Origin of the sequence: Paenibacillus sp. OK076 (assembly GCF_900110055.1) — a bacterium.
Lineage (GTDB): Bacteria > Bacillota > Bacilli > Paenibacillales > Paenibacillaceae > Paenibacillus.
In genome coordinates this window covers 1-57,671 of sequence record NZ_FOCH01000002.1, presented here as the reverse complement: position 1 = coordinate 57,671, position 57,671 = coordinate 1, and the positions used below count along the sequence as shown (strand labels likewise).

At 45.2% G+C, this 57,671-nt stretch carries 51 protein-coding genes, 1 tRNA gene and 1 rRNA gene (1 of these 53 running past the window's edge); 14 read left to right on the top strand and 39 right to left on the bottom strand.

The features are described from left to right. The 22 genes from BMY78_RS19170 to rpsF all read right to left on the bottom strand — a co-directional run. Positions 1–482 carry the start of an adenylosuccinate synthase gene (locus BMY78_RS19170; RefSeq protein ID WP_090902697.1) on the bottom strand. Its footprint begins 805 nt before the window's first position, so 482 of the gene's 1,287 nt are visible here — the first part of the coding sequence; its start codon is at positions 480–482; the stop codon falls past the left edge of the window. Between the two features lie 443 nt (positions 483–925). Next, positions 926–2,287 carry a replicative DNA helicase gene (gene dnaB, locus BMY78_RS19165; protein WP_062327745.1) on the bottom strand — a complete coding sequence of 454 codons (1,362 nt, stop codon included), beginning with the start codon at positions 2,285–2,287 and terminating at the stop codon, positions 926–928. 1 nt (position 2,288) lies between these two features. After that, positions 2,289–2,732: a 50S ribosomal protein L9 gene (rplI, locus tag BMY78_RS19160; protein WP_090902695.1), complete on the bottom strand. Its 444-nt coding sequence runs from the start codon at positions 2,730–2,732 to the stop codon at positions 2,289–2,291. Next, the gene (locus BMY78_RS19155) at positions 2,729–4,717 is read right to left on the bottom strand and encodes a DHH family phosphoesterase (protein ID WP_090902693.1); all 1,989 of its coding nucleotides are present in this window, start codon (positions 4,715–4,717) and stop codon (positions 2,729–2,731) included. Before BMY78_RS19155 ends, rplI begins: the two co-directional genes overlap by 4 nt. Positions 4,718–4,728: 11 nt before the next feature. Next, entirely contained in the window at positions 4,729–5,649 is a 921-nt protein-coding gene (locus tag BMY78_RS19150) for a DUF2232 domain-containing protein (protein ID WP_244192795.1), read from the bottom strand. Then, positions 5,646–5,948, bottom strand: a complete 303-nt coding sequence (locus BMY78_RS19145) for a MazG-like family protein (RefSeq protein WP_024629547.1) — start codon at positions 5,946–5,948, stop codon at positions 5,646–5,648. The genes BMY78_RS19150 and BMY78_RS19145 overlap by 4 nt, the downstream gene beginning before the upstream one ends. Positions 5,949–6,202: 254 nt before the next feature. Beyond that, positions 6,203–6,628 carry a CBS domain-containing protein gene (locus BMY78_RS19140; RefSeq protein WP_090902691.1) on the bottom strand — a complete coding sequence of 142 codons (426 nt, stop codon included), beginning with the start codon at positions 6,626–6,628 and terminating at the stop codon, positions 6,203–6,205. 182 nt (positions 6,629–6,810) lie between these two features. After that, positions 6,811–7,845, bottom strand: coding sequence for an LCP family protein (locus tag BMY78_RS19135; RefSeq protein ID WP_053781967.1), 1,035 nt, complete (start codon positions 7,843–7,845; stop codon positions 6,811–6,813). Between the two features lie 321 nt (positions 7,846–8,166). Beyond that, the gene (locus BMY78_RS19130; protein ID WP_090902689.1) at positions 8,167–9,759 is read right to left on the bottom strand and encodes an MFS transporter; all 1,593 of its coding nucleotides are present in this window, start codon (positions 9,757–9,759) and stop codon (positions 8,167–8,169) included. Between the two features lie 235 nt (positions 9,760–9,994). Next, on the bottom strand, positions 9,995–12,415 hold the full coding sequence (locus BMY78_RS19125; protein WP_256222284.1) for a S9 family peptidase: 2,421 nt from the start codon (positions 12,413–12,415) through the stop codon (positions 9,995–9,997). 121 nt (positions 12,416–12,536) lie between these two features. After that, positions 12,537–13,427, bottom strand: coding sequence for a D-alanyl-D-alanine carboxypeptidase family protein (locus BMY78_RS19120; RefSeq protein ID WP_090902685.1), 891 nt, complete (start codon positions 13,425–13,427; stop codon positions 12,537–12,539). 274 nt (positions 13,428–13,701) lie between these two features. Then, a complete protein-coding gene (locus tag BMY78_RS19115; protein WP_090902684.1) occupies positions 13,702–14,955 on the bottom strand; it encodes an MFS transporter in 1,254 nt (417 codons plus the stop codon). Between the two features lie 2 nt (positions 14,956–14,957). Next, the gene (locus BMY78_RS19110) at positions 14,958–15,485 is read right to left on the bottom strand and encodes an ArsR/SmtB family transcription factor (protein ID WP_090902682.1); all 528 of its coding nucleotides are present in this window, start codon (positions 15,483–15,485) and stop codon (positions 14,958–14,960) included. A gap of 469 nt (positions 15,486–15,954) precedes the next feature. After that, entirely contained in the window at positions 15,955–16,920 is a 966-nt protein-coding gene (locus BMY78_RS19105) for an ABC transporter ATP-binding protein (protein ID WP_090902680.1), read from the bottom strand. Position 16,921: 1 nt separating this feature from the next. Then, positions 16,922–17,893, bottom strand: a complete 972-nt coding sequence (locus BMY78_RS19100) for an ABC transporter ATP-binding protein (RefSeq protein WP_090902678.1) — start codon at positions 17,891–17,893, stop codon at positions 16,922–16,924. Between the two features lie 10 nt (positions 17,894–17,903). After that, complete coding sequence (opp4C, locus tag BMY78_RS19095) at positions 17,904–18,827, bottom strand: oligopeptide ABC transporter permease (protein ID WP_090902676.1); 924 nt, start codon at positions 18,825–18,827, stop codon at positions 17,904–17,906. Between the two features lie 12 nt (positions 18,828–18,839). Further along, positions 18,840–19,802: an ABC transporter permease gene (locus BMY78_RS19090; protein WP_090902674.1), complete on the bottom strand. Its 963-nt coding sequence runs from the start codon at positions 19,800–19,802 to the stop codon at positions 18,840–18,842. Between the two features lie 76 nt (positions 19,803–19,878). Continuing rightward, positions 19,879–21,621 (bottom strand): ABC transporter substrate-binding protein, encoded by a 1,743-nt coding sequence (locus tag BMY78_RS19085; protein ID WP_090902672.1) that lies wholly within the window; start codon positions 21,619–21,621, stop codon positions 19,879–19,881. 711 nt (positions 21,622–22,332) lie between these two features. Then, complete coding sequence (locus BMY78_RS19080; RefSeq protein WP_090902670.1) at positions 22,333–22,926, bottom strand: M15 family metallopeptidase; 594 nt, start codon at positions 22,924–22,926, stop codon at positions 22,333–22,335. 219 nt (positions 22,927–23,145) lie between these two features. Beyond that, positions 23,146–23,418 (bottom strand): 30S ribosomal protein S18, encoded by a 273-nt coding sequence (gene rpsR / locus BMY78_RS19075; RefSeq protein WP_062327715.1) that lies wholly within the window; start codon positions 23,416–23,418, stop codon positions 23,146–23,148. A gap of 55 nt (positions 23,419–23,473) precedes the next feature. Beyond that, positions 23,474–23,959 (bottom strand): single-stranded DNA-binding protein, encoded by a 486-nt coding sequence (ssb, locus tag BMY78_RS19070; protein ID WP_024629535.1) that lies wholly within the window; start codon positions 23,957–23,959, stop codon positions 23,474–23,476. 51 nt (positions 23,960–24,010) lie between these two features. Next, on the bottom strand, positions 24,011–24,304 hold the full coding sequence (gene rpsF, locus BMY78_RS19065) for a 30S ribosomal protein S6 (RefSeq protein ID WP_024629534.1): 294 nt from the start codon (positions 24,302–24,304) through the stop codon (positions 24,011–24,013). Positions 24,305–24,505: 201 nt separating this feature from the next. Between rpsF and BMY78_RS19060 the strand changes: the two genes are divergently transcribed. Next, a complete protein-coding gene (locus BMY78_RS19060) occupies positions 24,506–24,700 on the top strand; it encodes a YjzC family protein (protein WP_024629533.1) in 195 nt (64 codons plus the stop codon). A gap of 420 nt (positions 24,701–25,120) precedes the next feature. Here BMY78_RS19060 and BMY78_RS19055 read toward each other — a convergent pair. The 4 genes from BMY78_RS19055 to BMY78_RS19040 form a co-directional block, all read right to left on the bottom strand. Continuing rightward, a tRNA-Ser gene (locus tag BMY78_RS19055) sits at positions 25,121–25,211 on the bottom strand. A gap of 113 nt (positions 25,212–25,324) precedes the next feature. Beyond that, the gene (locus tag BMY78_RS19050) at positions 25,325–25,534 is read right to left on the bottom strand and encodes a DUF951 domain-containing protein (RefSeq protein WP_090902668.1); all 210 of its coding nucleotides are present in this window, start codon (positions 25,532–25,534) and stop codon (positions 25,325–25,327) included. Continuing rightward, positions 25,524–26,465, bottom strand: coding sequence for a mechanosensitive ion channel family protein (locus BMY78_RS19045; protein WP_090902666.1), 942 nt, complete (start codon positions 26,463–26,465; stop codon positions 25,524–25,526). The genes BMY78_RS19050 and BMY78_RS19045 overlap by 11 nt, the downstream gene beginning before the upstream one ends. 14 nt (positions 26,466–26,479) lie before the next feature. Next, positions 26,480–26,743: a putative Se/S carrier protein gene (locus BMY78_RS19040; protein ID WP_177185810.1), complete on the bottom strand. Its 264-nt coding sequence runs from the start codon at positions 26,741–26,743 to the stop codon at positions 26,480–26,482. 117 nt (positions 26,744–26,860) lie between these two features. Between BMY78_RS19040 and yyaC the strand changes: the two genes are divergently transcribed. Beyond that, entirely contained in the window at positions 26,861–27,466 is a 606-nt protein-coding gene (gene yyaC, locus BMY78_RS19035) for a spore protease YyaC (protein ID WP_024629529.1), read from the top strand. Here the strand turns inward: yyaC and BMY78_RS19030 are convergent. From BMY78_RS19030 to rpmH, 12 genes are all read right to left on the bottom strand, one after another. Beyond that, positions 27,441–27,941, bottom strand: a complete 501-nt coding sequence (locus tag BMY78_RS19030; RefSeq protein WP_090902664.1) for a DUF4446 family protein — start codon at positions 27,939–27,941, stop codon at positions 27,441–27,443. The two genes, yyaC and BMY78_RS19030, sit on opposite strands and share 26 nt — an antisense overlap. Before the next feature lie 236 nt (positions 27,942–28,177). After that, positions 28,178–29,338: an aminotransferase class V-fold PLP-dependent enzyme gene (locus BMY78_RS19025; RefSeq protein ID WP_090902663.1), complete on the bottom strand. Its 1,161-nt coding sequence runs from the start codon at positions 29,336–29,338 to the stop codon at positions 28,178–28,180. Between the two features lie 164 nt (positions 29,339–29,502). Then, positions 29,503–30,348, bottom strand: a complete 846-nt coding sequence (locus BMY78_RS19020; RefSeq protein WP_024629526.1) for a ParB/RepB/Spo0J family partition protein — start codon at positions 30,346–30,348, stop codon at positions 29,503–29,505. Continuing rightward, the gene (locus BMY78_RS19015; RefSeq protein ID WP_024629525.1) at positions 30,341–31,102 is read right to left on the bottom strand and encodes a ParA family protein; all 762 of its coding nucleotides are present in this window, start codon (positions 31,100–31,102) and stop codon (positions 30,341–30,343) included. Before BMY78_RS19015 ends, BMY78_RS19020 begins: the two co-directional genes overlap by 8 nt. A gap of 185 nt (positions 31,103–31,287) precedes the next feature. After that, positions 31,288–32,106 carry a nucleoid occlusion protein gene (gene noc, locus BMY78_RS19010; RefSeq protein ID WP_090902661.1) on the bottom strand — a complete coding sequence of 273 codons (819 nt, stop codon included), beginning with the start codon at positions 32,104–32,106 and terminating at the stop codon, positions 31,288–31,290. Positions 32,107–32,857: 751 nt separating this feature from the next. Next, positions 32,858–33,580: a 16S rRNA (guanine(527)-N(7))-methyltransferase RsmG gene (gene rsmG, locus BMY78_RS19005; protein ID WP_076287179.1), complete on the bottom strand. Its 723-nt coding sequence runs from the start codon at positions 33,578–33,580 to the stop codon at positions 32,858–32,860. Further along, the gene (mnmG, locus tag BMY78_RS19000) at positions 33,580–35,469 is read right to left on the bottom strand and encodes a tRNA uridine-5-carboxymethylaminomethyl(34) synthesis enzyme MnmG (RefSeq protein WP_090902659.1); all 1,890 of its coding nucleotides are present in this window, start codon (positions 35,467–35,469) and stop codon (positions 33,580–33,582) included. The genes rsmG and mnmG overlap by 1 nt, the downstream gene beginning before the upstream one ends. 221 nt (positions 35,470–35,690) lie before the next feature. After that, positions 35,691–37,067, bottom strand: coding sequence for a tRNA uridine-5-carboxymethylaminomethyl(34) synthesis GTPase MnmE (mnmE, locus tag BMY78_RS18995; protein ID WP_090902657.1), 1,377 nt, complete (start codon positions 37,065–37,067; stop codon positions 35,691–35,693). 190 nt (positions 37,068–37,257) lie between these two features. Then, positions 37,258–37,959 (bottom strand): RNA-binding cell elongation regulator Jag/EloR, encoded by a 702-nt coding sequence (gene jag / locus BMY78_RS18990; protein WP_090902655.1) that lies wholly within the window; start codon positions 37,957–37,959, stop codon positions 37,258–37,260. Beyond that, complete coding sequence (locus BMY78_RS18985; protein ID WP_090902654.1) at positions 37,956–38,840, bottom strand: YidC/Oxa1 family membrane protein insertase; 885 nt, start codon at positions 38,838–38,840, stop codon at positions 37,956–37,958. The genes jag and BMY78_RS18985 overlap by 4 nt, the downstream gene beginning before the upstream one ends. Positions 38,841–38,914: 74 nt before the next feature. Then, positions 38,915–39,265 carry a ribonuclease P protein component gene (rnpA, locus tag BMY78_RS18980; protein ID WP_090902652.1) on the bottom strand — a complete coding sequence of 117 codons (351 nt, stop codon included), beginning with the start codon at positions 39,263–39,265 and terminating at the stop codon, positions 38,915–38,917. Between the two features lie 275 nt (positions 39,266–39,540). Continuing rightward, complete coding sequence (gene rpmH, locus BMY78_RS18975) at positions 39,541–39,675, bottom strand: 50S ribosomal protein L34 (RefSeq protein WP_024629517.1); 135 nt, start codon at positions 39,673–39,675, stop codon at positions 39,541–39,543. Between the two features lie 781 nt (positions 39,676–40,456). Between rpmH and BMY78_RS18970 the strand changes: the two genes are divergently transcribed. The 9 genes from BMY78_RS18970 to gyrB all read left to right on the top strand — a co-directional run bounded on the left by BMY78_RS18970 (position 40,457) and on the right by gyrB (position 51,587). After that, complete coding sequence (locus tag BMY78_RS18970) at positions 40,457–41,131, top strand: GntR family transcriptional regulator (RefSeq protein ID WP_090902650.1); 675 nt, start codon at positions 40,457–40,459, stop codon at positions 41,129–41,131. A 256-nt stretch (positions 41,132–41,387) separates the two neighbouring features. Continuing rightward, the gene (locus tag BMY78_RS18965) at positions 41,388–42,749 is read left to right on the top strand and encodes a GntP family permease (RefSeq protein ID WP_090902648.1); all 1,362 of its coding nucleotides are present in this window, start codon (positions 41,388–41,390) and stop codon (positions 42,747–42,749) included. A gap of 87 nt (positions 42,750–42,836) precedes the next feature. After that, a complete protein-coding gene (gene gntK / locus BMY78_RS18960) occupies positions 42,837–44,384 on the top strand; it encodes a gluconokinase (protein WP_090902646.1) in 1,548 nt (515 codons plus the stop codon). 771 nt (positions 44,385–45,155) lie between these two features. Further along, positions 45,156–46,502, top strand: coding sequence for a chromosomal replication initiator protein DnaA (dnaA, locus tag BMY78_RS18955; protein WP_024629513.1), 1,347 nt, complete (start codon positions 45,156–45,158; stop codon positions 46,500–46,502). A 221-nt stretch (positions 46,503–46,723) separates the two neighbouring features. Beyond that, positions 46,724–47,866 (top strand): DNA polymerase III subunit beta, encoded by a 1,143-nt coding sequence (gene dnaN / locus BMY78_RS18950; RefSeq protein ID WP_090902645.1) that lies wholly within the window; start codon positions 46,724–46,726, stop codon positions 47,864–47,866. 16 nt (positions 47,867–47,882) lie between these two features. Continuing rightward, positions 47,883–48,098 carry a S4 domain-containing protein YaaA gene (gene yaaA / locus BMY78_RS18945; RefSeq protein ID WP_024629511.1) on the top strand — a complete coding sequence of 72 codons (216 nt, stop codon included), beginning with the start codon at positions 47,883–47,885 and terminating at the stop codon, positions 48,096–48,098. 57 nt (positions 48,099–48,155) lie between these two features. Continuing rightward, a complete protein-coding gene (gene recF / locus BMY78_RS18940; RefSeq protein WP_090902643.1) occupies positions 48,156–49,268 on the top strand; it encodes a DNA replication/repair protein RecF in 1,113 nt (370 codons plus the stop codon). A 13-nt stretch (positions 49,269–49,281) separates the two neighbouring features. Then, complete coding sequence (gene remB, locus BMY78_RS18935) at positions 49,282–49,530, top strand: extracellular matrix regulator RemB (RefSeq protein WP_017691405.1); 249 nt, start codon at positions 49,282–49,284, stop codon at positions 49,528–49,530. A gap of 146 nt (positions 49,531–49,676) precedes the next feature. Next, positions 49,677–51,587 (top strand): DNA topoisomerase (ATP-hydrolyzing) subunit B, encoded by a 1,911-nt coding sequence (gene gyrB / locus BMY78_RS18930; RefSeq protein ID WP_090902640.1) that lies wholly within the window; start codon positions 49,677–49,679, stop codon positions 51,585–51,587. An 88-nt stretch (positions 51,588–51,675) separates the two neighbouring features. Here gyrB and BMY78_RS18925 read toward each other — a convergent pair whose 3' ends face one another. Next, on the bottom strand, positions 51,676–52,602 hold the full coding sequence (locus BMY78_RS18925) for a YheC/YheD family protein (RefSeq protein WP_090902637.1): 927 nt from the start codon (positions 52,600–52,602) through the stop codon (positions 51,676–51,678). Between the two features lie 426 nt (positions 52,603–53,028). Between BMY78_RS18925 and gyrA the strand changes: the two genes are divergently transcribed. From gyrA to BMY78_RS18910, 3 genes are all read left to right on the top strand, one after another. Next, positions 53,029–55,584 carry a DNA gyrase subunit A gene (gyrA, locus tag BMY78_RS18920; RefSeq protein WP_090902634.1) on the top strand — a complete coding sequence of 852 codons (2,556 nt, stop codon included), beginning with the start codon at positions 53,029–53,031 and terminating at the stop codon, positions 55,582–55,584. A gap of 217 nt (positions 55,585–55,801) precedes the next feature. Next, complete coding sequence (locus BMY78_RS18915; protein WP_090902632.1) at positions 55,802–56,920, top strand: HD-GYP domain-containing protein; 1,119 nt, start codon at positions 55,802–55,804, stop codon at positions 56,918–56,920. A gap of 549 nt (positions 56,921–57,469) precedes the next feature. Further along, positions 57,470–57,671: ribosomal RNA gene (locus BMY78_RS18910) — 16S ribosomal RNA — on the top strand; the annotation flags it as partial.

The following is a 57,671-nucleotide window of genomic DNA, read 5'->3' as shown; positions in this document are numbered from 1 at the left end:
CGCAGTTTCAGTTCGAACTCTTCCGCATCCAGCAGATCAACCATACGAATACCGATACGGGCTGATTTGTCCATGTAACATGGGCCAATTCCCTTACCTGTTGTACCGATTTTGTTCGGCCCTTTGCTCTCTTCTTCCAATGCATCCAGTACCATGTGATATGGCAGGATGATGTGTGCGCGTTCGCTGATAGACAGGTTTTTGGTCGTAAAGTCATTGTCATGAATATAGTTAATTTCTTCGATGAGTGCCTTCGGATTGATAACCATACCGTTACCAATTACACATGCTTTATCTGTGTAGAAGATACCCGATGGAATCATCGTCAATTTATATTTTTTGTTATCGATCAGAATCGTGTGTCCTGCATTGTTACCACCTTGGTAACGAGCTACCACATCTGCGGATTCCGCCAAATAATCCGTAATCTTGCCTTTACCTTCGTCTCCCCATTGCGTTCCCACTACAACTACCGTTGACATAGTACATACCTCCGTGGGTGCCTTGCGCACCTTTGTATTGGTCTGTCCGTCCTCTATCTCGGCAGGAATTTGAAGTGAAATTACCAGCGGAGAAGCGTGCTAACGGACAGTGAAAATCCCCCTCGGTTTACATCCAAGGGAAGGTTTTCGCTGCTTTAACGCAGCAGTACTAGTGTACCAGTCCCTTTTTTCAAAGTCAAATCAAATGGCGAACAATTAGATATCCTCCAACTCTAATGTTCGGAATTGAGTCCATATTCCGACGCAAAAAACCGGCGAAGCCAGTCAAAGCTTGCTTGACGGCTAACCCCGGTTATACGCTACGCATTCAAATCCAACGCTATATGTCGCATTCACAACGTACTTATGAGTTCATATGATCTAATGATAGATGCCGGGACAGACGATTTCACTTCCTGATCGAAGCAGTCTGTGCCTGTCCCCTACATGGCAAAGGCGTCATTATGTGCCCGCTCGTAGTTAACGAATTTATTAAAGTTTTTCAGGAAGACCAGTTCCACCGTGCCTACCGGACCATTACGCTGTTTGGCGATAATAATCTCGATAATGTTTTTCTTCTCGGTCTCCTGGTTGTAGTAGTCATCCCGGTACAGGAACGCTACGATGTCGGCATCTTGCTCGATCGAACCCGATTCCCGCAAGTCACTCATCATCGGACGTTTATCCTGACGCTGCTCTACACCCCGGCTCAGCTGAGACAAGGCAATAACCGGAACTTCCAATTCCCGACCAATCTGTTTCAGTGTACGCGAAATCTCGGATACCTCTTGTTGACGGTTCTCGCCGGCTTTACCACGTCCACTAATTAGTTGAAGGTAGTCAATCAGAATCATGCCAAGGCCTTTCTCTTTCTTGAGACGACGGCATTTCGCACGAATGTCAGCTACGGTGATCCCTGGCGTATCGTCAATGTAGATATTTGCTTCATTCAAGGCTGCAATGCCCATCGTCAGCTTCTGCCAATCCTCATCACCTTTGAAGTCACCCATACGCATGACACCCGCATCCAGATTGGCCTCTGCACAGATCATACGCTGTACGAGCTGTGCGGCTGACATCTCCAGACTGAATATCGCAACCGTCTCCTGCGCACGAATGGCTACATTCTGAGCGATGTTCAGGGCGAAAGCGGTCTTACCTACAGATGGACGTGCCGCTACAATAATCAAGTCGCTCCGCTGGAATCCGGCGGTCATCTTGTCCAGATCGATAAACCCTGACGGAATACCCGTCGTCGTTCCCCGGTTCTGATGCAGCGTCTCCACACGGTCGAACACTTCCATAAGTACATCCTGTATGGCTATAAAACCACTACTGGAACGTCGGTTGGAAATCTCCAGAATTCGCCGCTCTGCTTCTCCAAGCATAGCCGCGACATCCTCGCCGCCCGTGTATCCTTCACTCACGATCTGCGTAGCCGTACGAATCAGGCGACGCAGCATGGATTTCTCTTCGATAATCTGAGCGTAATAATCCACGTTCGCAGCAGTCGGAACACCATGAGCCAGCTTGGCCAGATAACTGACGCCGCCGATGTCCTCAAGCTCACCTTTATCCTTCAGTAGCGAAGTCAGTGTCACGAGGTCAATCGGTTGATTTCCCTCGCCAAGCTGGATCATCGCTTCAAAAATTAATTGATGGGGTTTATCATAGAAATCCTCGGTTTGCACCCGTTCCATCGCTGTAATCAGGGCTTCGCCCTGCAACAGGATTGCACCCAGCACGGCCTGTTCGGCTTCCAGGTTCTGTGGGGGAATCCGGTCGAATAACATTTCGCCGCCCATCTTACTCCTCCGTTACCTGTACCTTCAAGGTAGCCTTCACTTCAGGGTGAACCTTGACGGTGACTTGCGTTACGCCGAGTGTGCGAATAGGCTCGTCCAGTTCAATTTTGCGTTTGTCGACTTTCAGACCTTTCGCTGCCAGAGCTTCTGCGATTTGTTTGCTTGTGATTGCACCGAACAGACGGCCGCCTTCGCCGGCTTTTGCCTTCAGTTCAGTCACTTCAGCTTCCAGCTTTTTAGCCAGCGCTTCCGCTTCTGCTTTCTCTTCCTGCTTACGTCTGTCTTCCGCTGCCTTCTGGTTGTCGAGTGTTTTCATGTTTCCGTCTGTTGCTGGACGTGCGATTCCCCGTGGCAGAAGGAAGTTCTGTGCATATCCCTCGGACACTTCCTTCACTTGTCCTTTTTTGCCTTGACCCTTCATATCTTTTATAAAAATGACTTTCATTCGAACAAACCCTCTTCCTTTTCGATTTCAGCCAGTACGTTCGTCAGCCGTTTTTCCGCCTCTCCAAGCGTTCCTTCAAGCTGCACGGCAGCATTCGTCAAATGTCCGCCACCGCCCAGTCGTTCCATGACCACCTGAACATTCATGCGCCCCAGCGACCTCGCGCTGATGCCAATTAGTCCATCCGGGCGTTCACTAATGACAAATGAAGCGACCACGTCGGTCATATTGAGCAATGTGTCCGCCACTTGGGCGATCATCATCTGTGGAATCTTGTTGCCAGGGTCCGTGACCGCCAGCGCAATGTTCCCGTATACCATTTTAGCATGCTTTATGATTTCTGCCTTAGCAATATATTCTGACAGATCTTGTTTCATCAGCCGCTGGATCATAATGGTGTCTGCACCACTACGACGCAGGAAGCCTGCCGCTTCAAACGTTCTCGATCCCGTGTGAAGTGCAAAATGCTTCGTATCCACCGTAATTCCGGCTAATAACGCCGTCGCTTCCAGCGGAGTGAATTGTACCTTGTCATGAATATACTGAAGAAGCTCAGTTACCAGCTCTGCTGCAGATGATGCATAGGGTTCAAGATAGATCAGCACTGCATCGTTAATGAATTCTTCACCCCGACGGTGATGATCCACAACCACGACACGTGTAGCGGATTGAACCAGTTTCGGCTCCATTGTCATGGATGCCTTATGCGTATCGACAACAACGAGCAGCGTATGCTCCGTCATCATCTGCGTTGCCTGTTCCGGTGACACAAAGGCTTTGGACAGCTTCTCATCCTTATTCACCTGTTCCATCATGCGTTCAATGGAAGGATTTGGCCCATCCAGCACAATTCGTGCCTCCACATTGTACAGACTTGCCGCTTTCCATACCCCAATGGACGCGCCAATCGCATCCATATCGGGCATTTTGTGACCCATGATAATCACCCGGTCGCTCTCCTGCATCAGATCACGCAATGCATGCGCGATAACCCGGGCTCTTACCCGTGTACGTTTCTCCACAGCGTTGGACTTCCCACCGTAAAAGGACAGCCGTTGTCCAGATTTTACGGCAGCCTGATCACCACCACGGCCAAGTGCCATATCCAGACTGGACTGAGCCAGTTCTCCCATCTCACTGATGGTATCCGAACCAAATGCCAGTCCAACACTTAGTGTCATCGGCACCTTAAGATCAGCTGTCATCTCCCGGACTTCATCCAGAATGACAAATCGGCTCTGCTCCAGTTCCTGCAAAGACTTATAGTTCAGCATCATGAGATAACGATCAGAGGAAAGGCGGCGCAGGTATACCTCGTACCGCTTCGCCCAGGACGTGATCTCACTTGTTACGCGGGCAATCAGTGCAGTCCGCTGCTGATCATCCATACCCTGGGCTGCTTCGTCCAGGTTATCGAGAACCAGAATGCCTAGTGCCATGCGTTCATTCTCATATTTATCACGAAGAATGGCTAGCTCCGTAATCTCGTATACATATACATACCGTTCCTGCGGGTTATGGATAACTCCATAATATCGATCATCCAGTTGGAATTCGTCATGAAGTTCCTTGGAAGGCTCCTTGGTCCCATCCTTTTTCTCCTTCGGTTGAGGAAGTTTGGGAAATAAATTTTGCAGCGGATTGCCAACCATCGTCTTCTCTTGGAACATGTCCGCGACGAAGCGGTTATGCCACTCTACGGTACGATCTTCGCTGTACAGCACAATACCGAATGGGAGCATACTGACCGCTTCCCCCTCCATCCGCTTAATCCGAATGGAGAGGCCATTAATGTAGTCGTTAAGCTCACGGCGGAACGCTAGCTCCGCCTTAATCATGACGATTCCCAGCGCCGAAGCCAGTATCAGACTAATCAAACCAAGCGTCCAGTTGTAAATGGTCACGAACATAACAAGCAGAAGCAGCAGTATGAACGCCCATACGGTATAGTAGCCGTGCCAGCGTTTCTTCAGAAATTTAGGCATGACTCATCACCCTATCGTTTTGGTTTCGATATTGCCTCGCGAAGCGGGAACGCCAGATCGATAATCCCGATAATCCGCAGCGGTCCAATGAAGAAAACTGCCGCCGCCAGCAAATACGGTACAACCGGATTCCATTTCTTTGCATGTGAGAGAAAGAAGAAGAATCCGATGGCTTGAATCATGAAGCCCAAATTGATTAGAGGCGACAGGTTCATGGCAATCATGGTCCAGTACGTTCCGTCACTCTGCCTGGATATCACTTCGAACAACAATGCCAGGAAGTAATACCAGATCAGGGCACGCGGCATGCGCCATTCACGCGCAGGTGGAAATTTCGGTACAACCACGCCCATAACGTTCAGAATCGGACGTGCAATGAGATGTGTGATTAGAGCCATGACCAGAGACGTGACCACCAGGGCAAAAGGAATCATAAGCTGCGTCTGTCTTGCAACATCCTGAGTCATTTCAGGTGTCCATACAAACCCATTTACCATCTGATTGGATGTATTCGTCAGCGGTTCAATCGTCAATCTGACCACATCATTAATATAACTCGACAAATCAAACTGGAAGATTACACTTCCAATCAACAGGAGCAACAGATATTCGGCCAGCATGGCTCCACTTCCGGCCATTAAGGCGTACAGGGCCGACTTCTTTTTCTTATACGCATTGCCCATAACAATGGCGGGCAGGGTGAACAAAAGCAGCAATAACAAATAAATCGGACTAAATATGACCAAAATAATCGCCACTGGGACGAGATGCCATATGAAAGATTTTACCGGTAATGAAGCATACAAAATAACTCCAGGTATCATCATGAAAAATATGGCCAAAACCGATAAAGGAGTTAACAGCGAAAGTAGCAAGAGCAGATAAACTACGCTCCAGACAGCTGATTTAAAGCTAAACTTCAACAAATTCACCTCTTACGCATGTGATCTTCTAGCGCGGAAATATCCTGGTACCAATCTTCCAACTGGTGACCTTCCTGTTTATGCTTTTTCAATTTCTCAACAAGCAGTGCATCCAGATCCTTGAAAGGAATACCGAGCCTGCGGCCCAATATGTAACTACTCATCATCAAACTGGCGAGACTGTCCCCGATTCGGGTTGTACTGCCTTCCCATAACGCTTTGAATAATCGGGATACCTGATCAAGCACTTCGGTTTTAAGCCATTCAATCACTTTTGCGCGTTTGGCTACATCCAGTTCCTTAGGCATATTGGCGAAAGTCACTCTCCCCCGAAAAAGCTTTATTCTCCATTATAGCATAAAAAGGGGGGCCGCAAAATTATCCCAAAAAGCGGAGAAGTCCTCCGAAACTTATCTCAGGTACTTTGCGGGGACCCCGTACAACGAATTCGTATTTTATCTTGTCGAAAATTCATTTAAGTTCAGCTGTTCTTAAGTTTAACATGATACCGGACGGCTGTGATTATCCACGCTGTTGCAACAATATCAAAATTTATTTTGACTTACTTCACTTTCATCGATTCCTTAGCTACAATGCCCTCGCAATACTCAATAATCTGACTCCGTCTTACGATCCCAATAAAGCGCTCCATATCATCGACGACCGGCACAAAGTTCTGAACTTTGGCCAGATTGATCAAATCCTCCATGTTGGCTTCAATGGATACCGGCTTGATGTCCAGCCGAAGTGGAACGTCTTTGAGCAGAAATTTTGAAGCGTTTTCAAATGTAATCTTTCCCTCGGAGTTCTTCATATACCACAACAGATCACCTTCGGTAACCGTGCCAATATACTTGCCTTCCTTATTCAAAATGGGCACCGCCGTGAACCGATGATATTCCATCCGTTCCAACGTTTGCCGCAGAGTAGAATCCGACGTTACGCACGTAACTTCTTGTTTGGGCAGCAAAAAAAATGCGATGTTCATACCCTTACGTATCCTCCTTGTGAATTTCATCATTCAGCTTATTACATTCAACTTACATAGTACGCATTAGATCGCAAGATGTTCCAAAAGGCAGGATTCCTTCTACAAAGTAAAAAAAACAGCAGCCCGCCAATAAACGCACTGCTGATCGATGTTAAAACATAACGTCTGTATGGAATTGGTTACTCGATCTTCTGCCGGTCAGGAATCATCACTTCACCGGCTGGGGTCGACTCATCCATCCAGTTGTTAATCAGCTCTTTGGCATATTGGACGTCTTTCTCATCTGCCTTGCCATAATAAATTCCGTCTTTCCGCATCCCTTCGCCCAAAATAGTGAAGCTTGAGATTTGCGGTTTTTCCTGAGTCAGTACCTGCTTGGCCAGATCAATAATGAAGGAAGGCTGCATATCCGTCTGGAAGCTGTCTCCCATAATCTGAATTAATTCCGGAATTTTGCTGATGGCGTTCAGATTAAGCATCTCATTGGCCATCGCATTCAGGAAAATCTGCTGCCGCTTGGTACGATTAAAATCGCTATCCTCACGGTATCTTACATAGTAAAGTGCTTCCTGACCGTCATAGATCGGCTTACCGCCTTCTATTGTGAACTGTACATGTTCAGGGTTCTTGTTCACAATGTCCTCATCAATCGGCAGCTTCACGCCCCCAAGTGCATCAACGACTTTTTTAATCCCATCAAAGTTAATCGTTGCATAATAACCAACATCCGCATCGAGAAATTTCTCCACCGTATTGATAGACATATTCTCCCCACCGAAGGCGTAGGCATGCGCGAGCTTGTCATAATCATCCTCGCCATCCTTGTTGGCATCACGCCCAACAATCTGCACATAGGTGTCACGAGGAATGGAGACCAGGAGCACGCGTGATTCTTTGGGACGAACAACGGCATAGATGACCGTGTCCGAGCGCCCACGTGTTTTCTCATAGGCACGTTTGTCTGAACCTAGAAGCAACACCGAGAACGGTTCTTTGCGATATACTGTTGGGTCAGGCGTATTGTTGCCCTCCTGCGGCACATAGGAACGGGACAATTGATCTTCAACTGAACCAGCGAGAAACAGATCGAAGGCCGCTACAGCAAGCTGCTGACGAAACAAATAGCCCCCGATTAACAAAACAACGAGCGATACGAGCGTTATATATAGACCTTTTCTTCTTTTCTTCTTCTTATCTTTAGTTCTGCTTGTCATCCATCGATTCCTTCTTCACTGTCAAAATGAAATTCGATACTACTACGATATAAGTTGAATTTAACTTGTCCTGACCCCGCAACGGTACAGTGTTAATTAAATCGAACAACTTATATACTTACCATTAAACGTGCGCAATGGCTTGTGACACGGTGTTCTCTGAAGTTTTCTCTATCTGAAAAGAAAACGCCGCTCACGCTCGTTCTATTGTAATCATTGCTGGGTGATGAAAAGTTACAATACGGTTAAATTAAAAAGAACAGCGCTCCTTTTTTACTGGCAAAAGGTGCACTGTTCTCTTGATGTGGAATGTCCATCCATTCAGTTTGTTGAGGCTATCTCTACCTGATTCTTCTTCTCTTTATGACGCTGACGTCCTGTAATCAACGCAGCGACCAGCGTGAGTACACTGAAAATAACCGCAGACCAGAACAGCCCACTATAACCCTCGCCGGTTGTCTGATGTAGAGCCTGTAGCAGCACATCTCGAATGCCCGGATCAGGGATTTGGGATAGTCCCTCCGTTAAGCTGGAGATATCGCTCCCTGAAGCCGAACCGCCGCCAGACGCATATTGTTGAAGCGCTTCGGGCGGCACCTGAATGCCCTTATCTGCGAGACCCTGCTGAATATTAGATCCCAGGTTGGAGAAGGAGCGAGCCAGAAAACCGGCAAAAATGGTTGGCGCGATCGCCATAGCCATCTGACGGAACAAGGAACTGGTCGCTACTGCGATGCCCTTGTTGTTCTCTCCCGCTTGCTCAGTAACGAGCACGTTCACTGGAGCTCCCAGCATCATACCGAAGCCAATCCCCACGAGTACACTCGCAATCACGAATTGCCAGATATGCTCTACCCACAGCGGGAAGAGCAGGAAGCCGATTGCCGACAGCAAACCTGCTACAGATAACGTCCAGATTGGCCCTTTGCGGTCAACCAGATAACCGCCACCACCCGCACCAATGCCTGAAGCCAGAGCAAGCGGTGTAAACCAGTAGCCGGAGGCTGTGTTGGATACCCCGAGGTATTGCTCAACAAAGCCTGGAATGAAGATCACAGATGCCAGAATGGCTCCTGAGAAAAAGGCAATCAGCAGCGTCCAACGAAAGGACGCAATGCCCAGAAGTTGTGTAGATACAACAGGTTCACGTTGTGATCCTTCCAGCCTTTTTTCAAGAAAGTAGAAGACGACCAGAATGACCACACCTGCCAGGAAGAAGCCATAGAACGTCGGTGATCCAAGACTTCGCAGCATATTTACGCCATCCAGGTTGCTGAAGCTGTACATCAGACTGAGCACACCCAACGTCAGGACCGCGATACCACTCCAGTCCACCGCCTTACGGTGCAGCTCCTGTTCTTCATGAATATAACGGATGCCTGCAATAAACAACAAAATGGCGATCGGTACATTGATCAAGAACAACCAATGCCAATTCCCCGTAATGTCGAGGATAAAAGCACCGATATTCGGCCCAAGAATCGCGGCAACCCCGTTCATGCCTCCCAGAAGACCCAAGGCTGTACCCTGACGCTCCGCTGGGAACTTGCTTAATACGTAAGAGCTCGCAATGATAAAAATCCCGCCACCACCCAACGCCTGGATGACACGAGCAATCAGGAAGAAGGTAAACGATGTGCTTAACGCAACGAGTAAAGACCCGATTCCGAACAAAGCTACTTCAATCAGAAACAGCTTCTTGCGTCCATAACGGTCGGAGAGCTTACCCGCAATGGGCACACTCACCGCAAGTCCGAGCGTATAGAGCGTGATTGTCCATGCTCCCCATGTCGGCGACACGCCAAACGACGCATTTAAAGTCGTCAGGGACGACGTAATAATTCCGTTATCCAGCGCAGCCATAAACACCCCGATAGCAAATAGGATAAGCGGCCATTTCATTTGTTTTTGCATCACATGTTTCCTCCCCGTCAGATTGCAATCCAGTAGCGTAAGGCTGTAATGATACATATATATTAAACCTAATCGTACATTAATGACTCACTGGTCATTTTAAACAAAATGATTTCATATGTCAATTTATTAATATACTTGTATTCCTATTCACTCATTCCCTGCTCTACCAAATAAAACCGTCCCTCAGGTTGGATGAAACCCATGGGACGGTCTTCTTTGTTGAACTAACCTACTATTGCTGCATCAGGTGACGGTTCAGAAATTTCTCAATAGCACGATACAAATCCAATTGATTTTCAACATTGCCGAAGCCATGTCCCTCATTGGCTTTTAGCATATAAGGCACATCTACTCCACGCTTGCGCAGAGCCTCCACGATCTGATCAGACTCAGCCTGTTTGACACGCGGATCATTAGCACCCTGAACCACGAACAATGGGGCTTTCATCTGATCGATATGGAACAGTGGTGAGACAGCTGTCAGCAGCTCCTTGTCTTTCTCCGGATCACCCATACGTTCATAGAACATGTTGCGCTCCGATTCCCAGTAAGGTGGCAGTGAATCCAGCAGCGTGAACAGATTGGATGGTCCAACATAGCTAATTCCAGCAGCATAAACTTCTGGTGTGAATGCCAGTCCTGCCAGGGCAGCATATCCACCATAAGATCCACCGTAGATGGCTACACGCTTCGCATCAACTGTTCCCTCTTTAACCAGCCAATTTACGCCGTCTGTGAGATCGTCCTGCATCGCTTTACCCCACTCTTTGTTCCCGGCATCCAGGAATTCCTTACCGTATCCAGTAGAACCACGGAAATTCACCTGTAGTACGGCATAGCCGCGGCTTGCGAGAAATTGAATTTCCGGATTGAAGCCCCACGAATCCCGGGCCCAAGGTCCACCATGCGGAACAACTACCAATGGCAATTGGGAAGCCTCAGCTCCTTGTGGGAGGGTCAGATAACCATGAAGGGTTAAACCGTCACGTGACTTGTACGTAATGGGTTTTACATCCGACATTTTACTCTCATCAATCCAAGGTGCCGCGTCAGCTAATTTATCCAGCTTACCCGTCTTGGAATCGTAGAAGTAATACGTACCCATGGTTTTATCGCTATAGGCAACGAACAGAACCTGACCTTCTTCACTTATGTTTGAAATGCTTATTTCTTTAGCCGGAACTTTCGCCTGGATATCCTGCATCAATTTTTTGAAATCATTATCGAAGTATTCATAGTTAACCTTGTCCGTCTCATAGACAGCTGCAAGGATTGTGCCTTTTTCTTTAGAAGGAACGAAACTGGATACGTCCACATCTTTGTTTTCATAGATGGTTTTTGTTACTTTTTTGCTGCTTGGGCTGTATTCGACAATCGCTGTTTTATCCCGCTCCAGATTGGATACAGCATAGATGTTTTTGTTATCATACGTGAACATCACCGGCGCAAATGTTTCTCCAAGCTTGGTGGTCATCAAATTTTCAAATGGTTTATCTTCCGATTCACGATACATCAACGAAGAGACATTACCATCACTCGATATGGCCACACGGATTTTACCGTCATGGTCTGTTAACCAGCCCGTAATATTGCCCGGATTCTCTGCAGCAAGCACAGCCTCACCTGTCTTGATGTTTATCCGGTACACATCAAAGATCCGCGGATCACGTTTGTTCATGCCCACTAGAATTTCATCCGGAATGTTCTCCAGCGAGTCTACCAGGATCGCTCTTGTATTCGGAAATGGTGTCAGATCTTTGCTGTTCTTCCCATCGATATCCGTTACATAAATATGATAGTTCTCGTCCCCTGCTTCATCCTTTACGTACAACAGCTTATCCTTTGTCGCCCATACAAATCCCGCTATACTGCGCTCTGTCTCACTCGTGATACGTACTGCCTTGTCCTGACCATTCTCTTTCACCACGATATTCATTCGGTTGTTCCAAGGCTCCATGTAAGCCAGATGTTTACCATCCGGAGACATCTGGAATCCTGCTTGAGCCGGCTGTTTGAAGAAGTCTTCCAGAGGTGTGAGACCTTCTGACTGCACATCAAGTCCAAGAGCAAGATACAGTGCGTCAGCAAACTCACCGTGGGTCACCGAATTTTTGGCGTTAAAGGCGCTGCCTTCGATAATAAAATGCTGCTTCAAACGAATGGCATCCTCCGTATGAACCTTCGGAATCTGCGCCATATCACTGTATACAACCTGAATGCCATTATCCTTCAGTTCAAACGCCCGAGTAAACAACGATGCCATCTGTGCTTTTGTGAGAGGTGCATCTGGTGAATAACCTTTGGCTTGTCCTTGAATAAGACCACTTTGCTTCAGTGCGTAAATGGCAGAAGCAGCTTCATCCTTAGCCAACACATCTGCGAAACCAGTAAGAGACGCTGGAGCATCCAGTTTAAGTACACGCTGCAGGATGATTGCCGCCTGAGCACGGGTAATTGGCGTTTGTGAGTCTTTCATTCCATCTGTTATGCCATCTATGTATCCCAGTTGCTGTAGTGTCTGTGTTGCCTTCGAAGCAATGGATTCAGCGACTGTCGACGTAGGCTTCACCGCTTCTGCTGCCTGGACCGCTGGTTGAATCAGAGCGATTGACATCGCCATGGTAAGCGTGAGAGCATATACTTTTTTACTCACTGCGTTCAAGTTATTCCCCCCTTTAAAGTGAAATACATCATAATTTGGAATTATACGTAAATCATTTTACCATGATACACCATTGGTTAACAGCGGTAGAGCCCCTAAGTTCCATTACCCCTTACTTTGAACCGGTAAATCCATAATTGAATAGCTTTCGTGTCTCGATAAAACGTCCCTCACGACTGTCCGATCCCAGTACAACGGAGATCAGTCGCTTGCCATTTCGCTCCGCCGTTCCAACGAAGTGATAGCCGGAATCCACATCATATCCGGTCTTCAATCCATCGTTCCCATCGTAAGCATAGGGTCCGCCAATAGAGGACAGCATCCAGTTGGTGTTGCTCATGTACATTCCCTTTTGGTGCATCGAAACTTGCATTTGGCTGGAAACTCTCAATATTTCGGGATAGTTACTCAGCAGATAACGTGCAAGCTTGCATGCATCTACAGCGGTCATTACAGTCTGGCCTTGTATTTCCTTCGGACGATTTGGACCAAGTAGTTTTTCGCTTATACCTGTTGCATTGGTAAACACTGTCTTGTCGGACAGTCCGATCTCTGTAGCCTTCTGATTCATCTTTTTTGCAAAAGTCTGCTCTGTCCCACTGATATGTTCAGCCAGAGCAATAGCAGCGTCATTCGCGGAATAGACGGCTACAATCTGGAATAGCTCCTGCACAGTGAACTGCTCCCCTTGTTTCAAACCCAGGTGGCTGCCACCTACTGAACTTGCATATAGGCTGATATTTACAGGGTCGTCCCAACGCAACTCTCCGTTAATCACAGCTTCCATTACAAGTAGTTCTGTCATCAGTTTACTGATTCCTGCAGGTGCAATCTGTTCAGAACCGTTAAAGTTGATTAGAATCTGCTCGGAGTTCATATCCATTAGTACAGCCGATTCAGCTTTAATCCCCGGTTTGCCCACCAGCATGTCCGGTTTTACACCCAAATATATAATAACGAGTAGAGCCAGAAGCATTCCTGCCCGTATCCACCATCTTTTCATCGGAAAATCACCTCTTACAGATATAGACGAAGTGAAGAGGCATTTTGTCTGCACTTTTTTGAAAAAAAGTTAAATTTTTTTTATTTTTTTGTTACCAAAAAAAACATGGACCCCCTACCCCCATGCCAGAGTGTACGGAATCCATGTTTTTAAGGAATTATTCTAAGGGTATAACTTTAAATATCGCAGTATTCTATCTCCTATTTTCCAATCAAAAGCTCAATTTAGACAACAAGTGAGTTACCCTAACATTAGTTTGCCTGTGTATCAGTAATTAAGATATAAATGCTCTGTCAGTTACATTCTGAGCATTCGGAAGCGAACGTGTTTTATAGTCCAACATCCAATAGATTCCGACCATTATAACTACAAAACCACTCCATCCAATAACCTCCCTTCCATCCACCATCTGACCCACAATTCCTCCTATTAAGGAACCAATAGGCATAGCAATTCCACTCAGGCTATAAGCAGCTGAAAAAACTCTTCCTAGCAGATTCGTAGGTATACCCTTTTGCAGATAAGTATTAATCAAAATGTTGGTTACACCACCAGGAAACCAAGCTAATCCGTATACGAATATCATCAACCACGGATAGGGACAAAAAACAGAGAGCGTCCACAGCAAGCCACTAAGCATGAAAGCTACGGCATAAATTTTCCCCATTCCTATTGATTCTAACCTAAGATAAGGTGCCGACAAAGCTCCTAATAAACTTCCCAACGCTTGGGCCATTAGCAATAAGCCATATATCTCTGCACCTCCATATCCCTTACTGAATTGCGGCAAAACGACAAATGTTGCACCGCCCACCAAATTAATCAGGATTATTCCAAAAAGAAGGCGTGAAACTGTTTTGTTAAATAAGATTTGAATACCTTCTGTGAGTTCAGAACCATATTTCTTGACAATCTGTATTAGATTGTTAGGTTCCTCTCCCCTTGACTCAAGGTGCTTGACCCTGGAGACTTTAATCATAGCAAAGAGGAGCGTACTCATCATGAACATAACCGAATCAAGAAGATAGATGGAAATTGCCCCAATAGATACCAACAGTATTCCTGCGAGAGCGTTGCAGCCTGTTTCAATGCCTTGATTGGCAAAGGTGAACATGGAATTAGCCTTGGAGAGATTTCGATCCTCAACAAATTGTGGTAGGGAGGACATCTGGGCCGGATAGACAAACATGTTGAACGTGGAGATAATGGGAGAGACGATAAGAACAAGACCCACAGTTAGGAAACCCATGTAGTGAGCAATGGGAATTAATAAAAGCAATACCGCCTGTATTAACTGTGTATAGATTAGAAGAGAACGGATATTAACCCGATCGATTATAGGACCTGAAAAAAATTGAATAAACCTAGGAATTATCGTAAGAAACCCAGCTAATCCTGTATAAAAAGTAGATCCTCCCAATTCAGAGACCAACCACATCGCTGCTACGGCATAAAGGGAATCTCCGATATTCGTGACCACTCTCCCAAGAAACATGAGTAAAAAATTACGGTTACGCAGCATACTCATTGTTACACCTCCGTATTGTCACCTGTTTCTTTTTTCTCCTTTGTTGACTTAATCTGGATTCCTACGCTATACTCCTGACTTATTGTTAAATCCTTATCCGTCATATGCATTGACGTTTTATCCACCCACCTCTCAAGCAGCTGTTTAAATTCTTCATGTAATTCATCCTTTTGATCGTTGGTAAGATCCAAACGAAGGATCAATTTGGTTACATTACTCGAGTCAAACTCATCAGCCAACACGGGATCGACAGCTCCAGATCCTATCGTATTGAACCATTTAGAGCGGGACAGGTAATACTTTTCAGTAACTCCGCCAACTTTCTTTTCCTCCACCATCTTAATCAGTCCACCATCATACAATTTCATCATATGGTAATGGACATTCCCCCCTGATTCTCCGAGCATATCCGCTACTTGTTTTGCCGTCCTTGGAGTATGTAGCAACTGTTTAATAATTCGTACTCGAAGCGAATGCCCCAACAGCTTCGCTTGCTCAATAGAAATGTTAAAAGATTCATCGCCGCTCATTCATGTTACCTCCTCTTCAAAAGTAATCACATTAACGATCTGATTTTATAGATTGACGATCTGCATAATTAGATTATCATGCTGATCCGATTCTGTATACCCTTATTTTTCCTAAAAATTGCTTAAATTTTTATCTTTTCTTTTGTTCAATACCTGCTCGACCCCGTTGTTATATGATAGAATTTTTTTCATATGTCGACCCTTCCTAAAAATAACGTTCTGTAAATTATGATGTTTTCTATCTCCGTACGTGGGGATGTATACAATACATTTAAGTCATGTGAAACTAAAATTATGATTTTATCTAAATAACTTTTATATAAAGTTCCCCTTTTATTGTGTTAAAAACAAAAAAAGCACAACTGACGGCAATATTGCCAATCACTTGTGCTTTTTTAAGATGGCTTTCCAACTCGTTCAGAACCCCAATTCCTTAAGCTGGACATGCCCATATTTAACTCTTTACTCGTTAGACCAGGTGACAAGCTACAAAATGTTGAGATCCAACATCACGATATTCTGGTACTTGTTGTTTGCAAATATCAGTCGCCAGCGGACATCGCGTATGAAATTTGCAGCCGGACGGTGGATTGGCTGGACTCGGAATGTCCCCTTTCAGGACAATTCGCTCACGACGCAACGTTGGATCCGGTATAGGAACTGCAGACAGCAGCGCCTTGGTATATGGATGAAGCGGATTGCGAAACATTTCTTCCTTGCTTGCCATCTCTACCATGGAACCAAGATACATAACCCCGATACGGTCACACAAATGCTCCACCACACTAAGGTCATGGGAAATGAAAAGATAGGTAAGCTGTTTCTCCTGTTGCAGATCACTCAATAGATTTATAATTTGAGCCTGAATAGATACATCCAGGGCGGATACAGGCTCGTCCGCTACGATAAAATCAGGATTCATAATCAATGCCCGAGCAATACCGATACGCTGTCGTTGTCCGCCGGAAAATTCATGTGGATAACGATCATAATGATAGGCCGCAAGCCCGCAAATTTTTAGTGTCTCAATGACTCTGTCCTTCACTTCACTCCGGCTACATAGGCCATGGTCAATAAGAGCCTCACCAATGGCTTCGCCTACCTTGATTCTTGGATTAAGCGAACTAAATGGGTCCTGGAACACAATCTGCATTTTTGGTCGAAGGGAACGCAGCTTCGTTTTATCCAATGCATGTATGTCCTCACCCTTAAACACAACCTTGCCATCCGTCTTATCCAACAAACGGAGGATTGTACGACCAATCGTACTTTTACCGCAACCGGACTCGCCTACAAGTCCGAAAGATTCACCTTTATTAATCTGAAAAGAGACGTCATCTACGGCTCTTACGTTTCCAACTACCCGTTTAAATACTCCGCCAGTGATTGGAAAATATTTTTTGAGATTTTGTATCTCGATCAATGCCTCAGCCATATTATTTCGCCCCCTCTTCATACAACCAGCAAGCAACTTTATGGCCAGTAGCGTCAGTATGTAGAGGTGGTTCCTTCTCACGGCATACATTCATACAAAACTCACATCTGTCGTGGAAGTGGCAATTCTGTCCCAATTCAATAGGATTAGGAACCTGACCCGGGATGGAATACAGTCTATCCTGCTTCTGATTGATCACTGGCTTGGCTTTTAACAAGCCCTGTGTGTATGGATGCTTGGGTGACTTGAACAGCTCGTAAACCGAAGCCTCTTCAATCACTTTACCTGCATACATGACAACCACATAATCGGCCATTTCTGCAACGACTCCTAGATCATGAGTAATTAGCATAATGGACGTATTTATTTTATCTTTGATGTCACGCATCAAGTCCAGAATCTGAGCCTGAATCGTAACATCCAATGCAGTTGTCGGCTCATCAGCAATTAAGAGTTTAGGATTGCAACTCAGCGCAATTGCAATCATAATTCGTTGCCTCATGCCACCACTGAGTTCATGCGGATAAGAATCATATATTTTCTCAGGGCGAGGAATTCCCACCAATGTAATTAACTCGATCGCGCGCGCCTTTGCTTCCTTACGGCTCAACAGTGTATGGAGCAATATGGGTTCGGTAATTTGCTCTCCAATCGTCAGTACCGGATTCAGAGAGGACATCGGTTCCTGGAAAATTACAGATATATCATTACCACGAATTTGACTCATATCACCTTTGCTAAGCTTCAGAAGATCCTTGCCTTCAAACAATATTTCCCCGCCCGCAGGAGGGGTATCCACGAGGCGCATCAGAGACATCGCTGTAACACTTTTTCCGCAACCTGATTCACCCACAACACAGAGAGTCTCTCCTTCACGGATATTGAAACTCACGTCATCGACGGCTTTCACGACTCCAGCAGAGGTATGAAAATGCGTTTTGAGATTACGGAATTCAACTAAGTTTTTTGCCATATCGCATCTCCTACTTCTTCATTTTTGGATCAAGCGCATCACGCAGTCCGTCACCAATCAAGTTAATCGCTACAACCGTTATTAATATGCATATTCCCGGAGGAATCCAGAGCCATGGTCTTTTACGGAATTCGATAATACCGTTCGCCTCAGAAATCATATTCCCCCAGGATGGAGTTGGTGGAACTACCCCAAGTCCCAAATAACTTAGCGCAGATTCAGCCAAAATTGCAGAAGCCACACCCAGCGTAGCGGATACAATAATAATTGGAACAGTATTGGGAAGTAAATGTCTAAATATTTTACGCCGATCGCGTAATCCTAGTGCCTCAGTAGCTTGCATAAACTCTTGCTCCCGAAGCGTTAGAATCTGTCCACGAACCAGTCTTGATAGACCCGGCCACGACAGAACACCCAGAATCAGCATCAGAAAATAAATCCGGTCCTGTGGAGGTACCTTCAAATCAGACAACAACGCCCCTAAAATGATTAGAAGAGGCAGCGTAGGAATCGACATAAAGATCTCAGCAATACGCATGATAAATGAATCAATAAATTTTCTGTAAAATCCCGCCAAGGCACCGAGTGTGGCGCCTAAAACAACTGAAATAACGGTAGCGACCACTCCGACCATAATCGAGATCCGGCCAGCCAACATTACGCGCAGTAACACATCGCGACCCAACTTGTCTGTTCCCAACCAGTGCGCGCTGCTCGGTGATTGGTTTTTATCTATTACCTTATAATCGTTTATGTTATACGGAGAGATCCACGGTCCAAAGAAACAAATGAGAACCATCAATACAAGTATTAAAAGTCCTGCTAATGCGAGCCGATTCCGGGAAAAGCGTCGTACTGCAATCCGCCAAGGAGAATCGGGCTGCTGGACAGGAACCTGTGCTTTCGATTTTAGTGGTGCAGCCTCAAGTGACAATGATATCTCCTCCTACTTCAATCTAATTCTGGGATCTGCTACCCCATAGAGAACATCCGACAAAAGCGTACCTAGAAGGGTCAACGCAGCCATAAAGATAGTGAATCCAAGCATAAACGGATAATCACGCATCGTTATGGACTCCAGATAGACCTGTCCTACGCCTGGCCATACAAAGATTTTCTCAAGGATAATAGCTCCACCGAACAGAGCTGGCAATTCAAATCCCATAAGAGTGATGGCAGGAAGCATGGCATTGCGAAGTGCATGTTTAAAAATAACTGTTCTTTCCTTCAATCCTTTTGCACGGGCTGTACGAATATAATCCTGACGGATGACCTCAAGCATACTCGTTCTGAAATAGCGAGTAAGGCTTCCTGTACTTAACATTGTTAAGACCAGTACCGGCATAATAGCATGATAACCGATGTCCATAATCATGTCCCATGTAGATCCTGTTTGACCAGCTGTAGTCATTCCTCCGACAGGCATCAACCTGAGATCAATTGCAAGGAACTTGATTAGAACCAATCCTATAAAAAAGGATGGAAGAGACATACATAAAAATACAGCCATGGTGACTATTTTATCGAAAAACGAGTATTGAAATTTAGCTGAAAATACACCGGTAAAGATTGCTATGATCCATGAGAGAATCAAGCTCAGAAAAGCGATGATAAATGAATTCCACACATAATCCCCGATAACGTCCGTGACCGGACGTTTGTGTTGTAACGAATCGCCCATGTTACCGGTAAGCATGTTACCCACCCAAATAAAGTACCTCTCTACAGGGCCCTTATCTAGTCCGTAAATTTCTCTTAACTGCGCTGCCTTTTCTGCTGTCATACTCGGGTTTTGCTGAGCCGTAATATAATCACCTGGAACCAATGTTGTGATCGCGAAGACAATGATTGTAATTCCGAGCATTGTCGGAATCATTTGCAGCAGCCGCCGGATAATGTACTGCTTCATAATATTCCTCCTGGGTCAGAAGTGGATAAGCTCAGCTCTGGCGAGAGCTGAGCTTATCGATTTCATGTTGATATTCTTATTGTTCCAGTTCTGCTTTGTACAGATCTACTACAAACTTTTTATAAGGAGTAATATCCAAGCCGTTCACACGACCGTTGATTGCCCAGCCATCTCTTCTTTGATACATCAGAATGTCTGCAATATCCTTATTCAACTCTTGATAGGCTTTTGCATAAATTTCTTTACGTTTCTCAAGGTCAAGTTCTCTTTTACCTTGTTTCATTAGATCATCATAAGTTGTATTGGAGTATTTAATACGATTTTGTGCTCCATTTGACAAATAAACTGTCGAGTCGGGATCAGGCGTCAACCCCCATGCCATAAAGTACATATCGAAATCGCCTTTGTCTGTTTTATCCAAGATTGCGTTAAAATCTAGTGTTTCTGCTACAATATCAATTCCAAGTTCTTTATAGTTTGCTGTCATAATTGGCAGGATAGCATCTACAACAGGGTTCTCGGATGTACCGGAAAAGTCAATTTTAAATTTCTCTCCGTTTTTCTCACGAATACCGTCGCTTCCTACAGTCCATCCAGCTTCATCCAGCAGAGATTTTGCTTTTTCGATATCGAATTCATATTTCTCGATACCTTCATCTGTATAAGCCCAGGATTGCTTCGATTGAGGAACGTTGATAACATCTGCGAATTTACCATAAACGGCTTCTACAATCTCGGCACGATTCAAACCGTATACAAGGGCTTGTCTTACTTTAGGATCTTTAAATTTTTCTTTTTCATGGTTCATACCAATGTAGCCATATCCATTAGTAGGGAAGATATTGATGTCCAGGAACCCGAGTGCTTGCAAAGCTTCTACGTTATCTTCATCTACAGTGACCATATCCATATCGATTTCACCAGTTTCGAGCATAGCCAGTTTAGTCTCGTCTGTAGTGGACTTGAAGATGACATTTTTGATTTTTGGGGCACCAGCAAAATAATTCTCATTGGCCACCATTGTTACTTCTTGACCTGGTTTGAAAGAAGTCAAAATATATTGACCCGTACCCAGTGGTTTATCATTCAGAGCTTTAACCGTCTCTACGTTACCTTGTTTATAGTCCTTTCCATAGTAATGTTCTGGGAGGAAAGCTATGCCACCCAAAAAATCTTTGGTCAAGGCAGTCACTTCAGTGACTTCAACTTCCACTGTATTATCATCAATGATTTTTACACCAGAAATTTCATTTGATTTTCCATCGTAATACTCTTGTCCACCTTTAATTGAATAGGACAATGGATCAGAAGAGCCGTCATAGCTCTTGTCATGGAGAACTTTCAATGCGAAGTAGAAATCTTTAACCGTCGCAGGTGTACCATCTGTGTAAGTTACGCCTGGCTTCAGCTTAAAGGTGTACTTTAGACCGTCATCACTGACATCGATGCTTTCAGCAAGGTACGGCGAATATGTCCCGTCACCATTAATGGTCTCAAAACTGTCAAACACCAGCAGGTTGATCATATCATCGTAAGCTGAGTCCTGAAATAAAGGGTTAAAGACCCCTTTAGGTGAGGTGGTACCTACAACTAATGTGTCTTTACGGTTTGTAGCGGTTGATGGATTCAGCGACATGTCAGTTGCTTCAAATAGACCATCGTTTTGAGTCGAATCTTCCGGAGTCGGATTCTCAGTCTGCGTTTCTGTTTTCGGTGTGTCTCCTGGAGTTGGTTCAGCGCTCTCTCCACTAGAACATGCTGCCAGTACAGTTACCAACATTAGCATGATGACCAGCATTAAAGAAAATCTCTTCTTCATGAAAATCCCCCTCGAAAGTTTTCTGATTTCTCACTTCTAATAAATTATCTGGATATAAATATCCATGAATAATTACGCATATTGGCTCATGCTGTGAAATCTTGATGTAAACTATCTAGGAATGATGGATTTAGACCGATGGTCAATTAATACTGACAATTCCTAGCGGGATTATAACGCAAAATAATTAATGTAATCATACGTGTAAATTTAGGTGACGTCAATGCTTAATTTGAGATTTATGGTATAAATGTTTTTTATAGCACAGTTTTGGGTATTGTTATACGTTAAAGGGAATAAATCAAGGGATTTTAGAGCCAATTGGATGCTTTTGATGGTAGAGTTTGAATCTTAAAAATACCGATTATCTAAATACATGACATTATCATTACACATGTTGTGTAGTTATATGTTAGAAATGTAGATATAACAAACTATTATGTTAGGTATGAGGGAATTGTGGAGGTCTTATTTCGTTTGGAAGTGAAATTGATTTCTATCCAAATTCTGTACTTTTAGAGGTCTAAATTAGATACTACTAAAGGATTGGAGTTAAATTTCTAGTTATTATAGTATAGTTTCATTTAATCGCTCATGTAAAGAACAAATTGTCATCTTTTATCATTTATTTTACAAATGCAAGCAAAAAGCCCTGCAAAATGCAAGGCTTTTCTAATATTTATACATATAGATGTATATATAATATCCTATTTACTGTGTGTCCGGTGGTCTTTTCCCACGCTTCAAATCGTTGATACTTAAATCAAAGTCCATCTGCAAGTGAGGATAATCCGGGAAGTTAGCCCAATCTCCGCCCCACGTAAACCCTAGTTCTTTGGCAAGCTCCACAACTTCCAGCCAATCGGCCTTTCCATTGCCATTATCATCACGTTCCATATCCCACACTACATCTCCTTCAGGAGTCCGCAGTGCAAAATCAATAGCCAAACCATAGTTGTGATAGGACTCTCCCCCTTTGGCGTTGGTAACGATATTTCCGGCAATGGAACGTCCTTGATTATAGAGGGCATCTTGTTCCTCCATGCTGCGAAAATCATGTGTAATCACGACTTCAATTCCTCGTCTAGCCGCCTTTCGAACCAACAACTTCTCACTTTCCGCAACTAACGGGTGCAACCCTGTGATCGGCACTGTTTCTTGTTCGTTGGTTTGTGGCCATAGATCATAGGTATCTCCTTTTTGCTGTAACCATACATATATAATGGAAAGCAACAACGTAGCTGCGATCCAAAATCGCAGACTACTCTTGCGTCTCTGTTTTACTTTACGTTTGGATGTATTCATGCTCTCTCCTGATGGTGGAATCTGTATTCGTTCATACTCACGCTATCTGATATCAGCAATAATAGACTCTATTATAAATCATTTACGCCCGAATTGCTTCTCTATCGCCGCAGCTCCTTACGTTATCCAATTACTAGGAGAGAACTACCTGAATGTATTCTAGGATGCAAAAAAGCAGCCGGCTATAAGCCGACTGCTTTGTATCCATGCTGAGTAAGACTACTCAGTTGTGTATGGCAGCAATGCGATTTGACGGGAGCGTTTGATGGCAATCGTCAGCATGCGTTGATATTTAGCGCTAGTACCTGTTACACGGCGTGGCAAAATTTTTCCGCGCTCGCTGATAAATTTACGAAGCAAGTCCGTATCTTTATAATCGATGTGAGTAATTTTGTTAGCTGTGAAGAAGCACACTTTACGACGTTTGTTACGGCCGCCACGGCGAGCCGGTCTTTTATCGTTGTCTCCGCCTTCTCTTTGCTTGAAGCTCATGCTTTTCAGTCCTTTCCTATCGTTTAGCCAATCACTCTAAGAGTGTCGGCTCACGTTAAAATGGCAAATCATCATCCGATATATCAATCGGTTTTCCGTCATCGGAAAAAGGATCCTGATTGTTGCTACGCGAATTGTTGTTATTGTTCGCGCGCCCGCCGCCTCCGTAAGAAGGCTCTTCACGCATTGGTTGCCCACCGCCGCCACCGTTATTATCACGGTTAGCTGACTCCAAGAAACGGACGTTATCGGCAATGACTTCGGTCACGTATACACGTTTTCCTTCGTTATTCTCGTAATTCCGTACTTGAATGCGTCCTTCGACTGCAGCTAGGCGTCCTTTGCGCAAATAGTTTGCACAAGTCTCAGCAAGCTGTCTCCAGGTTACGACCGGAATGAAATCCGCTTCCCGTTCTCCCCCTTGGCTTGTAAACGGTCTGTCCACTGCCAAAGTAAATTGCGTTACAGCTACTCCAGCTGGAGTATAACGCAACTCAGGATCCCGGGTTAACCGGCCGATCAGAATGACACGGTTCAACAATGTAATCCCCTCCTTCAGAGCGTATTGGTGCGTTGATCACGAGTTATCGTCTTAAGCAGACTTAACGTCGTTTGTAATGAGATAACGAATTACTTCGTCAGAAATCTTCATGAGACGCTCAAGTTCAGTAACTACTGCTGGTTCAGCAGTGAAGTGTACCAATACATAAACACCATCACGGAATTTCTTGATCTCATACGCAAGACGGCGTTTACCCATAACGTCGTGAGCTGTAACTTCACCACCGCCGTTGGAGATGATGCCTTGGAATTTATCGACTGTAGCTTGAACAACTTCTTGCTCAACGTCAGGACGAATAATGTACATCACTTCATATTTGCGCATAATTTTCACCTCCTTATGGACTCTGGCCCTCAATCTAGGTTGAGAGCAAGGAACGAGCACAAACTCGAACTATATTAATATAACAAAAATGGCGTCTCAATGCAAGCAAACGTTCCCTCTTCTTATTACACATGATCATAACTCCAATGGAGCACACTACAGAAGCAACATTGAAATCCATTATGCCAAGGAGGTTTTATCATGGGTGAAAAAACCGAGTTTGAACCAGGAGACAAAGCTCCAAACGATGGCGAATACACCGAGGTTGGTGAGAAGAGCTTTCATACGGAGATTAACAATCCGAAACGGGTAACTCTCCAAAAGGGTGAAGCTTTCCCTGAAACAAGCAATCAGAATCGCAAGTGGAAAAAGCTTACCAAAGCCCGCGTCCACTAAAGCGTAAAGTTTTTTTTCAGACTGCTGTATATAAAACGTACTAATGCACATAATACAATCAGGCGATGCACGAGAGAGGTGTGGTTCCGTTGGACAACGAAGCCGAACATTCACTGTTGGAGATTCATCACGTAATTTAAGAAGCAAGATGGTTGTGTGTAAGGCTTTGTCTGAAGCACGAGTATTGCTACCTGCAGTACACCAAGTTTCTGATCGTTACGACCGATTGTTTCCTAACAAACCGAATGCATCGCCGGATGAAGAGCCCTTAGGGGCTCTTTGTTTTTTTAATTACAAATGATTATTAGACAACAAAATTAAAAATAAAAGACCTTCCATCTGGAAGGCCTTTTTGCATGTATAGAGCTCAACACACGTTGAGTAAGTTGTTCAATTACAATTTCAGGCAAGATCTATTAGTGGCGGAAAGGGTGGGATTCGAACCCACGCACGCTGTGACACGCCTAACTGATTTCGAGTCAGCCCCCTTGGGCCTCTTGGGTACCTTTCCGCAGCAATAATGATTATAGCATGATCATTTACAGAACGCAATACCTCAGCTATGCTTACATGTAAACGTTATTATGGAGTGCGAAAAGAGGAAACATTAGCCGCATTATTCCATTAGGATTCAGTCGAATCCTCTGCCGAACGAAGCACTTTTTTCATGTTTTTCTCGAATTTCGCTCTGGGAATTAATACGCTGTGTTTACACCCTACACACTTGATGCGAATATCCATACCCATCCGGATAATCTCCATTTCATTGCTACCACATGGATGCTGCTTCTTCATCTGCACAATGTCCCCAAGCTGGAAAATTTTACGCTCCACCTATGCCATCCCCCTCATCCTTCTCCTGAGCTGCTGCTTGCTCTAATGCTGCCCGATTGCTCATCTCATGATACTCCAGTGTTTTCTTCACATCACTCTGAATTTGACGCTCTACAGATGCTCTGGAGTTCGGCAAGCACTCAGCAACAATGCGAACCACATATTCCGAGGTAGACATCGACTGGATACCAAGCACGTCAGGTACTTTAACGATGTTCAGATCACGATCCTCAATTCCAGTCAATGCTCTTTTCACCAAATGCACTGACTCGTCCAGGGTCTGCTCACCCTTCATCGGAATATCCACAACTGCAAGGGAATTCGACATTGAGAAATTGGTTACACTTGCAATCGTACCATTTGGAATGATGTGCACCTCACCTTGCCAGCTAACCAGTTTGGTCGTTCTCAGGCCAATGACCTCAACCGTTCCTTTATAGGTACCTGTTTGAATAACATCGCCTACCGCGAATTGATCCTCCAATATAATGAAGAAACCGGTAATAACATCCTTTACCAAGCCCTGAGCACCAAAACCGATAGCCAGTCCAAGTACTCCCGCACTCGCTAACAATGGTCCAACTTTGACATTGATCTCAGATAACAGTAACAGAATCATAATAAAATTGCATGTTATGGAGGTCGCATTTTTCATCAACTCTCCAACCGTTATAAATCTCCGCGGATTGACGCGAATCTTGCCTTCCTGCTTACGTGCCATCGTGCGATCTATAATGCGTGATACAATCTTGATCACAATACGTGTAATAATGAAAATAATAACGATACGGATCGAGCTGAACAGAATATTAAACCACATATCTGCATCGGCGACTTTATCCCATAATTTATCTGTCCAGCGAACTGCACTATTTATTGTTTCTTTCACATCCGGGCTAGTATCATTCTGAGCAAACTTAAATGGCAACATAGATCAAACCTCCTCTACATGGGTATGTTATCATAGCTGTCAGCGGTTTTTAAATAGAGGCCACGGATCTCCACAAATTCGTTACGAATGATCTGCTTCACTCTCTCCAGATCTTCTTTTGGAAACTGAATACATAGAGCACAGCCCGCTGTGATCTCTTTTGGGGTAGGAAATAAGTCGATCTCAATCTCGGCAAACTCCAGCAGCATTTCTGCCCGCAGCGCCTGCTGGGTGGAATCAAAAGCAATCAGCATCCAATCATCAATCCACTCGTCCATGTCCGGCCCCTTTCACATTACATTCATCCCTTTGAAAAAGCTTGTCCCCACGAAGTATAAAACGTTCTATCCTTCCATATACTGTTACTACTATCTCCAAGGGAAAGGATAGATCCTATGAATCCCATTTCACATTCCTTCTCATCTCAAGACATGGCTAGCCTGAAAATCCCACATACAGATCCAGGCATTCACTCAGCCATTATTCATCGTTTAATGTTTCATCTCTATAAAGCCCATTCTTTGCAAAATGTAGTTGTCGTCTGTATCGGTACAGATCGCTCTACGGGGGACTGTCTTGGTCCACTCGTCGGCTCGTCGCTTGCCAAGTGGGACAGCCCTCTATTCCATCTCTATGGCACATTGGATGAACCCGTACATGCAATGAACCTGCAGGACACCCTACACAAAATACACACCACACATCACAACCCTTATGTGATCGGCATTGATGCCTGTCTCGGACAGTCTTCGAGTGTTGGATGTATCCAGGTCGTGAATGGACCGCTCAAACCAGGAGCGGGTGTAAATAAAGAATTACCGCCGGTCGGCGATATCCATCTTACAGGTATCGTTAACGTCGGCGGCTTTATGGAATACTTTGTTTTGCAGAACACACGTCTCAGTCTCGTCATGCGCATGTCCGAGATTATATCCAGCAGTCTCTACTCCGCCATTCGCGAATGGCATACCCGTTCTACTCTGCTTGCTGTGCCAGAGTAATGGCTTCCTTTTCCTCAGGGGAAAGAGTATACGTGGACTCTCCCCCTTTAAGAGGTTTGGCATATACATAGGAACCATCTCGATTATAGATACCGGTGAGTACCATACCGTCCTGGCTATCGTTAACCATCGCCATGGAGAAACTTAGGTCACTGCCAAGCTCCCCATAAGCGTTGTACCGTTTCACGCCCACTTTCCCCTGAATACGGGTCAGCTTCTGCATGACAGCCTGTAACTGATCCGTTTGCAGTGTATGCTCATCCTCAATGCTGTCCATCTGAATTTTCAGATTGATTAACAGCGACTCCAGATCTTCCACTCCACTGCCAGCCATCATGGCCTCATATTTCCGTTTAAACTTCCGTAGCTTTGCGGCCTGAGCAATACTTATGATAAGCAAAATCACCAAAAGTAATGCCATGCCGCCAATAATCCATATCAGCTGTTCCAGAATCAGCTCATTTAATTCAGCCATGTAGTGCAACTACCCCTCTGTTGGTTTGTTCAGGTTAACGTTTGTAGCTTCAAACGTACTCCAATCATCGATCCATTTCAGCCAATTAAAATCATCCAAACACTCTAATGTAACCCTCAAGCATACCCTTATTATTCACCAGGTAACCCATACGGTTAATCACTCGTTTTGGCCTCTTGCCTCTTTTGCTTTTTGCTTCTTCAAGCCATTGAAATTCATGTTTTATTCGAGCTGATTTATACCGATTTCGATGCTGTTAACTCGATAACCGCTTCGATCAACGCATCGACATCTTCTCTTGATGTACTATACCCCACACTCGCTCTGACAGCCCCACTTGCCGTGGTTCCAGCCGACTCATGTGCAAGAGGTGTGCAATGAAAACCTGAACGCACAGCAATGCCATAATTTCGATCTAATTGAAATGCGAGTTGAGCCGAATCATATCCTTCAACAGTAAAGGATAACAATCCGGTACGCGCCTGTCCAATTTCAGGACCAAGCATTCGAATCCCATGTACTGATGATAACCCATCCATCATATGCTGAGTCAAATCCCACTCCTGTTTATATATGAATTCAGGCGTCAGTTCAAGCACATGCTGCACTCCCGCTGCCAAACCTGCTATACCCACGGTATTCGGCGTACCCGCCTCATAACGATCAGGACGAACAAGAGGCTGCTCAATCGCCTCGGATTGGCTTCCTGTCCCTCCGTGAAGCAGTGGTTGCACATCCAGCTCAGGAGCGATGTACAGCCCACCCGTTCCCTGCGGTCCCAACAGTCCTTTATGCCCTGGAAAGGCAAGCATATCGATCCCAAGCTGCTTCACATCCACAGGAATAATTCCAGCACTTTGAGCAGCGTCAACAAGCAACGTCACCTGATGTTTTTGACACATCAGCGCAATTTCACCAATGGGCAGAATACTCCCCAGCAGGTTCGAACTATGCGTGCAGACAACCAATCTTGTATTGGAACGAAACAACCGTGCGAATTGGACCAGATCGATCTGCCCGGCAGCATTAACAGGTACATAATCAACCTCTACATTACGAGATCTGCGCATGTACTCCAGAGGCCGTCTTACTGAATTATGTTCAGCCATCGTAGCAATGACGTGGTCGCCTTCTCTTAACCACCCTTGAATAGCTAGATTCAAAGCTTCTGTGGTATTAGAACCCAAAGCAATATCATTGGCATTACGAACACCCAAAAGAGTGGATATCGCTTTTCTGGCACCAAATAAAACTCGGCTCGCCTGTACAGCCATTCGATGACTGCCTCTGCCCGGGTTCGCCCCTGCCACATCCAGAGCCTTCATCATGGCTTCCCCGACAGCAGGTGGCTTAGGCCAAGATGTCGCTGCATGATCCAGATAGATAACTCCCTCCACCTCATGACCACCTCTGTCCCTAATTGATCGTTCTGTCTGAGTGAATTCCCTATAAACATCCCTATAAACAAACAATGACATATCGTTTCTCCATGGTACAGAGGCGATATGTCATCACATGAAAAAGCCCCGCATGTTGTTCATCGATCTTGGAATCATGACTATTATTGTAACAGTTCCAACAGTCGCTCCAGATCTTGTTTGCTGTAGTAGTTGAGCTCAATTTTGCCTTTATCTTTGTTATGCTTAATTTTCACCGTTGTTTTGAACCGTTCACGTAAAGATTCTTCCAATGTGTCAATAAATGGATCTTTTTTCTTTAACTTGGATTTGGCTTTCGCTTCACCCGTTTTGGAACGATCCAATTGTTGAACAGCCTCTTCCAGTTCACGTACACTCCATTGCTGATCAATGGTTTGTTTTGCCAGCTGCTTCACAAGGCTCTCATCTTTAACACCGACGATAGCACGTGCATGTCCCATTGACAATGTTCCACGTGAAACATGATCCTTCACTTCTTCCGGCAATGATAACAAACGGAGGAAGTTAGCGATGTGAGAACGTGACTTACCTACCTTTACGGAGAGTTCTTCTTGGGTTAATCCGAATTGGTCCATCAGTCCCTGATAAGCAACTGCAACCTCCATCGCATTCAGATTCTCCCGCTGCAGGTTCTCGATTAAAGCAATCTCCATAACCTGCTGATCACTGAAATTACGAACGACGGCAGGCACAGTGGCATTACCGCAATATTGGGAAGCTCTGAAACGCCGTTCACCAGCAATGATCTCATAACCTCTCAAAACAGGACGTACAATAATAGGTTGTATAACACCATGTTGACGGATGGATTCAGCGAGTTCATGTATTGCATCCTCATCAAATACTTTACGAGGTTGGTAAGGGTTAGCCCGCAGTTGACTTATCGGGATTTCTACGACTTTATCATCGTCATTAATTGAAAGCGAAGGAATGAGGGCATCAAGGCCTTTTCCAAGCCGCTTACTCATAAGAAATCACTTCCTTTGCGAGCTCTAAATAAACTTCAGCCCCTCGGGATCGAGGATCATACGTAATGATAGACTGACCATGAGAAGGTGCCTCACTAAGCCGCACATTGCGCGGAATAATGGTCTGATACACCTTTTGTTGAAAATACTTCTTCACTTCTTCAATGACTTGAATGCCCAGATTCGTACGAGCGTCAAACATCGTTAGCAATACCCCTTCAATCTGCAGGGATGTATTCAGATGCTTCTGCACCAAACGAACCGTGTTGAGCAATTGGCTCAACCCTTCGAGCGCATAATACTCACACTGTATCGGAATGATCACCGAATCGGAAGCTGTCAACGAGTTGATCGTTAACATGCCTAGGGAAGGTGGACAATCGATCAGTATGTAATCATAGTTTTTTTTCACCATGGCGAGTGATTTTTTCAGGCGAACTTCCCGTGATATCGTGGATACCAGTTCAATCTCGGCTCCGGCAAGCTGAATCGTTGCAGGTATGATATGAAGGCCTTCAATCTGAGTTTCCACAATCGCTTCCTGAGGGGGAACTTCATTAATGATGACATCATATATACAATTGGCCACATCTGCTTTGTTGATTCCGACTCCGCTGGTTGTATTCCCCTGGGGGTCAATATCGACTAGCAGCACCCTTTTCCCGAGCGAAGCCAGTCCTGCACCCAAGTTAACAGATGTCGTCGTTTTCCCCACACCGCCCTTTTGATTTGCTACGGCCATAATCTTAGACAATTACTTCACCTCAAATAAAATAGGAGTCTTTTCTTGTAGGTTGTGAGCTACAGTTAACAAAAAGCAGGTGGCTATCATCCACACAAACATCAACTACCGTTTCTTCATGGTGCTATTCTACGCTGTTCATGCCACTCTCAACTTTATAGACAGAAAAAGCGGCCCATTGCCGCCTTAAGCTTCAATCATTTGCGTTTCGGGATATGGATAACGATCTCGTAATGGTCCTCATGGTCCGCTTCCTTGGTTTTGATGTCTAGACCGGAGCCCGATACCATATCAATAGATTGACGAATCGTATTAAGTGCAAGTCTAACGTCCTTCGTGAAGGAGATACGTCTGGATTTTTTGATCTTCGAGGCTTCCTTGTAAAAGGCAACCCGCGCTTCCGTTTGTTTTACATTCAACTCTTTATCAATAATCTCGCCGAGCAATTTCATTTGCAACTCTTCCGTATCCAACGAAAGCAAAGCTCTGGCATGACGCTCCGAAATCTTACGTTCCATCAAAGCTGTCTTAATGCCCTCCGGAAGCTGTAACAACCGGATTTTGTTGGCGATCGTCGACTGGCTTTTGCCTAATCGCTGCGCAAGACTTTCCTGTGTAAGTTGGTGCAGGTCAATCAATTTCTGATAAGCAACAGCCTCTTCAATGGAAGTGAGTCCCTCACGCTGCAGGTTTTCGATCAATGCGATGGACGCTGCCTGAGAGTCGTTGAATTCACGTACAATGGCCGGGATATGATCCAAACCAAGTTTTCGAACTGCACGCCAGCGACGTTCCCCGGCGATAATCTCATATGATCCATTTCGTACGCGGACGACAATCGGCTGTATTACGCCATGTGTCTTGATCGTCTGCAACAACTCATCAATTTTATCATCATCAAAAATAGTACGGGGCTGATATGGGCTGCTCACAATTTCATTGACCGGAATTTGTTTAATCTCATCTCCGTTATTGCGCTCCGCCAAACCAAACAACTTCGAAAATTGTTCTTTCATTCCGTATATTACCACCTAGTTTCGTAATAGCTCCCGCAAGGTGCAGGTGCTTCTTATTCAATATGCGACCCGTCCAAATGCTGTCGTTCTTCGAATAAGTTTTGCCTTCCATGACGCTTTCTGTAGCCTATACAATCATGCTCAAAAAATCTATCTATACATATAATCTATGATCGCTGTAATCCAGGACCGGATACTTCTATTCTATCATCTTTTGTTCCATAATCCTATGTTTACCTATTCTTTAAACTCTCCTAATTTTCCTGCTTTTTCTTCATGAACATTAGCCATATGACTGCTTGTACACAATAAGATAATAGAGAATCTCTGTAGAACAGGACCTGCTCATAGTAGCTACGTTATGTACTTGTTTGATACCATGTAAAATGGTTTTTCACATAACAAACTCAGTAGCAGAAAAACCCCTTCCTTCGTGTCTTCCTATTCTACTTCTATCCTTATTGCTCTTCCTCTCTTTAAAGGCATTGCACCATTCTTTCAAGTATAGCTGTAACAAGAAACATTGGTTATTCATCAAAAAAATTCTGCGTCAAAATAATTATTATCGATTCCGTTTTTCTCTGCTCTATGTGATCGGAATAATGTAGATGCTATCTAAGCCTAGATAAAAAAACAAAAAAGAGGATGTTTCACGTGAAACATCCTCTTCCCTCTTATTCTAAGTTCTTCATTAAATTAAACGAAGAATGATCCTCTTACCTTTTTAATATATACGATGTTACACCATGAACTATACCAACGGTGTTTTTAGTGGTGTTCCTGGTTTACGTGGATATTTAAAAGGTGTCTTATCAAACTTCTGAATCAAAATGATATGACGTGCCGACTCTTCAACAGGCAGCTGGAACGGATGAACTGCTTTTACCCGTCCTTTCAGCTGGTTAAAGCTGAATTCAGCTTCCTTCATTTCTTCGCGCGGGTCTCCGCCCTTCATGGCAGCGAATAATCCACTTTTGCGAACAAATGGCAGACAGAATTCGTTAAGCACCGCTAGCTTAGCTACTGCACGCGCAGTAACGAGGTCGTAGCTGTCACGATATCCTTCTTTGCGTCCAAGCTCCTCCGCACGTCCATGAATCAATTCCACATCGGTCAAGCCAAGCGTATCCACAACATGCTGCAGAAAGCCGATACGTTTATTTAGCGAGTCAATGATGGTCAGCTTGATATGCGGAAAACAAATTTTAAGCGGTAGTCCTGGGAAACCAGCCCCTGAACCAATGTCTGCAAGTTTGTTTACCTTCGACATATCTGTATAGAATGCCAGCGATACCGAATCATAGAAATGCTTTGTATATACTTGTTCACGTTCGGTAATCCCGGTTAGATTCATCTTCTCATTCCAAGCTACCAGCTCCTGAAAATACAACTCGAATTGCTCCAACTGGCGTTCATCCAGCTCTAGTCCATGTTTCTTCAGGCGCCGTTGTAGCTGCTGTTGAATATCGTCCATTATTGTCCCCTTGCTGCGGTTACACGGTTATAATGCTCCAGGTAAACCAGCAGAATGGAGATATCCGCAGGTGTAACCCCGGCAATACGGGACGCCTGTCCTATCGAGATTGGACGAATCGTAGCGAGCTTCTGCTTTGCTTCCATAGCAAGGCCATGAATTTCGTCATATATAATCGTATCCGGAATTTTCTTTTTCTCCATTTTTTGCAAACGTTCCACGTGGATCAATTGTTTCTCAATATAACCCGCATATTTAATTTGAATTTCCACTTGCTCTTTCATATCTGCAGTCAGTGCCACCTCGGATGGGGAGATCTGCTCAATAAAGTCATACCCAATTTCTGGGCGACGCATCAATGTCAGAAGTGTGCTGCCATCCTGAATCGGTGTAGAACCGTTCTCTTCCAGCTTCGAATTTACTTCGACAGGGCGAACCTTTGCTGCCTTCAGACGAGCGACTTCCTGCTCTACTTTTGCCTTTTTATCAAGGAATTTGGCGTAACGCTCTTCAGAAATCAATCCAATATCATGACCAATTTCCGTCAAACGCATATCGGCATTATCATGACGAAGCAACAAACGGTATTCTGCACGGGAAGTCAGCAGACGATAAGGTTCATTCGTACCTTTGGTTACGAGATCATCAATCAGTACACCAATGTACCCTTGGGAGCGATCAAGTACGACAGGCTCTTTACCCTGTACTTTACGTGCAGCATTGATGCCTGCCATTACGCCTTGTCCTGCCGCTTCTTCATACCCGGAGGTACCATTAATCTGCCCTGCTGTGAACAGACCTGGCAGACGTTTCGTTTCCAATGAAGGCCACAACTGTGTAGGCACCATCGCATCATATTCAATAGCGTAGCCGTTACGCATCATTTCTACTTTTTCCATACCCGGAATTGAACGAAGGACCGCCAATTGAACATCCTCTGGCAGACTCGTGGACAGACCTTGTACATAGTATTCGGATGTATTTTTGCCTTCTGGCTCCAGGAAAATCTGATGCTTCGGCTTGTCGCTGAAACGCACAATTTTGTCCTCGATCGATGGGCAATAACGCGGTCCGGTACCTTCAATAACACCTGAGAACATTGGAGCACGGTGAAGATTATCATTAATAATCTGGTGTGTCTCCACAGACGTATACGTCAACCAGCAGGGCAGCTGCTCATTATCGGAAGATTCCGTTTCATAAGAAAAGAACTTCGGCTCGTCATCACCTGGCTGAATTTCCGTTTTGCTAAAATCAATCGTATCCTTATGCACACGCGGTGGTGTACCTGTTTTAAAACGAACCAAGTCGAAACCAAGCTCACGCAGATGTTCGGATAACTTAAGTGAAGGCTGCTGATTATTTGGACCACTCTCGTACATCAACTCACCCATAATTACTTTACCGCGCAGATACGTACCTGTTGTCAAAACAACAGCTTTGGCCCGATACTCTGTACCCGTCTGAGTAACCACACCTACACAATGTCCATCTTCAACGATCAGGCGATCAACCATGCCCTGACGCATCGTCAGGTTGCGTTCATTCTCCATCGTTTCTTTCATCGTATGCTGGTAAGAGAATTTATCCGCCTGAGCACGAAGTGCATGCACGGCAGGTCCTTTACCCGTGTTGAGCATTCGCATCTGAATAAAGGTCTTATCGATGTTCCGTCCCATCTCTCCACCAAGTGCATCAATCTCACGTACCACATGTCCTTTTGCCGGTCCCCCAATAGATGGGTTACAAGGCATGAAGGCCACCATATCCAGATTGATGGTAATCATCAATGTTTTCGAACCCATACGAGCTGCAGCCAGTGCCGATTCCACACCAGCATGTCCTGCCCCAACGACGATTACATCATAACTGCCGCCATCAAAAGCCATTCCAGTTTACCTCCTTTTTGCCGCCGCACGCCTGAATTCATGCAAACGATCAATTTTTTGTAAAAATGATGAAACACTCTCCGCGCTACACGGAAAGCATTTCGATCTATATTAAGCCATCAAGTCTATAAGTACTTCAGACATATTCGCGGATTCTTTGACCACCCACAGATGGACTTTATTATCATACTACTTTTCAGAGCCGGTATGTTTGTCAGGTGTTATTTTCCGAGGCAGAATTGAGAGAAAATTTGATCAATCAATGCATCATGTGCTGTATCGCCCACAATCTCACCCAGCTGCTCCCATGCCAGACGAACATCAATCTGGATCATATCAATAGGAATCAGCTGCTCTGCCGCTTCATAAGCATCAATAAGTGACTGCTTCGCTTTTTTGAGCAAAGCAATATGACGCACATTGCTGACATACGTCAGGTCGGCCGACTCCAGCTTGCCACTGAAGAACAACGTCGAGATGGCATCTTCTAATCGGTCCACGCCAAAATCATCTTTCACCGACATCGGAACAAGCCGTTCCTCAGGGATGTAACGAAGCAGCACTTCGCGGTCCGCCTGCGGCGCTAAGTCCATTTTATTCATAATAATTATGGATTGTCTACCGCGGATTTGTTCCAATAATTCAATCTCGTCCTCATGCAGTGGCTCGGCAGCATTGATAACCATCAATAATAGATCAGCCTCATTGACAGCAGAGCGCGAACGCTCCACCCCGATTCTTTCCACGACATCCATCGTTTCCCGGATACCTGCCGTATCGAGCAATTTGAGCGGCATATTGTTAATCGTAACAAATTCCTCAATGACGTCACGCGTTGTACCTGGAATGTCCGTTACAATTGCGCGGTTGTCCTGGGCCAACGTATTGAGCAATGAAGACTTCCCTACGTTTGGCCGGCCTACGATAGCGGTTGTGATGCCTTCACGAAGTATCTTGCCTTGTTCTGCGGTTACCAGCAATTTATCAATTTCAGTCATCACCTGACTGGATTTTTCTTTAATAAATTCAGAGGTTAGTGACTCTACATCATGCTCAGGATAATCGATATTGACTTCGATGTGAGCAAGCGTCTCCACCAGTGTGTATCTTAGCTCGCGCAGCTTGGACGATAATTTGCCCTCCACTTGCTTGAGTGCAACGGAGAACGCCCGATCGGATTTGGAACGAATGAGATCCATGACCCCTTCCGCCTGGGACAGATCAATCCGTCCATTGAGAAAGGCACGCTTTGTGAACTCGCCGGGTTCAGCGAGACGAATATCGAGCTGCAACAACAGATCCATTACACGCTTAACCGAAACCACTCCGCCATGCGCACTGATCTCCACAACATCTTCTGTTGTGAAGGAACGTGGCGCCCGCATCACCGTAACCAATACTTCCTCGATCTTCTCGCCAGTCCCCGGATCTATAATATGACCGTAATGAACCGTGTGAGATGCTGCCTGTGTTAGTGGGGTTTTGCTGCGAAAAATTTTCTCCGTCTCCGACACCGCATCCGGGCCGCTCACCCGGATTACAGCGATACCCGCTTCTCCGACCGCTGTTGATATCGCTGTAATCGTATCACTAATCATCGTTATCTCTCCTTGCTCTATTTTAAAATTGCGCCCCTCGGGACGCTATATTAATTTCTATATATAGTTCAGTTGTTTAGTTACACAATGGCTTATTGAAGTCGCTCTATAGTTTTGGAAAAGTACTTCTGTACGAAAAAAGCAATGGCTTCTGCACCGGGCAGGAAGCCATTGCGTCTTCAATTTCGTGTTATTTCGTCGTAATGACCACGCGCCGATTAGGCTCCTCGCCCTTGCTGTATGTCTTAATCTGCGAGTGATTTTGCAATTTCGCATGAATGACTTTGCGTTCGAGTGGCGGCATTGGCTCCAGCACAACTTCTTTGCCGGTGCGAATAGCCTGTCCAGCCAAACGTTCAGCCAGATCCTCCAGCGTCTTGCGTCGACGTTGACGGAAATTCTCTGCATCGAGTACGATGCGAACGAAACTTTCCGAATAACGATTTGCTACAATGTTCGTTAAATATTGAAGGGCATCCAGCGTCTGTCCACGTCTGCCAATAATCATGCCCAGGTCTTCACCGGCAATATTGAAGATATGTCCATCCCGCTGTTTTTTGATATGCACCTCAACATCCAGTCCCATACCTGCTGCCACTTCTTTTAAGAAAGCAGCCGCTTCCTCATAGGGATTTTTAGCAGCCACACCCTCAAGGGTTGCTTCAACCTGAGGTATATGTGCGGCCGGCTTGATCGGCTGTGAAACAGGTTCAGGCACAGGCAGAAGTTTCACTTCCACTTTAGCGGCCTTAACCCCGATCAAACCCAGGAATCCTTTTGACGGCTGCTCTAACACTTGTATCTCGACCTTGTCCCGGCTCACGCCAAGCTCAGCCAATCCTTGGTTTACAGCATCTTCAACGGTTTTTCCTGACGCAATGACTTTGGTCATTTCGATTTTTTGGCCCCTTTCGAACCTTTTCCAGAGACAGTTGCCTTGCCACCGTTTTTGCGTTTAGCTCCATTTCCATTTTTGGAAGAGCTGGTCTGCTTCACGTTGACCTCAGCCACGACTTTATCATTATTCCGGTAAAGGAAATAGTTTTGCACGATCGTGTAGATGTTACTGTAGAACCAGTACAGTGGCAATGCAGCCGGGAACTGATACGACATAACGAAGATCAATATCGGGTACACCCACAGCATGAATTGCATCGGTCCAACCTGCTGTGCAGGGTTCATGCGCATCATCATCCATGTTTGAACGAATGTAGTGATGGCAGCAAGCACTGGCAAAATAAACAGGTGATCCGGCGCTCCGAGTTGAAGCCACAAGAAATCATGTGTTCTCAGACTCGAGTTTCCGTAAATGGAGTTATAAAGTGCGATGTAAATCGGCATCTGAATCAGAAGTGGTAGACAACCCGCCATCGGATTAACTTTGTTCTCCTGAAACAACTTCATGGTTTCTTGCTGTACTTTCTCAGGTGTATCTTTATACTTGGCTTGAATTTCTTTCAACTGCGGCTGAATAGCTTGCATCGCCTTCGAGCTGCGAACCTGCTTCATTGTCAGCGGCAAGATTAACGTCCGTACAATTAACACCATCACAAGGACGGCCAGTCCATATTCACCGTTAAACCAGTTGGCAAATGTGTCTAGCGCCAGTGAGAACCAATAAATAACATTGGCTTGCCAAAAAGAATCACTATTCTTCAGATCTTCCGTAGTAACCCCGGCTCCTTGTGGAGTACATCCGGCGAGTACAGTGACCATTGCAATGACTGCAATGAGGAGAATCCACTTCCCCTTTGATGTCTTCAATCGCGACACTTCATAACCCCTCTCTTAACCATTCCATTCCACCGTAAATCATACCATAATTAGGAGGACAAATAAACCGAAGCTTACCGCTTGCCCGACTTCAAAAGAGAGCCCTTGCGCAACGCATGCAGCAGGCTTTTTTCCATATCCTTATAGGACATGTCCAATGCACCTTTTCTGACGATAAAGATCAGATCCATCTGCGTGACAATCTCTTTCTCATGATGACGTACAATTTCCTTAATCATGCGTCTCATCCGGTTGCGTACGACAGCGTTTCCGATTTTCTTGCTGCAGGACACACCCACTCGGAATTGTTCTGTATCTTTACGACGACAGCCATACACCACAAACTGATGATTGGCAAACGATTTCCCATACCGGTATACACGGCTAAAGTCCGCCCGGTTTCGTAAACGCAGTCTTTTATACACGGCGCTTCTCCTTGCTGTTTTCCACCAACATTATTTGACGAATGCCTCATTACTGATTTAGTATAGGCTTTCTTGAATAACGATAAACCGTCTTGGCGGCAACTTCATTATATAAGGAACGTTTTCGAAAAAACGGACATCTCATTCTCATTCGTTGAACATATAGGTGCAATTATGCTTTTGCCCAGCCGATTCAGACCTGACCTATACCAGCATCCAGTCTGAAAAGACCTATTTTAAGAAAAAAAAGACCACCTCGGTGGTCTTCACATGCATTAAGCACTCAGGACTTTACGGCCTTTAAGGCGACGTGCAGCCAGAACTTTACGTCCGTTGCTCGTGCTCATTCTTTTCCGGAAACCATGAACTTTTTTACGTTTGCTAACGTTCGGTTTGAATGTAGGTCTCAATGTATTGCACCTCCTCACAAGGAAATACTTATGTGATGAATCACTTTCATCTTCACAGAAAACACCTTTATACATTTAACCATGAACACCTGGAAAAGTCAACTGCGAGCCTCCTGCCTCCTTTCTCCTTTTAATGCCTATTCCACCCTGCCTGAACGGCCATGGATGCTTACCCCTGTTAACAACCTTTCTAAAGCACCATTTAGAAGTTCCAGAAGTTATCCCCAAGTCCCGATTCATACACCAAAAATCAGCTTTTACGGTTATCCACACCCCTCGAACCCCTTAATTCTATCTTTTAATACCACTTCAAGTTATTCACATGTGGATAAAGAATATTTAACGTTGATATACGGTTTCATTGCCTCTGCTTTCGGTTAATATTCCTACGTTTCTGAAGAACTTTAGTGGGGCATCTATCCATTAGATGAACCATATGTTTTAGCTTTTGAAATGACATACTTTAAATTTAATGTATCCGCTTTATTCTTATGGTTTACAAGTTTTCGAGAAAGGTGTAGGATAAAAAAAACACATCTTGTATACAAGTATACTTATGGAAAGTGCAGCATAGATCCTAACTCATTTAAAGGAAGACAATACTTCCTCTAGCTCTTTGAAAATCTATTGAAACCGTATGACGCTCCTAATTTCAGCACATGCATAAGAGCATAATGCCATTCCTTCTCGTTATAAGGATTAGTTTAAAATGATCAATCGGCAAAATAGTTGTGCTATGATCAGTATTGAACTGATTACTTATAATAGGAGCGTAGCCATTATGCTGTTTCCTTCATCCTGGCTTCAGGGAGCTTCCCGTGGGGAAGCCATCGCCTGCGAATTAAGACTGCGGATCATTAGCGGAGCCCTTCGTCCTGGCGAAGTTTTGTCAGAAAATCGGATTGCCGCTGATTTTGACAGCAGTCGATCACCTGTACGTGAAGCGTTAAGAACTTTGTCGAATGAAGGGCTCATTCGGCTGGAGCGTATGGGTGTCGTTGTCATTGGATTAAAAATTAAAGATGTCGAGGAATTGTACGATGTGCGTTTCCTGATTGAAAGTTTTGTGCAGCAGCGGCTTGCGGGGGATGTCCCAGAACAATTGATTACCCAGTTAAGCAATGTGATCGACAAAATGGACTTGGCTGGACGCCATCAAGATGCGGTTGAATTCGCATATCAGGATCTCACTTTTCACGAGACTATTATCGAAGCCGCCCAGCATTCGCGAATTTTACATCTATGGAAAAGCATTCGTTATGTTGTCATGACGGTCATGCTGCTCACCACCCGCAGGGTCTTTATTCAGGGCGAGCAGAAAGTAAGCGCTGTAATTGGTAAACATCGTTTGCTGATTGAGGCGCTTGAATCAGGTGATAAGACACGCATCCAAGCTGGAGTCCGCACGTATTTTCAGGATTCAGGCAAGACGCTGCACGAAAGCTTTGATTCCTAATGCCATGCTGATGAAAATTATATCCACTTCATGGCATAGCTGTGCAGGGGGTCCGCAATCATATCCGTTGTGAATGATTGCCCCCTAACTTGTCGACAAGTATACAAAGTGCGATTTGTTTCAATTTTTTGGGGCATATTAAAGGGGACTTAAACAAATTTAACCTCCCCGGCTAGATGAATCGTAAGGATACTTCCCTTCGCCTGATCATGGATCGGTTGTAAGCGTTATATATCATAAAAAAGGAGCATACCTCATGAGCACTCTTTTTGGGTTATCCCACAATGCAACATTATTAGTCTGGACATTAATTGCGATTGTCTTCCTGATCGTGTTGATCTCCAAATATAAATGGAATCCTTTCATTACCCTTTTAATATCTGCATTAATGCTTGGTTTACTTACAGGCATGAAACCCGCGGATGTCATTTCCTCCATTACGGGAGGACTTGGTGGCACACTTGGAACGATCGCCATTGTTATTGGTTTGGGCACCATGCTAGGTAAAATGATGGCTGAATCCGGCGGAGCCGAGCGTATTGCTACCACACTGGTGGATCGTTTCGGTGTGAAGCGTGTGCACTGGGCGATGATGATTGTTGGTTTTATCGTCGGTATCCCTGTATTTTTTGAAGTCGGCGTTATTTTGCTGATTCCGATCATTTTCACCGTTGCACGTAAAACCAATATGTCGCTGCTGCAGATCGGTATTCCGATTTTGGCAGGTCTCTCTACTGTACATGGTCTCGTTCCACCTCACCCGGCTCCCATGATTGCCATCGAAGCGTTCAGCGCCGATTTGGGTAAAACGATCTTGTACTCCCTTATTGTAGGTATCCCGACTGCTATTATCGCTGGACCTCTGTTTGGTAAATTTATCGGTAAAAGAATACATACCGAACCGCCTGCAGAGCTGGCTGAACAATTCGCAACGAAAAAAAGTAACAACTTGCCCGGTTTCGGCATAACCCTGTTTACCATCTTGCTGCCGGTCATTTTGATGCTTATTGGCTCCATCGCCAATATCGTAGACCCAGACGCTACAAGCGGATTTACCGTTTTCTGTGAATTTATTGGCCATGAAATTATAGCCCTGCTGATCTCCGTTGTGTTCGCCCTCTTTTCGCTCGGTTTCTCACGTGGGTTCAACAAACATGACATCTCCCGCTTCACCAGTGAATGTCTGGCGCCTACGGCGACCATCATTCTCATCATTGGCGGTGGCGGTGCATTCAAACAGGTGTTGATCAATAGTGGTGTAGGTAATGCCATTGCTGAGGTCGCCACACATGCCAATATTAATGTGATCCTGTTCGCCTGGCTTGTAGCCGCACTCATTCGGGTTGCTACCGGTTCAGCAACTGTGGCCATGACGACAGCAGCTGGTATTGTAGCTCCGGTCCTTGCACTAACGCCTGGTGCCAATATTGAACTTGTCGTACTCGCTACTGGTGCAGGTTCACTTGTACTATCTCATGTGAACGACGCAGGCTTCTGGATGATCAAAGAATTCTTCAATATGAGTGTCTCGCAGACGCTGAAGACGTGGACCGTTATGGAAACACTATTATCTGTTGTTGGACTGATCTTTATTTTGCTGCTGAGTACAGTCGTATAAATTGAATACCTATATAGAAGAAGAAAATAAATTCACACCATTAGAGTTTTAATTTTACGGGTTTTATAGAAAGAAGGTTTATGCAAAATGAACAACTATATGATTGGGATGGATATCGGTACAACCAGTACCAAATCCGTACTCTTTACGGAACAGGGTGAAGTTATAAGCACGTCGACTCAGGAATATCCTTTATACACCCCAGCTCCGGATGTCGCTGAGCAGGATCCGGAACAAATTGTGCAAGCTGCCCTTCGCTCCGTACGCGGCGTGATGGATCAAAGCGGCGTAGCTGCGGAACAAATTATGTTCGTATCCTGCAGCTCTGCCATGCACAGTGTCATTGCGATGGGACAAGATGGTATGCCCCTCACCCGCTGCATCACTTGGGCTGACAACCGGAGTGCTGCCTGGGCTGCCAAACTGCAAGAGAACGGACAAGGCCATCGTATCTATTTGCGAACAGGTACACCGATTCACCCCATGTCGCCACTGACCAAATTAATGTGGCTCCGCCATGACGAACCTGAACTTTTTCAACGCACGGCCAAATTTATCTCTATTAAAGAGTATTTGTTCTTCCGTCTGTTCGGTCAATATGTCGTAGATCACTCCATCGCCTCCTGTACTGGCCTGCTCAATCTGGAACGACTGGATTGGGATGCTGAAGCCCTTGAGGTTGCAGGCATTACAGCTGACCATCTATCGCAGCTCGTCCCGACCACACATATTATAGAGGGAATGGATCGCACATGGGCTGAAAAAATGGCTCTCTCCCCCTCTACTCCCTTCGTCATCGGTGCAAGTGACGGGGTATTGTCCAATCTGGGCGTAAACGCCATTGAACCTGGCGTTGTTGCAGCTACGATCGGCACCAGCGGCGCGATTCGCACCGTCGTTGACCGTCCGGTTACCGATCCAAAAGGTAGAACGTTCTGTTACGCCCTCACCGAGAATCTTTGGGTTATCGGCGGACCTGTGAATAACGGTGGCATGCTGTTCCGCTGGGTACGGGACGAATTCGCTGCCTCGGAAGTCGAAACAGCCAAACGGCTCGGCATCAATTCCTATGATGTACTCACTAAGATTGCGGAACGCGTCAGCCCCGGTTCGGAAGGACTTCTATTCCATCCGTACCTTTCAGGGGAACGCGCCCCTTTATGGAATCCGGACGCCCGGGGTTCCTTCTTTGGTTTGACCCTTCACCACCAGAAAGAGCATATGATTCGTTCCGTTTTGGAAGGGGTTATTTTCAACCTTTATACGGTACTGCTGGCCATGGAAGAACAGATCGGACAACCTACCTCCATTCAGGCAACGGGTGGTTTCGCTCGTTCCCCACTCTGGCGTCAGATGATGTCCGATATATTCAACCAGGAAGTCATTGTGCCCGAGAGCTTCGAAAGTTCCTGTCTGGGGGCCGTCGTGCTCGGTCTTTATGCTACAGGGCGAATTAAGTCGCTTCATGCCGTTTCATCGATGGTTGGTACAACGCACAAGCATACCCCTATCAAAGAACATGCATCAATCTACCAGGAGCTGCTTCCCATCTTCATTCGCATTTCGCGAAAATTGGAAGAAGAATATGCAGATATCGCGGAATTCCAGCGTAAATTTTCTGGACATATCGAGTAAATCATCACTATATAACCACCAAAAAGAGGTTGTTCTCTTTGACCACCATTCCGGTCTTCAAGAACAACCTCTTTTTGGCATAAACCAATTTGCTGCAATGGAGTCACATTCCATCTCTTCTATTTGTACGCCATATCCATCCTACCTCTTTTAGGAATAAATGCGACATTCATCTCATATAAATCAGTAAACACTGCTTCCGTTCAACAGCCCTCTCCTTGATCTCCTCTACCTTTGATTTTGTCATTTCCTCAATGCCTCTCTTCGAAAAAGGAAAACGGGCATGAAGAGTCACTCTCCTGTAAATCCCCAAAACGGTAATTTTCAGTTTACGGTTATCCACAGAGAGGTTATTCACAAACAGAGAATACTTTTACACACAATTCAGCATCATTTGACGAATAACCTGTGTATAAAATAATTTAGGTTTTTGGGTCTTCTTGTCGAAAGTTAAACAATTTATAAACAATATATTGTGTTGTGATTAAAAATTATACACAAGTTATTGAATTTGTGGATAAAATCACGTGATACATTGAAATGCCGGGCTTCTTTTGCTATGATTGTATTACTTTTGGATGTGAATATGTGATCTGACCCATAATATTATCAACAGCCTGTGGATAAAGTTGTGAACAATTTTCCGTTGTTCATTCTTTTTTTGTTTTCGACCTGCGGGGGTTTGGGGATAAATTCAACAATATATCTCGTATTTCGACACTGCATCATGGCTTAAGCCACACTTGGAACATGTAAAAGGAGTGACAGTCTGTGGACAGCCATACTTCTGATTTATGGCAGCAAATTTTATCAATCATACAAAACAAGCTCAGCAAACCCAGCTTTGACACTTGGTTCAAAGCAACCAAAGCGACCAAGCTGAATGATCGTTCGATCGTCATATCCGCACCAACCACGTTTGCCGTCGAATGGCTGGAGAGCCGTTACACCAAACTGGTCGGATCGACGGTATATGAGCTGCTTGGCAAACAGGTCGATGTGAAATTTGTCATCGAGGAGAACAAGCCTGCTGAACCGGACCCTCAACTGCCAGCGCCAACGCCTACAGTTGTTCAGGAAGAAGCGGTACTCAGCATGCTGAATCCGAAATATACATTCGATACATTTGTCATTGGGCCGGGCAACCGTTTTGCCCACGCCGCATCGCTGGCGGTCGCTGAAGCGCCCGCCAAAGCATACAATCCTCTGTTTCTCTATGGAGGGGTAGGTCTCGGCAAAACTCACTTGATGCATGCGATTGGACATTACGTTCTGGAGCATGATCCGGGCAGCAAAGTTGTTTATTTGTCATCTGAGAAATTCACGAACGAATTCATTAACTCGATCCGTGATAACCGCGGGGAGAGCTTCCGTAACAAATACCGTAGTGTCGACATTCTGCTCATTGATGATATTCAGTTTTTGGCTGGAAAAGAATCGACGCAAGAGGAATTTTTCCATACGTTTAATGCGCTGCATGAGGAACGGAAACAGATCATCATCTCCAGCGACAGACCGCCGAAGGAAATTCCGACCCTGGAAGAACGGCTTCGTTCCCGTTTTGAATGGGGGTTAATTACGGATATCCAGCCTCCAGATCTGGAGACACGGATTGCTATTTTGCGTAAAAAAGCTCGTGCGGAAAACCTGGATATTCCGAATGAGGCGATGATGTACATCGCCAACCAGATTGATACCAATATTCGTGAACTGGAAGGGGCACTGATTCGGGTTGTTGCCTATTCTTCGCTGACTAATCAAGATGTAACCACTCATCTAGCAGCTGAAGCACTGAAGGATATTATTCCTTCCAGTCGTCCAAAAATGATCACTATTCACGACATCCAACAAAAGGTCGGCGAGTATTACAGCCTTAAGCTTGAAGATTTCAAAGCACGGAAACGGACCAAGGCCGTTGCGTTCCCAAGACAGATTGCTATGTATCTCTCTCGTGAACTTACAGACTTTTCTCTGCCCAAAATCGGTGAAGCATTTGGAGGGCGAGATCATACCACCGTCATCCATGCGCACGAAAAGATCTCCCAGGCGATTAAAGTCGATCAGGATCTCTATAAAGTTATTAACAACTTAACCGAAAAAATTAAGAATCCAACCTGAATAAGTCCCAAGCCTGTGCACAACGTATACACATGTGGATAGGCTTGGGCTTATGGGTTTATACCCACTTATCCACATATTCAGTGCCCCTATTACTATTATTACTATAAAGATCTAAAAGATATCATCTCCAAATAAGCGATTTCGAAGCTTAGCCTTCGGCCTTTGAAAAAACACCTTTCAACACCCAAACACCCAAAAAATCAGCTAGGAGTGAAACCATGAAAATCAGCATAATGAAAAACTATTTAAACGATTCCATACAGCAAGTATCCAAAGCGATCTCGAGCCGTACGACGATTCCAATTCTGAGCGGTATCAAATTCGATGTTAATCATCAAGGTGTGACGTTGACAGCAAGCGACACCGATATTTCAATTCAATCCTTCATCCCGCTTGAAGATGGTGATAAAAGTGTTGTTCAGGTAGATCAACCCGGCAGTGTAGTTTTGCCAGCCAAGTTTTTCGTGGAGATCATCAAAAAGCTGCCTTCCCAAGAAGTGCACATGGAGGTAAAAGAAAACTTCAACACCTTTATCTCCGCAGGAGCTACCGAAATCCAACTGGTTGGTCTTGATCCGGAAGAATTCCCAGTATTGCCAAGCATCGAAGAAAACCAAACCGTCTCCATTCCAGGAGATTTGCTCAAAAATATGATCAAACAAACCGTATTCTCCATTTCCACACATGAAACTACGCCGATTCTGACAGGTGTACTCTGGAGTTTGGGTGACAATGAACTGAAATTTGTGGCAACTGACCGTCACCGTCTTGCTACTCGTTCAGCAATGCTGGATAATGCAGAAGGTGTGCGATTCAACAATGTCGTGATCTCGGGTAAAACGCTGAACGAACTCAGCAAAATTGTGCCGGATCAAAATACACTTGTGGATATCGTTGTCGCTGATAATCAAGTCCTGTTCAAAATCGACCGTGTTCTGTTCTATTCGCGCATTTTGGACGGAACTTATCCGGATACTTCTAGAATTATTCCGACTTCGTACAAAACAGAACTCGTTTTGGATACAAAAAAATTAAGCGAATCTATCGACCGGGCTTATTTGCTGTCGCGTGAAGAAAAAACAAACATTGTGCGGATGCAAACGATGGAATCCGGATCAATCGAAATTTCTTCAAGCTCTTCCGAGCTGGGAAAAGTAAGAGAAGAGATCGAACCTGCCGAATTTAACGGCGAACCGCTGAAAATCTCGTTCAACTCCAAATATATGCTGGATGTGCTAAAAGTGGTGGAGAGTGAGCAGCTGATGATCGCTTTTACTGGTGTCATGAGCCCGATCATCCTGAAACCGCTGGACGACAGTCACAGCTTGTACGTCATATTGCCTTACCGGACGACCAACTAACGAGAGGAAGATCATAGTGAACCAAGTAGCGATTCGTACGGAATATATTAAGCTTGATCAATTTTTGAAACTGGCCGATTGCATCCCAACCGGAGGTATGGCCAAAGCACTGCTTCAGGACGGACTTGTACGTGTGAATAAAGAACCTGAGGAACGCCGGGGACGCAAGTTATACCCTGGGGATATCGTTGAGGTGGACGGAGAAGGTTCGTTCGAAGTTGTCGCACAATAAGAAGACCAGTTAGATCCTGCTGCCTCCTGACGGACGGGATAAAAGGGAGGTTACCGCGTGTTTGTAAACAGCATAGATCTGCAGCAATTCCGCAATTATGAACATCTGAGACTGGATTCTTTTGGTCCTGTAAATCTTTTGATTGGGCAAAATGCCCAAGGCAAGACCAACCTCGCAGAAGCCATTTTTGTGCTTGCACTCACCAAGAGCCACCGTACATCCCGCGACAAGGAACTGATCCGTTTCGGTGAAGAACGTGCCAGGCTTGCAGCAGAGGTCGACAAAAAGTACGGATCGGTCAAGCTCGAGCTTTCTTTGTCGCAACAAGGCAAAAAAGCAAAGATTAACGGACTGGAACAGCGCAAGCTGAGTGATTTTGTCGGAGCGCTTAATGTGGTGATGTTTGCACCGGAAGATCTTGAGATTGTCAAAGGCACACCGGGGATACGCCGCCGGTTTCTTGACATGGAGATTGGTCAGGTGGCTCCAGGCTACCTGTATCATCTGCAGCAATATCAAAAAGTGCTCGTCCAGCGTAACAATCTGCTCAAGCAATTATGGGGGCAGAACGCTTCAGCCCAGACCATGCTTGAGGTATGGAATGAGCAACTGGTGGAGCATGGTGTTAAAATCGTCAAAAAAAGGAAACAATTCATAAAGAAACTGCAAAAGTGGGCTGAAACGATTCATCAGGGCATCACCGGAGGTGGAGAAGTCCTGCGCCTGGCCTACCTTCCTTCCTTCAGTGAAGCCGCTGAGGAAGATGAAGCTGTCTTAATGGACCAATTTATGATAAAATTATCACAAATGAAAGAGCAGGAGATTCGCCGAGGCACAACCCTTAGTGGGCCGCATCGGGATGACCTGTCCTTTTTCATTAACGATCGGGAAGTACAAACGTATGGCTCGCAGGGGCAGCAGCGCACAACGGCGTTGTCCCTTAAACTTGCGGAAATTGAACTGATTCATGAAGAAATCGGAGAATATCCGGTCCTGCTGCTGGACGATGTACTGTCTGAACTGGATCCGTTTCGTCAGACGCAGCTGATCGAAACGTTCCAGAGCAAGGTGCAGACCTTTATTACGGCTACCGGCATCGAGAGTCTGAACGTTGACAAACTCAAAGATGCCAGTATTTATCACGTTCATGCCGGACAGGTTGAACGCTAAGGAGTGAGGGCTTATGTACATTCATCTGGGCGGTGAGAAGATTATCCGTTCTTCCGAATTGGTTGCTATTTTTGATATATCGATTGAAAAATCCTCAAAAATCTCCAAGCAGTATGTCACGCATGCCGAGCAGGAAAAAACAGTGGAGCATATTGGTGAAGAGGAAGCCAAGTCCATTGTAGTGACTAAAAACATTGTGTACTACTCGCCTATTTCCTCAGCTACGCTCAAGAAGCGAGCTCACATTTTTCCTGATCTCTAGCCTATCGGCGGTACGAGTTATTGTACCTTTTGCTGCTTGTCTTTATTTAGATTGCTTACTGGAATTAAGGGCATATGTTCATTTCAGCATGCATTCTTAGTTAACGCATATTTACGATATTGAATCTATAGAAGTAGGTGAAAGGCATGTCTATGAATCAACCGTCATATGGTGCAGATGAAATTCAGGTACTTGAAGGGCTGGAAGCCGTACGTAAACGACCGGGGATGTATATTGGTTCCACCAGTGCCAAAGGTCTGCATCATCTCGTTTGGGAAGTAGTGGACAACAGTATTGACGAAGCACTCGCAGGTTATTGTGATCATATCGAAGTTACTATTCATGAAGATAACAGCGTCACTGTAGTCGATAACGGGCGGGGGATCCCTGTCGGCGAACATGCCAAAATGAAACGTCCTGCGCTTGAGGTTGTAATGACTGTTCTGCATGCGGGCGGTAAATTTGGCGGTGGCGGGTACAAAGTATCCGGTGGTCTACATGGGGTAGGTGTATCTGTTGTCAATGCTCTATCAGCGAAAGTTGTTGTTACAGTTAAGGTTGACGGCCATGTGTATCAACAGGAATACCGTCGCGGTGCTCCCCAGTATGATCTGAAAACGATCGGTACCACGGAGGAAACGGGAACAACGGTTACGTTCCATCCGGATCCGGAGATTTTCACGGAAACAACTGTTTATGACTATGAAACTTTGCTGACTCGTATTCGTGAGCTCGCGTTCCTGAACAAGGGAATTGGCATGACCTTAACCGATGAACGTACAGGTGTAACCAACTCTTTCCTGTATGAGGGCGGTATTATCGAGTATGTCTCCTTCCTGAACCAGAAGCGCGAAGCGTTGCACGAAAACCCGATTTATGTGGAGGGATCAAGAGACAACATTCAGGTGGAAGTTGCGTTGCAATACAATGACAGCTACACCGAGAATATTTATTCTTTTGCCAACAACATCAACACACATGAGGGCGGAACGCACGAATCCGGCTTCAAGAGTGCCCTTACCCGGATTATAAATGATTATGCACGTAAAGCGGGCGTAATCAAAGACAGCACAGGCAACCTGTCCGGGGATGATGTACGTGAAGGTCTGACAGCGATCATCTCGGTCAAGATCCCTGATCCGCAATTTGAGGGACAGACCAAGACCAAGCTGGGTAACAGTGAAGTGCGAGGAATTGTCGAATCCCTGTTTGCTGAGAAGCTGCAGGAATTCCTGGAAGAGAATCCTTCCGTATCCCGTCGCATTTTGGAAAAAGGTCTTCAAGCAGCCCGTGCACGTGAAGCAGCTCGTAAAGCTCGTGAACTGACACGTCGTAAAGGTGCACTCGAAGTCAGCTCTTTGCCAGGTAAATTGGCCGACTGTTCATCCAAGGATGCTTCAATCAGCGAATTGTACATCGTCGAAGGTGACTCCGCCGGTGGATCAGCGAAGCAAGGACGAGATCGTCATTTCCAAGCGATTTTGCCACTGCGTGGTAAGATCCTGAACGTGGAAAAAGCACGTCTTGACCGGATTTTGGGTAATGCGGAGATCAGAGCAATCATTACTGCAATGGGTACGGGTATTGGTGATGACTTCGATATTGCCAAAGCTCGTTATCACAAAATCATTCTGATGACGGATGCCGACGTCGATGGCGCCCATATTCGGACATTGCTTCTGACATTCCTCTATCGCTATATGCGCAAAATCATTGAGGCCGGTTATGTATACATTGCCCAACCGCCATTGTTCAAGATTGAGCGCAATAAAGTAATTCGTTATGCGGGCTCCGAGAAGGAACGCGATGAAATTATTGCAACGCTCGGCGAAAATGCGAAGTTCAATGTCCAGCGTTATAAAGGTCTGGGTGAGATGAATGCCGGACAATTGTGGGAAACGACGATGGACCCTGAGAGCCGGACCATGCTTCAAGTATCGATTAACGATGCGATGCTGGCCGATGCCATGTTCGACACCCTGATGGGAGATAATGTTGAACCTCGTCGTGACTTTATTCAGGAAAATGCAAAATACGTGAAAAACCTCGACATCTAACGATATTCGAAGAGGCGCCTGCGAGGGCGCCTCTTTTACATTATGGGGTTATAGCATAGAGATTTTAGATTGGACTCTGGTGTGCCTGTTATCGGTGTGTGCGGCTTTTGGCAGAGGAGGCCTGGGCTTTGAGGGAGGTACGAGATGTTTTCCCTTTTTTGGAGGGTAATCTGCCATACGCTCTCGCATAACGCTTAATCTTTCGGTACGTTTCCTTATCAGGCAATAGGCCAAAAGCATAGATACCTGGCAATGTGTTGACTTCAATAATCCATGGCCGTCCATCTTCATCCAGTGCGATATCGATACCAATCTCTTTGAGTCTTGGAAATGACCTCTGTAACTGTACCGCCGTATGAATGCCTAAACGATATAGCTCACTGCGTAGTTGCTGGAACCGATCCTGATCAAAATGAGGGCGTACCAACTCATTAAAGGTGGCCAATCGTCCGCCGCCATGAATGTTGGTAATGATCTTGCCCGGTGCAGCAATTCTTCCCAGGATACCTGTCGTTTCCCAGTTGCGTTGTAGATTCTTCTGGGTCAGTACCCGCAGGTCGAAAGGTAATCCATCATGTTTCATCAGCGGAATACCTTGCTGAATGATGTATTCGCGATTCTGGATACGTTCAGTGAGCGCCAGATCCAGCTCATCGAGGGAATGAAAATGTTTTTCCTCCGTCCCATATCGAAGTTCATACGTTGTCAGAGGGACTTCAACAGAGATCTCGGCACCGACTTCAGCTTCAGATGGGGGGAGCGGATCAACAGCGTTTTCCGATGTGTTTGCATCGGTAATCGGGTGTGGTTTTATGCGGATGGTTTTTACCCGCATGACGCCATTGCCGTAAGTTCCCCGATCCGGTTTGATATAGTTTGACTCGAATAATTCAGTCATCCGTTCCAGGGTCTGGCGATTATATTGTCGTGTTACTGGTATATATTCATTCACATTACGGCTGCGTTGTAACACAGCTGTCTTGGTCCATTTGCTGGAGACACGCTGGATGCCCAAGAGCCATCAGTCCTTTCGTGTTTTAATGGGGTTTACAAGAGTGGCAGACGCAGAGAAATCAAAGGACAAGAGATGATTTCAGTGGTATAATAGAGAAATATGGCGTTTTGTGCGGTTTTGTTGCACAGATGTAGTTTGATCGTAGAACGGGAACGGTCTAAGCCTGAATATACACAGTACATTTGCCGCTTTTTCTAGCATTGTATGTGCAAATGGGGAGGAAGGCAGGGCGAACCCCCAGACTCTCTGAAGTTCCCGGAAGAAAGGCTATTGCCCAGCGGACGTTTAATTGTTTACCTTTTGTGAAAGTAATATAATAAAGAGTAGCGTCCTTGTGCGGTTTTAGCCTTGTTAGGCTTTTCACATACAATTAATTTTTGAAAGACTGAATGGAATGTTTGTTGAAGGACAAGAAGGAGGTCCAGCATGGCGGAAGAAATGAACTCGCAGATTAAAGATCGGGATATTGGCGTCGAGATGCGTGAATCGTTTATGGATTATGCGATGAGCATTATTGTGAGCCGTGCCTTACCTGACGTGCGTGACGGATTGAAGCCGGTTCACCGGCGTATTCTGTACGCAATGTCCGAGCTAGGCATGACACCCGATAAACCACATAAAAAATCAGCCAGAATCGTCGGCGAAGTTATCGGTAAGTATCACCCACACGGTGACTCTGCCGTATACGAAACGATGGTACGGATGGCACAGGACTTCTCCCTGCGCTACATGCACGTAGATGGACATGGCAACTTTGGATCGGTGGATGGCGATATGGCAGCAGCCATGCGTTATACGGAAGCCCGGTTGTCCAAGATTGCTATGGAAATGCTCAGAGACATCAACAAGGATACGATTGACTTCCAGCCGAACTATGACGGTGAAGAAAGTGAACCTATCGTTCTGCCAGCTCGTTTCCCTAACTTGCTTGTCAATGGTGTCGGCGGGATTGCGGTAGGTATGGCGACCAACATTCCTCCCCATAACCTGGGAGAGGTCATTGACGGCGTACAGGCTATGATCAAAAATCCAGACATCACTTCGATGGAATTGATGGATTATATTCACGGGCCAGACTTCCCAACTTCCGGTTATATTTTGGGACGCTCCGGAATTCGCCAGGCGTATCAAACCGGACGTGGTTCAGTAACGATGCGGGCCAAAACCAACATCGAAGAAAACAATAACAAAGCACGGATTATCGTTACGGAACTTCCTTATCAGGTGAACAAGGCAAGACTCGTTGAGAAAATTGCTGAGTTGGTACGTGATAAAAAGATTGATGGTATTACGGATCTCCGTGATGAATCTGACCGTAACGGTATGCGGATTGTGATTGAGCTTCGCAGAGACGTGAACCCCGGTGTAGTGCTGAACAACCTGTACAAGCATACAGCGATGCAATCCACATTCGGGATTAACATGCTCGCGATTGTAAATAAAGAACCTAAGATTCTGAATCTGCGCGAAGTGTTGTATCACTACTTGCAGCATCAGATTGAGGTTATACGCAGACGTACACAGTTCGAGCTGAAAAAAGCCGAAGCACGCGCACACATTCTGGAAGGCTTGCGTATCGCGCTGGATCATATCGACGAAATCATTGCGTTGATTCGTTCATCCAGCAATACAGATGCAGCCAGAGAAGGTCTGATCGAGCGTTTCTCGCTCAGTCATGATCAGGCTCAAGCTATTCTCGATATGCGTCTGCAACGCCTCACAGGTCTGGAACGCGAGCGCATCGAAAATGAGTATAACGAACTGATGGTCAAAATTAATGAATATCGTGAAATTTTGGCCAACGAGCATCTGGTGCTCGAAATTATCAGCACGGAGCTGCAAGAAATCCGTGATCGCTTCAGCGATGATCGTCGTACCGAAATCACTGTAGGTGAAGAGAGCATTCTGGACGAGGATCTGATTCCGCGCGAAGAGGTTATCATCACCATTACCCATACAGGCTATGTGAAACGTCTGCCGGTATCCACATACCGCAGTCAAAAGCGTGGCGGACGTGGGGTTGTGGGAATGGACACCAAAGATACCGACTTTGTTGAGCATCTGTTTGTGACCAACTCTCACAATTACCTCATGTTCTTTACTGACAAAGGTAAAGTGTACCGTCTCAAAGCTTATGAGATTCCAGAACTTGGACGTACAGCACGAGGAACGCCGATTATCAACCTGATTCAGATCGAGCAGGGTGAATCGGTCAATGCCGTGATTCCCGTTCAGGAATTCGAAAGTGACAAGTATCTGTTCTTTGCTACCCGTCAAGGGGTTGTGAAGAAGACACCACTTGAGGATTACACGAATATTCGCAAAGGCGGTCTGATCGGGATTTCCCTACGTGATGATGATGCTCTTATTGATGTTAAGCTGACAGATGGACAGCAAGAGATCATTATGGGTACAGCTCACGGGATGTCCATCCGTTTCTCGGAAGGAAATGTCCGTTCCATGGGACGGAGTGCAACCGGGGTTAAAGGGATCACACTGGATGAGCAGGATGTCGTAATCGGTATGGACGTAGTTGATCAGGAACTGGATGTTCTGATTGTTACAGCCAAAGGATACGGTAAACGTACGCCTGTCAGCGATTATCGGATGCAAACTCGTGGCGGTAAAGGGATTAAAACCATTAACGTCACAGATAAGAACGGTGCGGTAGTCAGCCTGAAAATGGTTAAGACAGAAGAAGATCTGATGATTATCACTTCCAGCGGTACGTTAATTCGGATGAGCATGGAAGGCATATCCACCATGGGTCGATACACGCAAGGCGTGAAGCTGATTCATATTCGGGATGAAGATGCCGTAGCTACCGTCAGCCGAATTGACAAGAATGAGGAAGAACCAGAAGACGAAGAATTGCTTGAAGGTGCAGAAGCTGCTGATTCTGAAGGTCTAGAGTCAACTCTTGATGAGGGTGCGGTTTCCGATGCTGAAGTTGAGGGCGATGATTCAGGTTCGGAAGTATAGAATTAATTTTCTATAACGAAAATCATTTCATGATTTCAATGAAATTGGAGGGCTCCCATATGGGGGCCCTTTGTTATTTTCACGGCTCCAGGACCATTCTCCTCGAAATCTGGGATGTACAGCCTGATTTTTGAGTAATATAATGGGAATTAACGTGAAAAACCGGGACTATGGTCTTGATATCATTATAGAAGAACGATGAGTGAGGGGAATAAACATGGGATTAATTACCCTGTCTGAAGTCAAACCAGGACTGAAACTGGGAAATGACGTGCAAACGCTTCGTGGTAATGTGCTGTTTCAGAAGGGCAAAGTCATTTTGCCTAAGGATGTGGAAGTACTCAGAGCCTTTATGATTCATCAAGTGGACATCGAGCAAGAGAGAGCAGGGACAAGCAGTTCGGGTTCTAAGGCTTCATCGGCCTCTTCAGTCCATGCAGCTAATGAGAAGAACGGAGAACGGGCAGGGAAAGGCAGCAGCGCAGTCTCAGCACCCGCAGTACCGTCTCTGCATGAAGAGTATGAAAAGATGGTGGGACTGACCAAAAATGCTTTCCTATCCTCCTTGGCGGCTGAATTACCTGTATATGAGTTGCGTACACAGTTGGAAGCTTTGTTTGTTCATCTTAAACAGTATAATGTGCTTACCTTCAGTCCACGAGTGATGCAGGAACATGATTATGTGTATCATCATGCCGTCTTGAGTGCCATTACGTCTTATCAGTTGGCCCAGTGGATTGATCTTCCGTCCAAAGACTGGATGCAGGTAGCTTTTGCAGGATTGTTCCATGATATTGGTAATAACAAAGTAGATCCACAGATTCTCCATAAACCCTCTACTTTAACTGCGTCAGAGCAGGCTGAGATCCGACAGCATACGAAATATGGCTACCAGGTACTGAAACAGGCGAAGGCCATCAATGAGGGAGCTAGACTTGCAGCATTGCAGCATCATGAAAAAGTGGATGGGTCGGGTTACCCGCTGCAGCTCAGCGGCACGCAGATTCATATCTATGCCAAAATTGTAGCTATCGCTGATATCTTCCACGCTATGACTCTGGAAAAGATCTATCGTAAGGCACAGTCACCGTACCTGGTACTTGAACAAATTCAGAGTGAGGCTTTTGGCAAATTGGATCCTGCGATCGTGAATGTATTCGTTCAGCGTTCCACACAGATCCATAATGGTATTCGAGTGAAGCTCAGCAATAATCAAATTGGTGAGATCGTATTCTCAGATCGGGATCATCCTACACGGCCGATGGTATCGGTAGAAGGAACAATCATCAATCTGATGCAGCAAAGGCAGCTACATATCCAGGAAGTCATTGGCTAGCTGAATCTTCAGTTCATATATAAGAATAGAGCCTTTCCAATATGGAGAGGCTCTTTTTATTGAACTTAATGTAGAGTATGAGAATAGTAAGTATAGGTGGAGAGATATTCTTTAGAGAAGCCTTAGACAGTGTAATGTATAGATGATCAGCCGAATATGGGAGACATATTAGAGGGAGTAGTAGACAGAAATAACTTTATTCAAATTAATGCTTGCATTCTAAATCTGTACATGGTATATTCTAATTCCGGCCAAGAAAACACGAGAAACACGGTGCGGCAAGCAAATGAAATAAGCTTCGAAAGAAACTTTAAAAAAAGCTTGCAAAGTTGGTTCGGATGTGATAAGATATAAAAGTTGCTGAGGTGAACAACACACGGCAATGAAACAAGTTTGATCTTTGAAAACTGAACAACGAGTGAGTAAACATTCTGCTTGCAGAGTGAACGCGAAAGTTTGAGACAAGCCTTGGCTTGGATCGACTGGAGCATAAAATGAGATTTTTAATCTCGTCAGTTTCAAAATGAGCTTATCGCTCTTTTCAATACTTTATTGGAGAGTTTGATCCTGGCTCAGGACGAACGCTGGCGGCATGCCTAATACATGCAAGTCGAGCGGACTTGATGAGAAGCTTGCTTCTCGGATGGTTAGCGGCGGACGGGTGAGTAACACGTAGGCAACCTGCCCTCAAGCTTGGGACAACTACCGGAAACGGTAGCTAATACCGAATAGTTGTTTTCTTCTCCTGAAG

What these genes read in the sequence shown, in the direction of transcription:
- dnaB (WP_062327745.1), bottom strand. Translation starts at nt 2,287, where the DNA reads ATGGGCGGCGAAATGTTATTCGACCGGATTCCCCCACAGAACCTGGAA.
- rplI (WP_090902695.1), bottom strand. Translation starts at nt 2,732, where the DNA reads ATGAAAGTCATTTTTATAAAAGATATGAAGGGTCAAGGCAAAAAAGGA.
- BMY78_RS19155 (WP_090902693.1), bottom strand. Translation starts at nt 4,717, where the DNA reads ATGCCTAAATTTCTGAAGAAACGCTGGCACGGCTACTATACCGTATGG.
- BMY78_RS19145 (WP_024629547.1), bottom strand. Translation starts at nt 5,948, where the DNA reads ATGCCTAAGGAACTGGATGTAGCCAAACGCGCAAAAGTGATTGAATGG.
- BMY78_RS19140 (WP_090902691.1), bottom strand. Translation starts at nt 6,628, where the DNA reads ATGAACATCGCATTTTTTTTGCTGCCCAAACAAGAAGTTACGTGCGTA.
- BMY78_RS19135 (WP_053781967.1), bottom strand. Translation starts at nt 7,845, where the DNA reads ATGACAAGCAGAACTAAAGATAAGAAGAAGAAAAGAAGAAAAGGTCTA.
- BMY78_RS19130 (WP_090902689.1), bottom strand. Translation starts at nt 9,759, where the DNA reads ATGCAAAAACAAATGAAATGGCCGCTTATCCTATTTGCTATCGGGGTG.
- BMY78_RS19120 (WP_090902685.1), bottom strand. Translation starts at nt 13,427, where the DNA reads ATGAAAAGATGGTGGATACGGGCAGGAATGCTTCTGGCTCTACTCGTT.
- BMY78_RS19115 (WP_090902684.1), bottom strand. Translation starts at nt 14,955, where the DNA reads ATGAGTATGCTGCGTAACCGTAATTTTTTACTCATGTTTCTTGGGAGA.
- BMY78_RS19110 (WP_090902682.1), bottom strand. Translation starts at nt 15,485, where the DNA reads ATGAGCGGCGATGAATCTTTTAACATTTCTATTGAGCAAGCGAAGCTG.
- BMY78_RS19105 (WP_090902680.1), bottom strand. Translation starts at nt 16,920, where the DNA reads ATGGCTGAGGCATTGATCGAGATACAAAATCTCAAAAAATATTTTCCA.
- BMY78_RS19100 (WP_090902678.1), bottom strand. Translation starts at nt 17,893, where the DNA reads ATGGCAAAAAACTTAGTTGAATTCCGTAATCTCAAAACGCATTTTCAT.
- BMY78_RS19090 (WP_090902674.1), bottom strand. Translation starts at nt 19,802, where the DNA reads ATGAAGCAGTACATTATCCGGCGGCTGCTGCAAATGATTCCGACAATG.
- BMY78_RS19085 (WP_090902672.1), bottom strand. Translation starts at nt 21,621, where the DNA reads ATGAAGAAGAGATTTTCTTTAATGCTGGTCATCATGCTAATGTTGGTA.
- BMY78_RS19080 (WP_090902670.1), bottom strand. Translation starts at nt 22,926, where the DNA reads ATGAATACATCCAAACGTAAAGTAAAACAGAGACGCAAGAGTAGTCTG.
- rpsR (WP_062327715.1), bottom strand. Translation starts at nt 23,418, where the DNA reads ATGAGCTTCAAGCAAAGAGAAGGCGGAGACAACGATAAAAGACCGGCT.
- rpsF (WP_024629534.1), bottom strand. Translation starts at nt 24,304, where the DNA reads ATGCGCAAATATGAAGTGATGTACATTATTCGTCCTGACGTTGAGCAA.
- BMY78_RS19060 (WP_024629533.1), top strand. Translation starts at nt 24,506, where the DNA reads ATGGGTGAAAAAACCGAGTTTGAACCAGGAGACAAAGCTCCAAACGAT.
- BMY78_RS19045 (WP_090902666.1), bottom strand. Translation starts at nt 26,465, where the DNA reads ATGTTGCCATTTAAGTTTGCTCAGAATGATACTAGCCCGGATGTGAAA.
- BMY78_RS19040 (WP_177185810.1), bottom strand. Translation starts at nt 26,743, where the DNA reads ATGGACGAGTGGATTGATGATTGGATGCTGATTGCTTTTGATTCCACC.
- yyaC (WP_024629529.1), top strand. Translation starts at nt 26,861, where the DNA reads ATGAATCCCATTTCACATTCCTTCTCATCTCAAGACATGGCTAGCCTG.
- BMY78_RS19030 (WP_090902664.1), bottom strand. Translation starts at nt 27,941, where the DNA reads ATGGCTGAATTAAATGAGCTGATTCTGGAACAGCTGATATGGATTATT.
- BMY78_RS19020 (WP_024629526.1), bottom strand. Translation starts at nt 30,348, where the DNA reads ATGAGTAAGCGGCTTGGAAAAGGCCTTGATGCCCTCATTCCTTCGCTT.
- noc (WP_090902661.1), bottom strand. Translation starts at nt 32,106, where the DNA reads ATGAAAGAACAATTTTCGAAGTTGTTTGGTTTGGCGGAGCGCAATAAC.
- rsmG (WP_076287179.1), bottom strand. Translation starts at nt 33,580, where the DNA reads ATGGACGATATTCAACAGCAGCTACAACGGCGCCTGAAGAAACATGGA.
- mnmG (WP_090902659.1), bottom strand. Translation starts at nt 35,469, where the DNA reads ATGGCTTTTGATGGCGGCAGTTATGATGTAATCGTCGTTGGGGCAGGA.
- mnmE (WP_090902657.1), bottom strand. Translation starts at nt 37,067, where the DNA reads ATGATTAGTGATACGATTACAGCGATATCAACAGCGGTCGGAGAAGCG.
- jag (WP_090902655.1), bottom strand. Translation starts at nt 37,959, where the DNA reads ATGACCAAAGTCATTGCGTCAGGAAAAACCGTTGAAGATGCTGTAAAC.
- BMY78_RS18970 (WP_090902650.1), top strand. Translation starts at nt 40,457, where the DNA reads ATGCTGTTTCCTTCATCCTGGCTTCAGGGAGCTTCCCGTGGGGAAGCC.
- BMY78_RS18965 (WP_090902648.1), top strand. Translation starts at nt 41,388, where the DNA reads ATGAGCACTCTTTTTGGGTTATCCCACAATGCAACATTATTAGTCTGG.
- gntK (WP_090902646.1), top strand. Translation starts at nt 42,837, where the DNA reads ATGAACAACTATATGATTGGGATGGATATCGGTACAACCAGTACCAAA.
- dnaN (WP_090902645.1), top strand. Translation starts at nt 46,724, where the DNA reads ATGAAAATCAGCATAATGAAAAACTATTTAAACGATTCCATACAGCAA.
- remB (WP_017691405.1), top strand. Translation starts at nt 49,282, where the DNA reads ATGTACATTCATCTGGGCGGTGAGAAGATTATCCGTTCTTCCGAATTG.
- gyrB (WP_090902640.1), top strand. Translation starts at nt 49,677, where the DNA reads ATGTCTATGAATCAACCGTCATATGGTGCAGATGAAATTCAGGTACTT.
- gyrA (WP_090902634.1), top strand. Translation starts at nt 53,029, where the DNA reads ATGGCGGAAGAAATGAACTCGCAGATTAAAGATCGGGATATTGGCGTC.
- BMY78_RS18915 (WP_090902632.1), top strand. Translation starts at nt 55,802, where the DNA reads ATGGGATTAATTACCCTGTCTGAAGTCAAACCAGGACTGAAACTGGGA.